This window comes from Eisenbergiella porci (genome assembly GCF_009696275.1).
GTDB classification, from domain to species: domain Bacteria; phylum Bacillota; class Clostridia; order Lachnospirales; family Lachnospiraceae; genus Eisenbergiella; species Eisenbergiella porci.
Genome location: NZ_VUMI01000001.1, coordinates 1 through 57671, shown reverse-complemented (window position 1 = coordinate 57671; position 57671 = coordinate 1). Strand labels below are relative to the sequence as shown.

55 protein-coding genes and 2 pseudogenes (1 of these 57 running past the window's edge) are annotated in these 57671 nt (G+C 48.7%); 51 read left to right on the top strand and 6 right to left on the bottom strand.

Going from position 1 to position 57671, the window contains the following annotated elements; all coding sequences use genetic code 11:
• The 5 genes and pseudogenes from FYJ45_RS00285 to FYJ45_RS32485 form a co-directional block, all read left to right on the top strand.
• Positions 1–73: the 3' end of a sugar phosphate isomerase/epimerase family protein gene (locus FYJ45_RS00285; RefSeq protein ID WP_021635988.1), read on the top strand. 713 nt of this gene lie to the left of the window's left edge; 73 of the gene's 786 nt are visible here — the last part of the coding sequence; its start codon lies beyond the left edge, outside the window; its stop codon occupies positions 71–73.
• 34 nt (positions 74–107) lie between these two features.
• The gene (locus tag FYJ45_RS00280; protein ID WP_154462939.1) at positions 108–1286 is read left to right on the top strand and encodes a Gfo/Idh/MocA family protein; all 1179 of its coding nucleotides are present in this window, start codon (positions 108–110) and stop codon (positions 1284–1286) included.
• Complete coding sequence (locus FYJ45_RS00275) at positions 1283–2284, top strand: Gfo/Idh/MocA family protein (RefSeq protein ID WP_154462938.1); 1002 nt, start codon at positions 1283–1285, stop codon at positions 2282–2284. The genes FYJ45_RS00280 and FYJ45_RS00275 overlap by 4 nt, the downstream gene beginning before the upstream one ends.
• A 37-nt stretch (positions 2285–2321) precedes the next feature.
• The gene (locus FYJ45_RS00270) at positions 2322–3176 is read left to right on the top strand and encodes a sugar phosphate isomerase/epimerase family protein (protein WP_154462937.1); all 855 of its coding nucleotides are present in this window, start codon (positions 2322–2324) and stop codon (positions 3174–3176) included.
• Positions 3177–3678: 502 nt separating this feature from the next.
• A pseudogene (locus tag FYJ45_RS32485) lies at positions 3679–4876 on the top strand (alpha-amylase family glycosyl hydrolase); the annotation flags it as partial.
• Positions 4877–5001: 125 nt separating this feature from the next.
• Here FYJ45_RS32485 and FYJ45_RS00260 read toward each other — a convergent pair.
• Positions 5002–6063 (bottom strand): AraC family transcriptional regulator, encoded by a 1062-nt coding sequence (locus tag FYJ45_RS00260; protein WP_154462936.1) that lies wholly within the window; start codon positions 6061–6063, stop codon positions 5002–5004.
• A 177-nt stretch (positions 6064–6240) separates the two neighbouring features.
• Here FYJ45_RS00260 and FYJ45_RS00255 point away from each other — a divergent pair, with 177 nt between their 5' ends.
• The 9 genes from FYJ45_RS00255 to FYJ45_RS00215 all read left to right on the top strand — a co-directional run bounded on the left by FYJ45_RS00255 (position 6241) and on the right by FYJ45_RS00215 (position 20188).
• On the top strand, positions 6241–9366 hold the full coding sequence (locus FYJ45_RS00255) for a glycosyl hydrolase (protein ID WP_154462935.1): 3126 nt from the start codon (positions 6241–6243) through the stop codon (positions 9364–9366).
• Positions 9367–9703: 337 nt separating this feature from the next.
• Positions 9704–10600, top strand: coding sequence for a hypothetical protein (locus FYJ45_RS00250; protein WP_154462934.1), 897 nt, complete (start codon positions 9704–9706; stop codon positions 10598–10600).
• Positions 10597–11292 (top strand): polyphosphate polymerase domain-containing protein, encoded by a 696-nt coding sequence (locus tag FYJ45_RS00245; protein ID WP_154462933.1) that lies wholly within the window; start codon positions 10597–10599, stop codon positions 11290–11292. Before FYJ45_RS00250 ends, FYJ45_RS00245 begins: the two co-directional genes overlap by 4 nt.
• Before the next feature lie 96 nt (positions 11293–11388).
• Positions 11389–12066 carry a DUF4956 domain-containing protein gene (locus FYJ45_RS00240; protein WP_154462932.1) on the top strand — a complete coding sequence of 226 codons (678 nt, stop codon included), beginning with the start codon at positions 11389–11391 and terminating at the stop codon, positions 12064–12066.
• 4 nt (positions 12067–12070) lie between these two features.
• Positions 12071–13519: a CotH kinase family protein gene (locus FYJ45_RS00235; RefSeq protein ID WP_154462931.1), complete on the top strand. Its 1449-nt coding sequence runs from the start codon at positions 12071–12073 to the stop codon at positions 13517–13519.
• Between the two features lie 14 nt (positions 13520–13533).
• Entirely contained in the window at positions 13534–15696 is a 2163-nt protein-coding gene (locus FYJ45_RS00230) for a hypothetical protein (protein ID WP_154462930.1), read from the top strand.
• Positions 15697–15713: 17 nt separating this feature from the next.
• Entirely contained in the window at positions 15714–16859 is a 1146-nt protein-coding gene (locus tag FYJ45_RS00225) for a HEAT repeat domain-containing protein (protein WP_154462929.1), read from the top strand.
• Positions 16852–18291, top strand: a complete 1440-nt coding sequence (locus FYJ45_RS00220) for a glycosyltransferase family 2 protein (RefSeq protein ID WP_154462928.1) — start codon at positions 16852–16854, stop codon at positions 18289–18291. Before FYJ45_RS00225 ends, FYJ45_RS00220 begins: the two co-directional genes overlap by 8 nt.
• Positions 18284–20188 carry an EAL domain-containing protein gene (locus tag FYJ45_RS00215; RefSeq protein WP_154462927.1) on the top strand — a complete coding sequence of 635 codons (1905 nt, stop codon included), beginning with the start codon at positions 18284–18286 and terminating at the stop codon, positions 20186–20188. Before FYJ45_RS00220 ends, FYJ45_RS00215 begins: the two co-directional genes overlap by 8 nt.
• Before the next feature lie 91 nt (positions 20189–20279).
• Here FYJ45_RS00215 and FYJ45_RS00210 read toward each other — a convergent pair whose 3' ends face one another.
• The 3 genes and pseudogenes from FYJ45_RS00210 to FYJ45_RS00200 all read right to left on the bottom strand — a co-directional run bounded on the left by FYJ45_RS00210 (position 20280) and on the right by FYJ45_RS00200 (position 21359).
• Positions 20280–20669 (bottom strand): hypothetical protein, encoded by a 390-nt coding sequence (locus tag FYJ45_RS00210; RefSeq protein ID WP_154462926.1) that lies wholly within the window; start codon positions 20667–20669, stop codon positions 20280–20282.
• Between the two features lie 96 nt (positions 20670–20765).
• A pseudogene (locus FYJ45_RS00205) lies at positions 20766–20933 on the bottom strand (RNA polymerase sigma factor); the annotation flags it as partial.
• Between the two features lie 180 nt (positions 20934–21113).
• Complete coding sequence (locus tag FYJ45_RS00200) at positions 21114–21359, bottom strand: permease of phosphate ABC transporter (RefSeq protein ID WP_154462924.1); 246 nt, start codon at positions 21357–21359, stop codon at positions 21114–21116.
• A 312-nt stretch (positions 21360–21671) separates the two neighbouring features.
• On the opposite strand from FYJ45_RS00200, the gene FYJ45_RS00195 reads away from it, so the two are divergent.
• The 12 genes from FYJ45_RS00195 to FYJ45_RS00140 all read left to right on the top strand — a co-directional run bounded on the left by FYJ45_RS00195 (position 21672) and on the right by FYJ45_RS00140 (position 33416).
• A complete protein-coding gene (locus FYJ45_RS00195; protein ID WP_021635964.1) occupies positions 21672–23597 on the top strand; it encodes an NADH-quinone oxidoreductase subunit 5 family protein in 1926 nt (641 codons plus the stop codon).
• Entirely contained in the window at positions 23597–24463 is an 867-nt protein-coding gene (locus FYJ45_RS00190; protein WP_154462923.1) for a respiratory chain complex I subunit 1 family protein, read from the top strand. The genes FYJ45_RS00195 and FYJ45_RS00190 overlap by 1 nt, the downstream gene beginning before the upstream one ends.
• A 26-nt stretch (positions 24464–24489) precedes the next feature.
• Complete coding sequence (locus tag FYJ45_RS00185; RefSeq protein ID WP_154462922.1) at positions 24490–24963, top strand: NADH-quinone oxidoreductase subunit B family protein; 474 nt, start codon at positions 24490–24492, stop codon at positions 24961–24963.
• Positions 24960–25298 carry an NADH-quinone oxidoreductase subunit C gene (locus tag FYJ45_RS00180; protein WP_021635961.1) on the top strand — a complete coding sequence of 113 codons (339 nt, stop codon included), beginning with the start codon at positions 24960–24962 and terminating at the stop codon, positions 25296–25298. Before FYJ45_RS00185 ends, FYJ45_RS00180 begins: the two co-directional genes overlap by 4 nt.
• An 18-nt stretch (positions 25299–25316) precedes the next feature.
• On the top strand, positions 25317–26396 hold the full coding sequence (locus FYJ45_RS00175) for a hydrogenase large subunit (protein WP_021635960.1): 1080 nt from the start codon (positions 25317–25319) through the stop codon (positions 26394–26396).
• Between the two features lie 141 nt (positions 26397–26537).
• Complete coding sequence (locus FYJ45_RS00170; RefSeq protein ID WP_235930456.1) at positions 26538–27077, top strand: 4Fe-4S dicluster domain-containing protein; 540 nt, start codon at positions 26538–26540, stop codon at positions 27075–27077.
• Positions 27074–29434, top strand: a complete 2361-nt coding sequence (gene hypF, locus FYJ45_RS00165; RefSeq protein ID WP_154462920.1) for a carbamoyltransferase HypF — start codon at positions 27074–27076, stop codon at positions 29432–29434. Before FYJ45_RS00170 ends, hypF begins: the two co-directional genes overlap by 4 nt.
• Before the next feature lie 85 nt (positions 29435–29519).
• On the top strand, positions 29520–29750 hold the full coding sequence (locus tag FYJ45_RS00160) for a HypC/HybG/HupF family hydrogenase formation chaperone (RefSeq protein ID WP_021635957.1): 231 nt from the start codon (positions 29520–29522) through the stop codon (positions 29748–29750).
• Positions 29734–30765, top strand: coding sequence for a hydrogenase formation protein HypD (gene hypD / locus FYJ45_RS00155; RefSeq protein WP_276890823.1), 1032 nt, complete (start codon positions 29734–29736; stop codon positions 30763–30765). The genes FYJ45_RS00160 and hypD overlap by 17 nt, the downstream gene beginning before the upstream one ends.
• A 43-nt stretch (positions 30766–30808) precedes the next feature.
• The gene (gene hypE / locus FYJ45_RS00150) at positions 30809–31795 is read left to right on the top strand and encodes a hydrogenase expression/formation protein HypE (RefSeq protein ID WP_021635955.1); all 987 of its coding nucleotides are present in this window, start codon (positions 30809–30811) and stop codon (positions 31793–31795) included.
• Positions 31796–32163: 368 nt separating this feature from the next.
• Positions 32164–33057, top strand: a complete 894-nt coding sequence (locus FYJ45_RS00145; protein WP_154463082.1) for a S1 RNA-binding domain-containing protein — start codon at positions 32164–32166, stop codon at positions 33055–33057.
• Positions 33058–33146: 89 nt separating this feature from the next.
• On the top strand, positions 33147–33416 hold the full coding sequence (locus tag FYJ45_RS00140) for an acylphosphatase (RefSeq protein ID WP_025489704.1): 270 nt from the start codon (positions 33147–33149) through the stop codon (positions 33414–33416).
• A 116-nt stretch (positions 33417–33532) separates the two neighbouring features.
• Here FYJ45_RS00140 and FYJ45_RS30020 read toward each other — a convergent pair whose 3' ends face one another.
• Positions 33533–34111, bottom strand: coding sequence for a collagen-like protein (locus FYJ45_RS30020; RefSeq protein ID WP_207708379.1), 579 nt, complete (start codon positions 34109–34111; stop codon positions 33533–33535).
• 414 nt (positions 34112–34525) lie between these two features.
• Between FYJ45_RS30020 and FYJ45_RS00125 the strand changes: the two genes are divergently transcribed.
• The 18 genes from FYJ45_RS00125 to FYJ45_RS00045 all read left to right on the top strand — a co-directional run bounded on the left by FYJ45_RS00125 (position 34526) and on the right by FYJ45_RS00045 (position 47545).
• Positions 34526–35272 (top strand): YcxB family protein, encoded by a 747-nt coding sequence (locus tag FYJ45_RS00125; protein WP_154462919.1) that lies wholly within the window; start codon positions 34526–34528, stop codon positions 35270–35272.
• A gap of 153 nt (positions 35273–35425) precedes the next feature.
• Entirely contained in the window at positions 35426–36382 is a 957-nt protein-coding gene (locus FYJ45_RS00120; RefSeq protein ID WP_154462918.1) for a ComEC/Rec2 family competence protein, read from the top strand.
• A gap of 143 nt (positions 36383–36525) precedes the next feature.
• Complete coding sequence (gene udp, locus FYJ45_RS00115) at positions 36526–37299, top strand: uridine phosphorylase (protein ID WP_102289008.1); 774 nt, start codon at positions 36526–36528, stop codon at positions 37297–37299.
• 162 nt (positions 37300–37461) lie between these two features.
• Positions 37462–37911: a hypothetical protein gene (locus tag FYJ45_RS00110; protein WP_207708378.1), complete on the top strand. Its 450-nt coding sequence runs from the start codon at positions 37462–37464 to the stop codon at positions 37909–37911.
• Positions 37912–38182: 271 nt separating this feature from the next.
• Positions 38183–38896 (top strand): HAD family hydrolase, encoded by a 714-nt coding sequence (locus FYJ45_RS00105; protein WP_154462916.1) that lies wholly within the window; start codon positions 38183–38185, stop codon positions 38894–38896.
• Positions 38897–38922: 26 nt separating this feature from the next.
• On the top strand, positions 38923–39339 hold the full coding sequence (locus FYJ45_RS00100; protein ID WP_154462915.1) for an SRPBCC family protein: 417 nt from the start codon (positions 38923–38925) through the stop codon (positions 39337–39339).
• A 322-nt stretch (positions 39340–39661) separates the two neighbouring features.
• Positions 39662–39853, top strand: a complete 192-nt coding sequence (locus tag FYJ45_RS31610; RefSeq protein ID WP_320620630.1) for a nuclear transport factor 2-like protein — start codon at positions 39662–39664, stop codon at positions 39851–39853.
• 62 nt (positions 39854–39915) lie between these two features.
• Entirely contained in the window at positions 39916–40785 is an 870-nt protein-coding gene (locus tag FYJ45_RS00090; RefSeq protein ID WP_154462914.1) for a DUF4261 domain-containing protein, read from the top strand.
• 123 nt (positions 40786–40908) lie between these two features.
• Positions 40909–41688, top strand: coding sequence for an HAD family hydrolase (locus tag FYJ45_RS00085; protein WP_154462913.1), 780 nt, complete (start codon positions 40909–40911; stop codon positions 41686–41688).
• Positions 41688–42014 carry a hypothetical protein gene (locus FYJ45_RS30155; protein ID WP_235930455.1) on the top strand — a complete coding sequence of 109 codons (327 nt, stop codon included), beginning with the start codon at positions 41688–41690 and terminating at the stop codon, positions 42012–42014. The genes FYJ45_RS00085 and FYJ45_RS30155 overlap by 1 nt, the downstream gene beginning before the upstream one ends.
• Before the next feature lie 82 nt (positions 42015–42096).
• Positions 42097–42408, top strand: coding sequence for a hypothetical protein (locus tag FYJ45_RS30150; RefSeq protein WP_235930454.1), 312 nt, complete (start codon positions 42097–42099; stop codon positions 42406–42408).
• A gap of 106 nt (positions 42409–42514) precedes the next feature.
• Complete coding sequence (locus FYJ45_RS00075) at positions 42515–43669, top strand: DUF4261 domain-containing protein (protein ID WP_154462912.1); 1155 nt, start codon at positions 42515–42517, stop codon at positions 43667–43669.
• A 20-nt stretch (positions 43670–43689) separates the two neighbouring features.
• Complete coding sequence (locus tag FYJ45_RS00070) at positions 43690–43938, top strand: oxaloacetate decarboxylase (RefSeq protein WP_154462911.1); 249 nt, start codon at positions 43690–43692, stop codon at positions 43936–43938.
• Positions 43939–44121: 183 nt separating this feature from the next.
• The gene (locus tag FYJ45_RS00065) at positions 44122–45036 is read left to right on the top strand and encodes a hypothetical protein (RefSeq protein WP_154462910.1); all 915 of its coding nucleotides are present in this window, start codon (positions 44122–44124) and stop codon (positions 45034–45036) included.
• 37 nt (positions 45037–45073) lie between these two features.
• Positions 45074–45430 carry a VOC family protein gene (locus tag FYJ45_RS00060; RefSeq protein ID WP_025489718.1) on the top strand — a complete coding sequence of 119 codons (357 nt, stop codon included), beginning with the start codon at positions 45074–45076 and terminating at the stop codon, positions 45428–45430.
• 8 nt (positions 45431–45438) lie between these two features.
• On the top strand, positions 45439–46230 hold the full coding sequence (locus FYJ45_RS00055; RefSeq protein ID WP_154462909.1) for a class I SAM-dependent methyltransferase: 792 nt from the start codon (positions 45439–45441) through the stop codon (positions 46228–46230).
• Between the two features lie 27 nt (positions 46231–46257).
• Positions 46258–46713, top strand: coding sequence for a GNAT family N-acetyltransferase (locus FYJ45_RS00050; RefSeq protein ID WP_154462908.1), 456 nt, complete (start codon positions 46258–46260; stop codon positions 46711–46713).
• A 25-nt stretch (positions 46714–46738) separates the two neighbouring features.
• On the top strand, positions 46739–47545 hold the full coding sequence (locus tag FYJ45_RS00045; protein WP_154462907.1) for a GNAT family N-acetyltransferase: 807 nt from the start codon (positions 46739–46741) through the stop codon (positions 47543–47545).
• A gap of 44 nt (positions 47546–47589) precedes the next feature.
• Here FYJ45_RS00045 and rpsT read toward each other — a convergent pair whose 3' ends face one another.
• Positions 47590–47853, bottom strand: coding sequence for a 30S ribosomal protein S20 (rpsT, locus tag FYJ45_RS00040; RefSeq protein WP_025489721.1), 264 nt, complete (start codon positions 47851–47853; stop codon positions 47590–47592).
• A gap of 242 nt (positions 47854–48095) precedes the next feature.
• Between rpsT and gpr the strand changes: the two genes are divergently transcribed.
• The 7 genes from gpr (at position 48096) to dprA (ending at position 57511) form a co-directional block, all read left to right on the top strand.
• Positions 48096–49007 carry a GPR endopeptidase gene (gpr, locus tag FYJ45_RS00035; RefSeq protein WP_021635926.1) on the top strand — a complete coding sequence of 304 codons (912 nt, stop codon included), beginning with the start codon at positions 48096–48098 and terminating at the stop codon, positions 49005–49007.
• Between the two features lie 41 nt (positions 49008–49048).
• The gene (locus FYJ45_RS00030; protein ID WP_154462906.1) at positions 49049–50374 is read left to right on the top strand and encodes a stage II sporulation protein P; all 1326 of its coding nucleotides are present in this window, start codon (positions 49049–49051) and stop codon (positions 50372–50374) included.
• 148 nt (positions 50375–50522) lie between these two features.
• Complete coding sequence (lepA, locus tag FYJ45_RS00025; RefSeq protein WP_025489723.1) at positions 50523–52337, top strand: translation elongation factor 4; 1815 nt, start codon at positions 50523–50525, stop codon at positions 52335–52337.
• A gap of 274 nt (positions 52338–52611) precedes the next feature.
• Positions 52612–53811, top strand: coding sequence for a radical SAM family heme chaperone HemW (gene hemW / locus FYJ45_RS00020; protein WP_154462905.1), 1200 nt, complete (start codon positions 52612–52614; stop codon positions 53809–53811).
• 87 nt (positions 53812–53898) lie between these two features.
• Positions 53899–54552, top strand: coding sequence for an RNA polymerase sporulation sigma factor SigK (gene sigK / locus FYJ45_RS00015; protein ID WP_021635919.1), 654 nt, complete (start codon positions 53899–53901; stop codon positions 54550–54552).
• A gap of 194 nt (positions 54553–54746) precedes the next feature.
• Entirely contained in the window at positions 54747–56363 is a 1617-nt protein-coding gene (locus FYJ45_RS00010; RefSeq protein ID WP_154462904.1) for a YifB family Mg chelatase-like AAA ATPase, read from the top strand.
• Complete coding sequence (dprA, locus tag FYJ45_RS00005; protein ID WP_154462903.1) at positions 56360–57511, top strand: DNA-processing protein DprA; 1152 nt, start codon at positions 56360–56362, stop codon at positions 57509–57511. The genes FYJ45_RS00010 and dprA overlap by 4 nt, the downstream gene beginning before the upstream one ends.
• Positions 57512–57671 lie beyond the last annotated feature (160 nt).

Here is a 57671-nt window from a genome sequence, read left to right as displayed (position 1 = left end):
TACCTGCCAGGGAAGTCCTTTCGACTGCCTGAAAACAAGCTATGACAATCTGGCGGCTGCCGGATACAGATAAAAACGAACAGGGGAAAGAGAGGATACATTCATCTATGGAAAAAGTCAGGTTGGGAATTATCGGAATCGGAAACATGGGAAGCGGCCACTGCGGCTCTATTCTGGAGGGAAAGGTGCCGGATATGGAGCTGGCGGCGGTAGCTGATTTAAGAGAGTCAAGAAGGGAATGGGCCAGGGAAAACCTGCCTGAATCCGTCCGTATTTTTGAAGACGGGGACGCCCTGATTGCCTCCGGCTGCTGCGACGCGGTCCTGGTGGCAACGCCTCATTACGAACATCCCAGGCTCGTTATGGAGGCCTTTGCCCATGGCCTTCATGCGCTGTGTGAGAAGCCTGCGGGAGTCTATACCAAACAGGTGCGGGAAATGAACGAAGCGGCGTCGAAAACCGACCGGGTATTTGCCATGATGTTCAATCAGCGCACCAACCATGTATACCGGAAAATGTATGAAATCGTCCACAGCGGCGAGTACGGGAAAATAAAAAGAGTGAACTGGATCATTACCGACTGGTACCGCACCCAGGCCTATTATAATTCCGGCGGCTGGCGGGCTACCTGGGACGGAGAGGGCGGCGGCGTCCTGCTGAACCAGTGCCCTCATAACCTGGATCTGCTCCAGTGGATCTGCGGCATGCCTTCCAGGGTGCAGGCCTTCTGCCATGTGGGTAAATGGCATGATATTGAGGTGGAGGATGATGTGACGGCATATCTGGAATTCCTGGACGGAGCCACAGGCGTATTCGTTACCACCACCGGGGATGCGCCGGGAACCAACCGGTTTGAAGTGACCCTGGAACGGGGAAAGCTGGTATGTGAAAACGACAAGCTGAGCTTCTACGAGCTGGAGGTCAGCGAAAGAGAGTACTGCTATACGGCGACGGAAGGCTTTGCCAAGCCTGCCGGACATGAGGTCGCTCTTACCACCGATGGGGAAAACCCTCAGCATGTGGGCGTGCTGCGCGCGTTTGCGGCGAATATCCTGCGCGGCGAGCCGATTATCGCCCGGGGAGAGGAAGGCATTAACGGCCTGACCCTTTCCAACGCCATGCATTTATCCAGCTGGCTGGGCAAACCCGTGGACATTCCCTTTGATGAGGATCTGTTCCTGGAGAAGCTGAACGAGCTGAGAAAAAACTCCAGGGTGAAGGAAAACGTACAGGAAGTGACCTTCAGTACGGCAGGAAGCTACGGGACAAAAGAGGAGACATTATGAAATCAGTCATAGTCGGATGCGGCGGCATTGCCGCCGTCCATGCCGCAAGCCTCAGCCAGCTGGGAGAAAGCGAGCTGGCTGGCTTTGCGGATATTAAAAAGGAAAGAGCGGAGAACTTTGTTGCTAAATATGGAGGAAGGGCTTATTCCTGCCTGGAGGAAATGCTGGCGCAGGAAAAACCGGATGTAATGCACATCTGCACCCCGCATTATCTGCATGTCCCCATGGCGGTATATGGCCTGACCCATGGCGTGCATGTATTTATGGAGAAGCCTCCCGTCATCTCCGGAGAGCAGCTTGCACAGCTGGAAAAGGCGGTGGCCGGAAGCGACAGGCGTCTGGGCCTGTGCTTCCAGAACCGTTATAATCCCAGCGTACAGGAAGTAAAGAAGCTTCTGGCCTCCGGGGAAGCGGGCAGGATCCGCGGGGCCAGAGGACTTGTCACCTGGAGCAGGGGCAGGGAATACTACACGGAGAGCGGCTGGCGGGGCAGCTTTGCCACAGAGGGCGGCGGGGCGCTGATTAACCAGTCCGTACATACATTGGATTTACTGGCATATTTTTTAGGAACTCCCCTGGCTGTGGAGGCCGGCATACAGAACCACCACCTGAAGGGCATCATTGAGGTGGAGGATACCATGGAGGCTTATATCCGTTTCGCGGACAGCACCGCCTGTTTTTATGCTACCACGGCCTATTGTGACGATGTGCCGCCTTTGATTGAAATTTCCTGTGAAAATATGACTATCCGGATCGAAGATTTGGACGTTACCTATTATTACAGGGACGGCCGTGTGGAAAAGCCTGAGATAGACAGGAAGGAAGCGCTGGGAAAGAGCTACTGGGGCTGCGGACATAAGGATTGCATCGGGGATTTCTACCGCTGTGTGCGCACCGGGGAACGTTTTATGCAGGATCTTCCCGGAATGAGGGAAACGATCCGTCTGATGCTGGGCGCCTATGAATCCGCCCGGACCGCAAGACCTGTGGATTTATAAGAAAACAATGCGTTACAGCAAGGAAGGATAATTATATATGGAACGCAAGCTTTTACACAACTCACCTATCAGCTGCTTTGCTGATGAGATAGATTCCTCTGTAGATAAGCAGATTGCACTGCTTAAAGAGCTGGGTATCTCCTGGATAGAATTCCGCAGTGGAGATGGAAAGGGCGTGGCCGATTATACAGCAAAAGAAGCGCAGGCGCTGCGGGAAAAGCTGGATGGCGCCGGCATCCGCATTTCCGCCCTGGGATCGCCCATCGGTAAAATAGACATTACCCAGGATTTTGAGCCGCATTTTAAAACCTTTCAGGCAATGGCGGAGCTGACGGAAATTTACGGGACTGACAAAATCCGTATGTTCAGCTTCTTTATGCCGGAGGGTGCGGACGTGTCAGCATATCGTGATGAAGTGATGAAAAGGATGTCCCGCCTGGTGGACTATGCCGCATCCAAAAATCTGGTGCTGCTTCATGAAAATGAAAAGGACATATATGGGGATTTGGCGCCCCGCTGCCTTGACCTGATGAAGGAATTTTATGGCAGCAGCTTCCGGTGTACCTTTGATTTCGCGAACTTTGTTCAGTGCGGGCAGGATACCTTGGAAGCCTATGAAATGCTGGAGCCTTATATTTCCTATGTACATATCAAGGACGCCCTTTTTGAAAACGGCAGCGTTGTGCCTGCCGGAGAAGGAGACGGACAGGTAGCGGAAATCCTGGGCAGACTGGAGAAAAAAGGGTTTGACGGCTTTTTGAGCCTGGAACCCCATCTGGCTGATTTCGCCGGATTAAAGAACCTGGAAAAATCAGCGGCAAGCCGCGGAAGGACCGATGGGGAGGAAGCCTTCTGCACCGCATACCGTGCCCTTCAAAAGATATTGTATTAGAATTAGCTAAGGGTAGAGGGGCCTGGTGTGTGCTCCCGGCCGCCCTGCCATGATCCGCGCCGGCCAGTCCCAAACCGGTTCCGTCCAGGCCTTTCCGGGCTGTGCGGGGGATATTTTATGTTCCAGACTCAAAAACGGGGTGTTTCTAACTGTCCCGGAACGTTAGGTTTCTGTCAATGCAACTGAACTCTTCGTGAGCGGCTTCCGTCGTCTCACTTGTCAGGCAAGTTGCTAAGGACGACAGAAGCCTGCCGTCCCGGGGCAGTAAGAAACATCACCGTTTTTTTATTGGATGAGGTGGTGAAGGATCATAGGATTGTGTTAGTATGTCTTGGTTTTATGCAAGAAATTTCTTTATTTCTTATGTTATTCTTGTTACAGTTCAGGCAGGTTTGCGCATTCACTGCGCAAACCGTGAGAAAACGTGGTGACAGCAGGCATCCGCCCCTCGCCGAAGGCGACTTATCATGGGCGGATGCAGTAACAGTTCGGCCGAAGGCTGGAGCTGGGGGTGGATATTATCTGGCTTTCTCCGGTTTATCAGTCTCCGTTTGTGGATCAGGGGTATGATATATCTGATTATTATGCTATTGCCCCGGAGTTTGGGACGATGGAGGATTTTGATGAGCTGCTGGCGGAAGCGAAGAAGCGGAGCATGTATGTTATCATGGTTCTGGTGATCAATCATTGCTCCGATAAGCATGAATGGTTTCAGAAGGCTCTGGCAGATCCGGAGGGTAAATATGCGGATTATTTTTATTTCAGAAAGGGGAAGGACGGGAAAGCGCCCAGTAATTACCGTTCCTATTTCGGCGGCAGTACCTGGGAGCCGGTGCCGGGTACGGATCAGTATTATCTGCATATGTTTGCAAAGGAGCAGCCGGATCTGAACTGGGAGAACCCTGAATTAAAAAGGGAGCTTTTTGATATGGTGAACTGGTGGCTGGAAAAGGGCGTGGCCGGGTTCCGTATTGATGCCATCATTAATATAAAGAAGGATCCTGCTTTCCCGGATTATCCGGAGGACGGCAGCGACGGGCTGGTAAGCTGCACCGGGAACGACCAGCGTACTTCTGCGCGGTATCCCGTTCCTGTATCAGGGGCAGGAGCTGGGAATGACGAACTGTCCGTTCCACAGTATAGAAGAGTTTGATGATATCAGCACGAAGGATCAGTACAGGGTTGCATTGGAAGCGGGATTGAGCGAGGAAGAGGCGCTGCAGGCGGCGGCCCGTTTCAGCCGTGATAACAGCCGGACGCCGATGCAGTGGAGCAGCGGCGCAAACGCCGGATTTACGGCCGGAACCCCCTGGCTGAAGGTAAACCCGAATTATACTTCAGTGAATGTGCAGGATGAGGAAAATGATGAAGATTCTGTGCTTTGTTACTACAGAAGGCTGATTGCCCTGCGTAAGTCGGATGAGTACAGGGAGATTTTTACTTATGGGGAATTTATTCCCGCCTTTGAAGAGCTGGACGGGATTTTTGCCTTTTCACGCAGTCTTAACGGCCGTCAGGTCATGGTTGCTGCAAATTTTGCACAGGAGCAGAGAACGCCGCTTCTGCCCGGACAGAATGCAAAGCTTCTTCTGTCCAATGACAGCGGCCTTACCGAAAGCAAACTGCTGTCAAAGCAGACAGAAGCGCTCCAGATTACTTTAAATCCCTGTGACTGTGCCGTATTTGAGCTTTTTCCGTAACTGTTCGGCCCGTCGGCGGATTGACACAGATTACCCAATGTATTCCTTTGCAAATGCTTCCGGCCGTATGCAACTGGCCGGCCGGAAGCATGCAGCTTTCACAGCTGCAAAAAATAATCCCATCCTCATGAAAGCGCCAGTTCCCCTTTCTTCATACGATCCAGGTGGCCATAAAGCTTTCTGTATTTTCCCGGCGTAATCCCCGTCTGTCTCTTAAACACCTTTGTAAAATAGAACTTATCCTGAAATCCTGTATCCGCTGCGATTTGCTCCAGCGTATTGTCCGTGTGGGAGAGCAGATGCCTGGCGTTCCGGATACGTACCTCTGTCAGGTATTCCCGGACGGCCATACCGGTCTGTTCCTTAAAAAGCTGCCCGAAATATTTGGGAGACAGCCCGGAATGGGAGGCCAGCAGCGGAAGGGAAATATCCTCCGTATAATATTCCTGGATATAGTTTACGGATTCGCTGATGGTTTTTTCATGGAACAGACCCGAAGGCGCTTTCCCGGCGGGCGAAGACAAATCACAGACTGCGGCGGCAATCTGAAGAAAGAGCGAACGCTCCCGCAGCCTGGCCCCGGTGCCAAGCTGGGAATAGTTCTGGTACAGCTCCTTGAAAACAGGAGCCGTTGTATCATAATCCAGCCCGGTTATCAGCGGAGGGAAAAAGGCGGGATCCACCTCCGGATTCGGCCTTCTTAACAGAACCTCCTCATTGGCCGGCGCGCTGTCTTCATTTTTCCCCGGAGTGGAATGGGGCTTATTATACAGCGCCGGGGCGGGACTGTCTGTGCCCGGAAGATTTTCCATATGCAGATAGACCTGCTCCGCCCGGAAATCATACTGTTCTTCAGGAGAAATCCAGTCAAAATGGATACAGTGCGCCCGGAAGGTTTTGCCCTCGGGAACGATCATTGTATTGTGCAGATAGGGCATAAGATAGAAAAGCTCTCCCTTGCGGAGCCGGTATTCACTGCCGTTATAAAGAAACACGGCTTCCCCGCTGAGACAGTATATCAGCTCATGATCATAGATGATCCGTTCCGGCAGAAGCGTCCCTCCTTCAAATATTTTATAATTCACATATCTGACATAGGGGGCAATCCTGTCCATGCGGATGAAGTTCTCCGCCTTTTTTTGCCCTGCCGCCTCTTTTTCAGGCTTCTGCAAAAGCAATCCGTCCATAAAGCCTTCCGTCTCCCTTCCCTGGAAAATTAAAATTGTTTTTTATCATTCCAAATTACAATTTTATGCCTTCTTCCCATTTACATTTATTCCATATTTTCTATGATTATCTTACAGAAATAAAATACATAATGCAATGGATTCTGTTGTATTATTCGAAAAAAGAAGGGAAGGGCTATGTTATATCCAAAAAAAGAAGAAAAAAGCCTGAGTGCTGAATTGTTCCAAAATCCAACAAATGAATACAGAGGGGCGCCGTTCTGGGCGTGGAACCAGGCGCTTTCGCCTGAAGTGCTGGTAAAGCACATCGATTATTTCAAGGAAATGGGGATCGGCGGTTTTCATATGCATTGCCGTACGGGTCTGGACACGCCCTATCTGGGCGATGAGTATAAGGCCTGCGTGCGCGCCTGTGTGGATAAGGCAAAAAAAGACGGCATGTACGCCTATCTGTATGACGAGGATCGCTGGCCTTCCGGCGCGGCCGGAGGAAAGGTGACAAAGGATGTGGAATACCGCAGCAGATATCTGGTTTTTACTCCTTTTTCCAATGAAGAGAGGAAAAGAGAGGAGGAACGTTTTGATTCCTCCAGCAAGGCTGCCGTACAGGGGAACGGAACGCTTCTTGCCCGTTATGATATCACGCTGGAGGACGGCTGCCTGAAGGAGTACCGCCGGCTGCAGGAAGGGGAAACAGGAAGCAACGTCTGGTATCTGTATGAAGAAATCGCCGGAGAAAGCCCCTGGTACAATAACGAAACCTATGTGGATACGCTGAATCCCAGGGCAATCCGCAGGTTTATTGAAGAAACGCATGAACAGTATCTGGACTGTGTGGGTGATGAATTCGGGAAAACAGTGCCCTCCATTTTTACGGATGAGCCTCAGTTTTCCCATAAAACCACGCTGAGCTTTGCCGAGTCAGGAGAGGATGTCATCCTTCCCTATACCGACGGGCTGCCGGCGGCATACAGGGAGGCTTATGGCGAAGATTTCTTTGCCTCGGTGCCGGAGCTTATCTGGGAGCTTCCGGAGGATAAGGTGTCCGTTGCCCGGTATCATTATCATGATTTTGTGGCGGAGCGTTTTGCCTCCTCCTTTGCGGATACCATCGGGAACTGGTGCCGGGATCACAATATCATGCTCACCGGACATATGATGGAGGAGCCTACGCTGACCTCCCAGACCAACGCTTTGGGAGAAGCCATGCGTTCTTACCGCAGTTTTCAGATGCCGGGCATCGATATGCTCTGTGACTGGCGGGAATACACCACGGCGAAACAGGCTCAGTCCGCATCCCATCAGTTTGGCTGTCCCGGCGTGCTCAGCGAGCTGTACGGCGTAACCAACTGGGATTTTGATTTCAGGGGACATAAGCTGGCGGGAGACTGGCAGGCGGCGCTGGGAGTGACCCTGCGTGTCCATCATCTTTCCTGGGACAGCATGAACGGTGAGGCAAAGAGGGACTATCCGGCCTCCATCTTCTATCAGTCCCCCTGGTATAAGGAATACCGCATGATAGAGGATCATTTTGCAAGGGTAAATACGGCCCTTACCCGCGGGAAGGCCCGTGTACGCATCGGCGTTGTCCATCCGATTGAAAGCTACTGGCTGCACTATGGGCCGAAGGAACAGACTGCCCTGATCAGGGAAGAGATGGAAAGCAGATTCCGGAACCTGACGGAATGGCTCCTTTTCTCCCAGCTGGATTTTGACTTTATCGCAGAATCCCTTCTTCCCATACAGTATGAAAAAACGGAGGACGGCAGGCTTCATGTAGGAGAAATGGCCTATGATGTGGTTATCGTTCCCGGCTGCGAAACCCTGCGTTCCACTACGGTTTCCTGCCTGAAGGAATACCGCCTGGCAGGAGGCGACCTTCTTTTCCTTGGCGCAGCCCCCGAACTGGTGGATGCTGTGCCGGATGAAGAAGGAAAAGCGCTTTATGAAAACAGCCGCAGCGCCGGTTTTTCCAGAAGCGAGCTGGTAAGAGCGCTGGAAGATTACAGGGAAGTGGAACTGCGCAGCGAAAACGGCAGCCTGGCAGATCATCTGCTTTACCAGATGCGCCAGGACAACGACGGCCGCTGGCTGTTCGTTGTAAACGGCAAAAAAACGGTCAACAAGGATATCCCCACGGAAGAAAATATCACCTTCCGCCTGAAAGGGCTTTGGGAGGTTTGGGAATATGATACCATGACCGGAGAAATTAAGGCGCTTTCTGCAGGAACAGAAAACGGGGTTACATCATTTACCCGCCGCATGTATGATCATTCCAGCGTGCTGCTGAAGCTGGTTTCCACGCAGGTGCCGGCGGCCGGCACTGCAGCCGGTGTAAAGGAAGGCCACGCAGCCTGCTTTACAAAGGCGGAGGGCCGCAGGCTTCCTACCCGTATGCCTTACCGTCTGTCGGAGCCGAATGTGCTTCTTCTGGACATGGCGGAGTACCGTTTTGACGGGAAGGAAGGAGACTCCTGGAAGGATAAGGAAGAGATTCTCAGATTGGACAATGAATGCAGGAAGGCTGCAGGTTATCCTCTTCGGATGGAAGCCTTTGCACAGCCCTGGACATCGGAAAAGGCACAGCCGGAGCATGTGCTGGAAATGAGGTTCACCATCCGGTCGGAAATCCAGGTGACGGATGCCTCGCTGGCTCTCGAAGAATCAGGCGCAACCACCATATACTTAAACGGGGAGAAAGTGGAAAAGAAGGACTGCGGCTATTTTGTGGACGAATGCATCCGCAGGTTCCCTTTGCCCGCCATACCCGCAGGCACCTCGGAGCTTATCCTGAAGCTGGCATATTCCAGGGACACCAACCCGGAATGGTGCTATTTGCTGGGCAGCTTCGGCGTAAGAGCGGAGGGCAGCGAGGCCTGCCTGACAAAGCTGCCGGAGACCGTGGCCTTCGGTGATTACAGCACACAGGGCTTCCCCTTCTATGCAGGAAACATGATTTATGAAGCACAGCTGGATGCAGAAGAGGACGGAGAGTATGTGATTGCCGCAGAAAAGTTCCGCGCGCCGCTTCTGAAGGTGGAGGTAGACGGGAAAGCTGCAGGAAGAATTGCCCTCTCCCCGTACCAGTTATCCCTGGGATATCTGAAAAAAGGCAGGCACAGCATTACGCTGACGTCCTACGGCAACCGTTATAATGCTTTCGGAACCGTCCATATCTGTGACGAGAAGAACGCCTGGGCAGGCCCGAATGCATGGAGAACGGAGGGAGCCGGCTACAGCTATGAGTATCAGCTGAAGAGAATGGGAATCCTGGCGGCGCCCAGGGTGTTCCGGGTAGAATAACAGCAAAAATAAATGGACAATGTAAGTAAATATATACAGAGTATTCTGCCAAAAGCAGTCCGGAGAAGATAAAAAACTCCGGGCTGCTTTTTTGAATAAAAAGACGGAAAAATTTCATAAAACACTTGCCATAAGCAAGGTATATGTGATAACATTATTTCCAGCGTATAAAACGATAAAATAGTATTATAATTTCATTAAAGAATAATGCAAAGTAAGATTTGTATCTGAATTATGTCGGGACAAAGAGTATAGTTGATACCTTTCAGGATAAAAAAGCCGTATGTTTAAACAACATGCGGTTTGTTTACGTAAACAGAAACCGGAGACATAAGCTATGAAAAGACATTTTTGCATATTTGCCGAAGCGGGAATCTGGCTTTCAGCAGCATCGATCGTATTATCGGGATGCGGGCCTGGAAAGGAGAGTAAGACAGCATTGGTAAGTGAGACAAGCCTTTTTTCCTGGGAAGAAGAGTATATACTGCCGGAAATGGAGGAAGAAGTAGAAAAGGTGATGGAACGGCTTGGCTGCAATGTGGTATACCAGCAGATCCCGTCGGATGCGCAGGAGGCGGAGGTACTTGATTATTTGAAACGGCGCGGGGAAAAAGGGCAGCTGGTGTATTATCTTGCCGGCGCATCTGAATGGGGCCTGCAGGAAAATGCAGTTTACATGCTGGAAGCTGTAAAAAATACCGCAGAATGGAACCGAAAAGCCGGAGAAGGAAAAGGATTTACAGGCATTGTATGGGATGTGGAGCCATATCTGCTGGATGAATGGGAAGATAACAGGGAAGAATATATGCAGCAGTATGTTGAAAACTGTATTCATGCTTATGAAGAAGCCCAAAAGGAACAACTGGCAGTTATCGTCTGTATCCCCAATTTTTATGACAGAACAGGCCTGACGGAACAGCTTGAGCTTTTGGTACAGAAAGGCTGTGACGGTATTGCTGTTATGAATTACGACAAAAGGGATGAAACGGGACAGATTGCCGGTGAAATGGAACTCGCTGAAAAGTATAAAAAAGGAATTATCCATATTACTGAAATGCAGAAACCCGGATATCACAGCCTGACGGAACAGAATACATATTATTACGATGGCTTTGACGCGGTTTTGGAAAGCTGGGAGAGGCTCAGGCAGGAATATCCTTACGAATATCTTGGATTTTCCTGGCACTATCTGAAGCCCTGCCTGCACCTTATGGAGAAGGAGGAGAATGCATGAATGAGGTTCTTCGGCAGGAAAAGAAATACCTGCTTTCCTATGACCAGTTCCGCAGGCTGGATCATACCTTTGAACAGGTACTGCATCCTGATTCACATAATGGAAAGATGGGGTATCCGATAAGAAGTCTATATTTTGATACCATGCAGGAGCGAGATTTTTACGAAAAAGAAGACGGTCTTGAGATACGGAGAAAAATCCGGCTGAGAACATATTCACCCGATTCTGATTTTGCCATGCTGGAAATGAAACAGAAGCAGGGAGAAAATCAGAAAAAGCGTTCTCTGCGCCTTGACCGGGAGGATGCAGAAGCTCTGTCACGGGGAGAATATTCCTGCCTGCTTCACTATACAGATTCCTTTGCCATGGAGTGCTATGGACTGATGAATATGCTCTGCTACAGGCCGAAAGCAATAGTGGAATATCAGAGAAAGGCTTATGTGACCAGTGAAAATAAAACGAGAATTACCTTTGATTTTGCAATTAAGGCGACAGAAAGCGATTTCCGGCTGTTTTCACCTGTATTGAATCAGAATCCGGTACTTGATCCGTATCTTGTGGTAATGGAAGTAAAGTATAACGGATTTATGCTCAGTTATATTAAACAGATGGTGAGTCTGGAAGGGAAAACCCCCACATCAGTAAGTAAATACTGTTTATCCAGGAGCGCCGGGCTTCATTATCTGTTTTAATGGGAAGCTGCTATTGTGAAGCTGGAAGCAGCTTTTGGGTGAAAACTGATTCACCCGTATTTAATTCAACAATCGTGCATAAGAGAGGAAAAACTCATGAAAGATTATATTTATACAATATTTCAGGAATCTGGTTCCCTGTCTACGGAAGAAATTTTCCTGCATATCCTTGTAGCATCAATTTTGGCCTGCGTTATTTACTTATCCTATTATTTTACGCATGCAGGCGGCGTCTATTCCAAAAAATTCAACGTCTCACTTATCACCCTGACCATTCTTACGGCAACGGTTATGACAGTTATCGGCAATAACATAGCGCTTTCCCTTGGTATGGTCGGCGCGCTTTCCATCGTCAGATTCCGTACGGCGATTAAGGATTCCAGAGATACCGCATATATTTTCTGGACAATAATCGTTGGAATCTGCTGCGGCGTAGGGGATTATATAGTGGCTGTTATTGGCAGCGGCGCTGTATTTATTGTACTTCTGATTCTGGGAAGAGTAAAAAATGACAACAGGATACTTCTCATCATCCGGGGCGCGAGAAACATGGAACGCAGAATTGAGGCGGTGGTTTTTGATTATTTTCAGGCAAAGGCCATGATGCGTGTCAAGAATACCAGCAGGGATTCCATTGAGCTGATATTTGAAATGCCCCGGAAAACTTATCTGCTTTCCAATAAAAAGGAAAAAAGCATCATTGAAATGCTGTATGAGCTGGAATCTATTGAGTATGTGAACGTCGTGACGCAGAATGATGAAATAAGCGGGTAAGAAAATGAACAGCAGAAAAATTTACACAGGACTGGTAGTGCTTCTGCTTCTGGCAGCCTTGCTGCTTTCCAGGCATATCGATCCGGAAAAGCAGCGGTATCAGCAGCATCTGTCATACAATACACAGATAGAAGATACCAGTCTGTCAATTGATGAGGATACTTTCTCATCACATCTGTCGGTGGTCAGTATCGAAACTGGCGGGGTGGTTATTCCAGGCCGGCCGGAGCAGGGGCAGCATGTAAAAGATATTGAGAACAGCTTTATACAGGCGGATATGCGGATTTATGACAGGGAAGGGGAACTGAATAAGCTAAGCTCCCAGCCTGTATTGGAATCTAAAATCAATATTCGCGTCAGGGGCAATTCCTCCAGGACGTTTGATAAAATGGGGTATCTGTTCAAATTTACGGATGATGCGGGCATGGAACGCAAACTGGAAGTCATGGGTATGGAAAAGGACAGCACATGGGTGCTTCACGGGCCTTATCTGGATAAAACCCTGATGCGTAATTACATGTGGTACAATCTGGCAGGGCAGATTATGGAATGGGCGCCGGATGTCCGGTACTGTGAAGTCTTTCTGGATCACGAGTATCAGGGGCTTTATGTAATGGCTGAGCAGATCAGTATGGGAGAAGGCAGAATCGAAATGACGAAATATGACGGAAAGTCCAATATTTCCAGTTATATTGTCTGTGCTGACCGTGAGAGTGTCAATGATGTGCAGTACCTGGATAATTTCACAAGCTATGTTTTGAGAATCAACGGAAAGCTGGAGGTAAAATATCCGGGAACATCACGGATAACGCCGGAACTGACTGAATACATCAGCCGTGATTTTTCCAGATTTGAAAAAGCATTATATTCCTTTGACTATGATACGGCCAGATACGGATATCAGAATTATATTGATGTGGACAGCTTTGTCGATTACTTTATCATAAATGAAGTTACCCAGAATACAGACGCGGGTCTTTATTCCACTTATTTTTATAAGGATGTCAGCGGAAAGCTTAAAATGTGCGTCTGGGATTTCAATAACTGTTGTGATAATTATATAGAAGATCAGACTCCGATGGCAGGCTTCTTTATGCAGAACCGTCCCTGGTATTTCATGCTGTGTAAGGATGAAGCTTTTATGGAAAAGGTGATAACAAGATACCATCAGCTACGTAAGGGGATACTCAGTGAGGAAGCGGTGGAAAGCTATATCGCCGGGGTACAGAGTTATCTGGGCCCGGCCATAGAACGCAATTTTGGAAAATGGGGATACAGTTTCCTGCCGGAAAAGGATCTGCTGTATGAGGATGAGCGGAAAATAGGCTCCTATGAAGCTGCTGTGGAACAATATGAAACGCGTTTGGTCAGGCGTATGAGGTGGATGGATGAGCATATTGAGGATTTGCGTTCCTACAGCCATGAATCGATAAATAAGAAGTTTAACCACTGATTGGGGGCAATCAATTGAAAAAGTTTTTAATTGCGGCAATTACGGCAATCCTTCTCCTTTTTTTGTTGGATATGGCGTATTACCGATGGGGCGTATACATAGATTTAAATAAAGATCAGGAGGTATCTTTTTTTGCGACTACGCAGGGAAAAGAAATCCTGGCTGATACGGGAAAGGGAATGGAACCCTTTGAAATCCGGGGCGTTGACATGGGAGTAGGAATACCGGGATATTTTTCCACAGAGTTTGCGATTGATAAGGAAACGTATCTTCGCTGGTTTGGTATGATTCAGGAGATGGGGGCGAATACCATCCGTGTTTATACTATACAGATACCGGATTTTTACGAGGCGGTATACGAATATAACAAGGATAATCCTAATCCCTTATATATACTGCATGGTGTATGGGTGAACGATTATGTCCAGAATTCACATGTGGACGCCTATGATGACTCCATTAGAGAGGCGCTTCTGGAAGATTGCAGAACGCTTGTGGATGTTATTCACGGCAGGCGTAAAATCAATCTGGGTTATCAGGCGACCAGTGCCAGCGGCGTTTATAATAAGGATATTTCAGACTGGGTGCTGGGTTATATTCTGGGCGTAGAATGGGAAGATGTTACCGTCGCCTATACGAATCATATGAAGCCGGAAAACAACGGCTATCATGGGGATTATATGTATACGTCCGAAGAAGCCACGCCATTTGAAGCTATGCTTGCTGAAGTCGGAAACAAAATCATCAGGTATGAAAGTGAAAAATATAAAGAACAGCGTCTTATCGCTTTCTCTAACTGGCCTACTACAGATCCTCTGGATTATCCGGAAGAGGTCAAAAAGCTTTTTATGAAGTGCGCCAGCGTGGATGTGGAGCATATTCTTTCTACGGATCGTTTTAAATCAGGACAATTTGCTTCTTATCATGTGTATTCCTATTATCCGGATTATCTGGCCCACTATGACAGCTGGAAGAATGAAATCCCATTCGCAGAAGAATATCGTTTGGAAGATGGTGATTATAACACCTATGGCATTTATCTGGAATTACTCTGCAGGCATCATAAAATGCCGGTGGTCATATCGGAATTCGGCGTCCCTACCTCCAGAGGAAGGGCGCAGCTTGACTTTTTTACAGCTCGATCCCAGGGCTATATGTCGGAACAGGAACAAGGGACGGCTATTGTGGAAAGCTATAAAGACATCCGCAGGGCCGGATGTGCCGGCTGTGTTATTTTTTCCTGGCAGGATGAATGGTTTAAACGGACCTGGAATACCATGGCTAATGTTGATTTATCCAAAACGGCATATTGGAGTAATTTCCAGACAAATGAACAGTTCTTCGGGCTTATGGCTTTTGATCCGGGCAAGGAGACAAGCGTATGTTATACGGATGGGGATGTGGATGAATGGAGCGAGAAGGATCTGATTGCAGATTATGGAAGCTCCCGGCTGTATATGAAATACGACGAGAAATTTATATATTTCAGAATACATCAGGAACATCCGAATCCGAAGGAAATTCTCTATATTCCTGTCGATGTTACCCCGAAAACAGGAAGCTATTATGCGAAAAAAGAAGAACTTAAATTTGACAGTCAGGCAGATTTCCTGATCGTTCTTGATGGTGAAGACAACAGCAAGGTACTGGTTCAGGAGCGATACGAGGCATTCCGGGTAATTTTTGCAGAAGATTACGGGGAAGAAAATCCCTATTTTAATGTCCCGGATAAAGATTCACCGTTATTTGTCAATATTTATATGGCGCTGCAGCTCGGAAAAATTAATGCAGTGCAGGAAGAAGATAAGATGGCTGAAAGGTTTGAGACAGGCCGCCTCACCTTTGGAAACGGGAACCCTTACAGTGAAGACTATAATTCCGTATCGGATTTTATTGTAAAAGGCAATGAAATCGAAATCCGCCTTCCCTGGCAGCTTCTTAATTTTTCCAATCCCGCAGAACAGCAGGTACACGATGATTACTATGAAAATTACGGCATTGAGAATCTGAAGATTGACAGTATATATGCAGGGCTTGGATCATCGGAGGATAAAGGGACAAGAATCAGAATGGGAGAAATGCCGCTGGTGGGATGGGGAAAAAATCCCGAGTATCATGAGCGCCTGAAGCAGTCTTACTATGCTGTAAAGGAAATATGGGCAAAAAATGCCGGGTAGTATAAAGGAGGAGCATCATGCATGTGCTGTCATTCCGGCCGGAGGTTATCCTGTATATTTATATGGCAAGCTGCATATCCGTGCTTGTTTTCAATATCCTTTATATTTTTGCTGACAAATATAAAGGAAGGGCGCTGGAAAAAAGAAGCCTGTCCTTTGTAGGAGAAATATCGGCTCAAATCGAACGGCTGAAGGAGGCCAGGGAGCCTGAGGCCGCACATTACAAAAGGCTGAGGAAGGAACTGAAAAATCCGGAAAAGCTGCGGGCGTTTGAATACTCCGTGCTTACTGTAAAGCAACAGGCGCCGGAGGAATACACCGCGGAATATCTGCGAAGCCTGCGGGGCGTATTTCTGGAGCTGGCAGGCGTATACCGTAAGAGTGATACGATTGAGCAGGCTTATTTTGCCTATCTGATTGAAAAATTCAGAATTGATGAAGGAAGGGAAAGCTTTGACGGCATTATGGATTTCCTCATGGATATGATTACAGGCAAGGATGTAAATGCCCGTGAAAATGCAATGAGGGCTTTTTATGCCATTGGCAATGAAAGCGCAATTCTGGCCATATGGAGAAAACTGGAGGACAATGAAATTAGCCACAGCCGTAAGCTGCTGGCCGATGGCCTTTTGAGCTTCCGGGGAGACAGGAAGGAGCTTGCAAAGCTGCTTTTCGCCCACAGGGAAGAGTTTGGCACCACACTTTTTCTGCCGGTCATGCAGTTTATCCGTTTTTTTACAGGGGACTTTCAGCAGCAGTTTTTTACGCTGCTGTCAGGAAAAAATGAAGATAAGGAGATACAGCTGGAAGCTATCCGTTATTTCCGCAGATATCCCTATGAGCCAGTCAGGGAAATTCTTCAGAACTACGTCCGTTATCAGGAATATATAGACTGGGAGTATGCGGCGATGGCCGCCTCCACCCTTGCGTCTTATCCGGGGGAGGATACTGTTTTCTGCCTGAAGGAAGGCCTGAAGGCGGCTAACTGGTATGTTCGCCTTAACTGCGCGGAGGCCCTGATTTACGGTTTGGGAATATCAAGGCTCCGGCTTTTCGATGTGGAAAACGGAAGAGACCGGTATGCCAGGGAAATTATCAGATACGTTCTGGAGAAGGAACAAATCAGACAGCAGGAAATGAAAGAGGAACAGGTAAATGTTTGATGCGATAAAGTTATTTTACAGCTGTGTTGGCGTCATTTTTGTTATATATCTGCTGGGCTATTCCACATTTCTGATGCTGTCTGTCATATATGGCTCACTGGATCTGTATAAAGAAAACAAAAAGAAAAAATATCATAATGAAATATCACATGATTATTATGTGCCGGTGACTATTATCGTTCCTGCTTATAATGAGGAAATCACTGTGGCGGATACGGTTAAATCCCTGCTGATGATGGATTACAGGCTGTATGAAATCGTTGTGGTAGATGACGGATCCAGTGATAATACAACGCAGGTGCTCCTCGATACGTTTTCGCTCAGAAAGGTAAATCGTCCGATTAACCGCCAGATTCCCTGTAAAAGGGGAATCAACGTTTATGAAACGGTAGTGAATGGTATTACTGTTACCCTTGTGCAGAAGGAAAACGGCGGAAAGGCTGATGCTTTGAACATGGGCATTAATGCCTCCAGGTATCTATACTTTATCTGTATGGATGCTGACAGTGTTCTGCAGAAGGACTCGCTGAAGGAAATTGTAAAACCGGTACTGCAGGATGATACCATAGTAGCCGTTGGAGGACTGGTACGTATTTCTAATTGTGCGGTTCTTAATGAAGGAGAACTGGTGGACTATCATATGCCCTGGAATCCGATTGTGGGGATGCAGATTCTGGAATATGACCGTTCATTTATGGCATCCCGTATTTTCCTGGATAAATTTAACGGCAACCTGATTATTTCAGGGGCGTTCGGTTTATTCAGGAAGGATATGGCAGCCGCTGTGAAGGGATATGATACCGACACCATGGGAGAAGATATGGAACTGGTGGTAAAGCTCCATTCCTTCTGCCGGATAAATAAAATCCCCTACAGTATCCGTTATGTTCCGGATGCCATCTGCTGGAGCCAGTGTCCGTCCAGCATTAAGGATTTGAAGAAGCAGCGCCGCAGATGGTATCTGGGGCTGTTCCAGTGCCTGAGCAAGCATCGCAGGATGTTTCTTGCCCCTGAGTTCGGCGTGGTGGGCTATGTGTCCTATTTATACTATCTTCTTTATGAACTGCTGTCGCCGTTTATTGAGCTTTTTGGTCTGCTCACTATTATACTTGCATATGCGGTTAATCTGATAAACGTCCCTTTTATGGTGCTGTTTTTCATGATTTATGCGCTTTACGGAGCGGTACTTACAATTACTGCTTTTTTTGCAAGGATTTATACGCAGAACATCAAGCTGTCCTTTCTGGATGTGGTTAAATCAATTTATCTGTGTATTTCAGAAAGCGTATTTTTCCGTTTTATACAGGCGTTCACCAGAATGACGGCATTTATCGGCTATCGGAAAAAGAAAAATGTGTGGGGACAGATTCAGCGTCAGAAAATTCAACTGAAGCAATCGGAAGAACAGAAGGTGGAAGGCAAAAATGCGTGAATATAAAGGGAAAAGAAGGAAAATTATGGGATGGCCTGCAGCGGCGGCCATATTTACCGCTCTATGGTTCCTGGTGCCTCTCAGAGCTGTTTTTGGCGCTGAGGATGTGATATATATGGCAGGGATTCCTGATTCCTGGCCTCTTGAATATTATGACAGCCAGAGCAAAAACTACCAGGGAGTATTGCCGGATATTTTGGAAGAAGCGGCAGGACAATCCGGACTCGGTATCCATTATGTGGATCCGTCGGAAACAGACAAACGTCTGGAACTGGCAGGAAATATACAGGTGGATGCTGTATGGACACTGGACCTGTCCGAAAAAGAACTGGAAGAGGCGGGACTAAGGAAGAGTAATGTCAGTTTTGTATTCCAGGAAGGGGAAGATAAGGTAAATATTTGTCTTGCTTATACGGAAAGCATGCGGGAAGAAGACCTGAAAAAACTGGAAGCCGGGCTGGATGGCATAGATGATGCACGATTGGAAAACCTGCTGCTGCAGTATGCAAGATCTGTTTACCAGGAGAACAGGAAGCCTGCTGTTTACATGTGGATTTCAATTATTATCCTTTTGCTGGCTGTCCTTGCGCTTTTTCTTTACCTCATAAGAAAACGGAGGGAGGTAATACGGCTTGCTTATCGGGATGAGCTGACGGGCGGGGATAATTTTACGGCCTGGAAACAGAAATTTTCAGAACGGATAAACGACGGCAACAGGGAACATTATGCGGTGCTTTTTCTGGATGCCGGTCTTGAAACGATCAGCCATATATACGGGTATCCGGAATCTGAAAAGGTGCTGCAGATAATACGTGATTTCTGTGAACCGATGCTGGATGAAAAACAGGAAGCGATGTCACGGTTCAATGAATTCTATTATGTTTTTTCCCTGCAGTATACCAGTGTGGACAGTATAAAAGAAAGAATCGGAAAGATCCATGAAGGGATCGCGGAAGCGGTTAAGAAGCAGCAGAAGAGATACTTCCTGGAACCGCATACCGGTATTTACCGCATGGCAGGACTTGAAACGGAGCCTTTGAAAACAATTCAGAGAGCGGAAATTGCAGCGGAGTTTGCGCGGAACCATTTTATGGAATGCGCGGTATACGATGAAATGGTAGAACGGGAGACCGTAACGGGATATGCCATGGAACATGAGGCAATACATGGCCTTATGCATCAGGAATTCATTATGTATCTCCAGCCGATTGTTGAGATAGGCAGCGGGAAAATTATGGGAGCCGAAGCGCTTGTACGCTGGCAGAATCCGGGACGGGGACTTATGCAGCCGGGAGATTTCCTGGATGTAATTAAACGTAAGCAGCTTACAGGGAAAATGAACATGGATATTTTCCGTCAGGGCTGCCGTTTCCTGAGAGAGGAGGCGGATAAGGGGAAAAAGCTGGATTTGCTGTTTAATTTTACGGTTGAGAACGTAGGAGATGAACAGTTCGCGGAGGAACTTAATACGGTTGCGGAGCAATATGGAATAGATCGGGACAGAATTGTAATACAGCTGAACCAGATGGTCGAAATGAGCCGTTCTGACAGCTTTATGGACACAATCCGCAAACTGCGCGGATATGGTTTTCATATCTGTCTGGCCGGGCTGGAACTGGATCGTGTTTTTTTTGATTTCCTTGACTGCGGCGTGGACAGCATTAAGTTAAGGCACGACCTTATCCGTCACGTTGATAAGCCGGAAGGGAAAACGGTCATCCAAAGCATCATGAATTTCTGCGGTCAGCTGCATCTGAAGGTGGTTTGCATGGGAGTGGAGAACGTAGAGCAGGCGGAGTATTTAAAGAGCATTGGCTGTGATTATGCCACCGGCTTCTATTATTATTATCCGGTGAGTCAGGATTCCTTTGATGAGCTGGAAGCAAAACAGAATTAAAAATTTGTGGTTGTATTGCATCAGGGCCTGTCAATGACAGGCCCTGACCAGTATGTTTGTTAATCCGGGCATTCCCATTCACGATACCCTGTCACTCAAGCAAAACCTCTTTTTTATAAACCGCCCGTTCCTCCAGCAGTTCCTTGAAACCATCTTCATACTTCAGCCCTTTCAGTTCATCCATATATTCCAGATAGTCGCACAGATAAACGGTAATTCTGGAAATATCGTGATCCGCCACGGGCAGGAAGGCGGCGTCGATATATTTTCCCTGGGCGTCAAGAACAACAGGGAAATAGTCCGCCTTGTCATGGTTCAGATAGACTTCATTGATATGGATTTCAAATGGCGTAACCGTGACGGATTCCAGCCCGATACCGGCTTCATTCACATCATTTACGGATATGGTGCGGTTATTGGCGGTATTAACCTTAATGGGCAGTGTAAAGGTCCAGGGGCCTTCGAACCAGTAATGCTGCATGGCATGGGGATGCTTGTTCAGTCACAGGAGTATCCCGGAAGCTGAAATCGGTATCCATATCAAGAAAGAGGGACTGCTTCCCGAACTGGTTTGTCATAATTTTTCCCAGCAGGCCAGGATCGTGTCCTGGATGGCATCTGCGGCATCTTCATCGTTAGATAAAATGGCTCGGGCAACCTTATACATGTCCTTCATGTTTTCCTGCATCAGCTCCACAAAAGCATCGGCATCTTTATGCTGTGCTTTTTTAATCAGTGTTTTCATAAGTTTTCTCCTTGTAATAACGTCCGGACTTTCTGGTCATTACAATGATTAGATGGCAGGAGGGGGATTTTGGTCCGCTTAAATAAAAAAATTATGATCAGCCTGCAGCCTTGTGACGACAAAAAAAGGAACCGCCCTTTCTTCACAGGCAGTTCCCTTTTTGTCCGGGTTTTCCCTATCCTATTCTTCTTCGCATGCAGCATTTTCATCCTTACGAAGTATGATACGGAGAAATTTTGTCATAAGCGGTATGTAGGTCACTGTGAAAACAGCGCATGCAATCAATAAAGGCACTTTCTTTTTTTCTTTGGGAATGCAAAGGCCTATCATGACGCCTGTGGCACACAGGCAGAATTTAACCAGAGCCAGATCCTTCCAGTCAGATTCCTTTACATATTCATTGGCATAGCTGAACAGACATTTCATGGAAATTCCTCCTTTTAATTAAGAAAATGCGGCAGGCAGAGCACAGGCGGAAGCGTTTCCGCCCGTATTTGCGGCCTTCAGTGCGTTTGTTAAAAATTTACCCTTTTTCCTATTATACCACAGAATAGTGTCGTGATGTTTTTTGTTTTAACAAAATTTTTGTACTTGTCACTTGACACTTTTGGACAAGAGAAGTAGGATGGATAAGGACTGATTTAAACTTCAAAAGATGAGCAATACGTCCGGCACACGTACTACCCACCTGGAAGCCTGAATAATAGTCCAATAAGGCGAAAGCGGGGGATATTCCATATGGGAATGATAGGTTTTTTAATTCTGTTTCCATTCTTTGCTGCGCTCGTTATGTCATGCATGAGAAAGAGCGGACTGGTCAGAAGATGCGTCCAGTTTACTCTCTGCGGGATTTTAGTAGCGGCAGTCATTTTATTTGCGGTAACCAGCCTGGTTTCAGGGGAGACCGTCTCCTACCTGCCTCACACACACGGTATCGATATGCTGATGCTGGTAGTGGAATGGGCGCTGGTAGTTCTTGTATTTTATTACAGCTTTAAATTCAGAAAGTATTATTGTGCTTTGCTGTCCATTGCGCAGACGGGGCTGATGACCTGGCTGGAGCTTACCGGCCGGACGGAGATACCCGGCGATCATATTTTTGCGGACAAGCTGACCATTGCCATGAGTCTGATTATCGGTATAGTAGGCTGTCTGATCTGTGTGTACGCAATTGGATATATGAAGGATTACAACAGACACCATCTGGATTACAAGGACAGAAGATACTTTTTCTTCGGTATGCTGTTTCTGTTCCTGGGAGCCATGATGGGGCTGATTTTCTCCAGCAATCTGATCTGGATTTATTTCTTCTGGGAAATCACCAGTATCTGTTCCTTCCTGCTGATTGGCTACAATCAGACGGATGAGGCCATGGAGAATTCCTTTAAGGCCCTGTGGATGAACCTGCTGGGCGGCCTGGGCTTTGCGGTGGCAATTGCCTATGCGGCGATTTCCCTCCAGGTTATCAATATTCAGGATCTGGTGGCCCTTGCGGTAAGCTCGGATGCGAAAGCGGGCCTGGCTTTGATCCCGGTGGTATTTCTTGCCTTTGCAGGACTTACCAAGAGCGCGCAGCTCCCTTTTTCCGGATGGCTTCTGGGAGCCATGGTGGCGCCTACGCCTACCAGCGCGCTGCTGCATTCCGCAACCATGGTAAAAGCGGGCGTATACCTGTTAATCCGTCTGGCGCCTGCCATGGAAGGCAATCTGGCGGGTCTGATGGTTACCACCATCGGCGGCTTTACCTTCCTTGTAACCTCCATGCTGGCCATTTCCCAGGACGATGGGAAAAAGGTTTTGGCATATTCCACAATTTCCAATCTGGGGCTGATTACAGCCTGTGCCGGTGTGGGTATGCATGAAGCGGTGTGGGCTGCGATCCTTCTGATGATGTTCCATGCGGTGTCCAAATCCCTGATGTTCCTTTCCGTGGGCGCGGTGGAGAACTGTACGGGAAGCAGGAATATTGAAGATATGCACGGGCTGATTGTGAAGCTGCCCGGGCTGGCCTATGTTATGATTATCGGTATTGCAGGTATGTTCCTTGCGCCCTTCGGCATGCTGATTTCCAAATGGGCCGCATTAAAGGCTTATGTGGATTCAGGAAGCATCCTGCTGGTTATTTTCCTGGTATTCGGCAGCGCCACCACACTTTTTTACTGGACAAAGTGGCTGGGCACCCTGGTAGCGGTGCATCATCATTCGGAACGCCTGAATAACGTGACCAAGAAAAGCGAATGGACCTCTTTGATTTCCCTGAGCGTACTCATGGTTACACTGTGCCTGACCTTCCCTCTGGTGTCCACCTATCTGATTGAGCCTTTCCTGATGGAAATGTATCATCAGTACGTGCCTAACCTTATCGGAACCGGCAACCTGTACATCATGATCATGATGCTGTGTACCATCCTCGTTCTTCCGATAGCGGTGCGGATTCTCACACTTGGAAAGAAAAACAAGATCGTCATGTCCTACATGGGCGGAGCCAATGCGGGAGACGACAGAAACTTCACGGATTCCTTCGGTGAAGAAAAGCATATGTATCTGGCAAACTGGTATATGCCGGATTATTTTGCGGAAAACAAGCTTCTTCTGCCTTCCCTGGTACTGGCCAGCGGGGCTTTGATTATTCTGATGATTATGACGATAGGAGGTGCGCTGTAATGTCAAAATATTTCTGGTTTGCCATTCTGTATATCGTATGCGCGCCTTTTATCGGCGGCCTCCTGGAAGGTATTGACCGTAAGGTCGCTGCCAGAATGCAGGGCAGGAAAGGGCCTTCCGTGCTGCAGCCCTTTTATGAAATCAACAAGCTCTTTGCAAAGCAGTCCGTTGTGGTAAACAGCGTGCAGGATTTCCTTGTCTGCGGATTTCTGGTTTTTGTCGTGTTCACAGGGGCATTGTTCTTCTGGGGCGGAGACATTCTGCTGGTGTTCTTCGCACTGACGCTGGCGGGTATTTTCTTTATTATGTCGGCCTGCTCGGCCAATGCGCCGTACAGCTCCATGGGGGCGCAGAGAGAGCTGATGCAGATGATGGCTTACGAGCCGATGGTGCTTCTGACGGCCATTGGATTTTATATTGCGACGGGAAGCTTTTCCGTAAAGGAGATTGCGCAGAGCAATATTTCCGCAATCTGCCTTCTGCCCGGATTTTTTATCGGCTTCCTTTATATCCTGACCATTAAGTTCAGAAAATCACCCTATGACATCAGTACCTCCCACCATGCCCATCAGGAAATGGTCAGAGGCCTGACTACAGAGCTTTCCGGCAATATCCTGGCGCTGGTAACTCTTTCCCACTGGTATGAAAATGTGTTCCTGCTGGGAGTCATCGGACTTTTCATCGTCAACTCCAGCTGGTTGAGCATTCCTGCAGCCATTCTGGTATGTCTGGCCTCATTCCTTCTGGAAACGCTGATCGATAACGTGTTCCCCAGAGTGAGATGGCAGACCATGCTGAAATGGACTTGGATCGTGACGCTGGCGGCCGGCGGAATTAATCTGATGATAGTCATGCTGATGAAGTAATCGCAGCAGGAAAGGAAGGATGTAACATGAAAGTATCAAAATCACCCTGGCTGCTGCATTATGACGGCTCCAGCTGCAATGGATGTGATATAGAAGTATTGGCCTGCCTGACTCCGGTATACGATGTGGAGCGGTTCGGGGTCATTAATACGGGAAATCCGAAGCATGCGGATATTTTCCTGATTACCGGCGGTATTAATGAACAGAATAAACCGGTGGTACAGCAGCTTTATTCCCAGATGCCTTCGCCGAAGGTGGTGGTAGCGGTGGGAATCTGCGCATGCAACGGCGGCATTTTTAAAGAGTGCTATAATATTATCGGCGGCGTGGATACCATCATTCCGGTGGATATCTATGTGCCGGGCTGTGCGGCAAGACCGGAAGCGATCATTGACGGCGTGGTAAAGGCCGTGGCTCTTCTGGATAAAAAGAGAGAGGAACGCGCCGCGCGGAAGAAAGAAGAGAAAATGCAGGCGAAGCAGGAAGGAGGAGCAAAATGATTGACGGCGAAATCATGCAGGTGGAACCGGAAAATCTGGTTACGGAGGTCCTGAAGCTGAAGCACAGGGACTATCGGATCGTCCAGATTTGCGCGGCGAAAGCGGGAGATAAAATGGAAGTGACCTACTCCTTCGGTAAAGAATATAAAATGGTGGGGCTGCGGCTCGTTATTTCACCGGATACGGAAATCGTAAGCATCAGTGATATTTATGAGCCGGCATTCCTTTATGAGAATGAAATCCATGATCTTTTTGGAATCCCCATTAAGATGATCACCCTGGATTATCATGGAAACCTGTACCGTATCAAGCAAGAGGCACCCTTCAGAGGGTAATGACAAGGAGAATAGATTATGTCCACACGCAGTACGATTCCTTTTGGACCGCAGCATCCGGTTCTGCCGGAGCCGATTCATCTGGATTTGGTTTTAGAGGATGAAAAGGTAGTGGAAGCAGTCCCTTCCATCGGTTTTGTCCACAGAGGGCTGGAGAAGCTCGTTGAGAAAAAAGAATTTACGGAATATGTGTACGTGGCGGAGCGTATCTGCGGTATCTGCAGTTTTATGCATGGTATGGGCTACTGCGAAGCCGTTGAGCACATCATGAACATAGAAATACCGCCCAGGGCGCAGTATCTGCGCACCATTTGGTGTGAGATGTCAAGAATCCACAGCCACCTGCTCTGGCTGGGGCTTCTGGCGGATGCCTTCGGGTTCGAAAGCCTGTTCATGCAGTCCTGGAAAATCCGGGAAAAGGTACTTGATATGTTTGAAGCTTCCACCGGCGGCCGGGTTATTTTTTCCGTAAACAAGATCGGCGGACAGCGCAAGGATATGGATGCTTCCATGCTGCGCAGTTTTATTGCTGATTTTAATGATATTGAAAAGGAACTGAAGGTGGTGGCCAGGACCTTCCTGGAAGATACCGCTGTTAACAGCCGTCTGCGCGATGTGGGCTTCCTGACAAAGCAACAGGCTCATGATCTTGGAGCGGTCGGCCCGTTTATGCGTGCCAGCGGAATCGCCCTGGATAACAGGAAGCTGGGCTATGCAGCCTATTCAGATCTGAATTTTGAACCCGTGACCAGTGATATAGGCGACTGCTATGCAAGATGTGACGTGCGTATCCGGGAAATCTTCCAGTCCATTGATCTCATCAGGCAGGCAATTTCCAGGATCCCCGGCGGTGAAGTGGCAGTACCCTTCAAGGGCTTCCCGGAAGGGGAGTACTTCATGAGGGAAGAGCAGCCCAGAGGCGAAGCTATCTACTATGTAAAGGCAAACGGCACGAAATTTATTGACCGTTTCAGGGTCCGCACCCCTACCTTTGCCAATCTGCCCGCTTTGCTGGAAACTTTAAAGGGCTGCCAGCTGGCGGATGTGCCGATTCTGATTCTGACAATCGATCCCTGCATCAGCTGTACGGAGCGTTGACGTTACAGGGCGGCTGAAGCTGCATTCAGTGCGGCTGGTCAAACTGCAGCGCATTGGCAGGAAAGAAAAAAGTCGTCACAGTTCAGATGTACGGACTGTGACGGAAAATGCGGTATGAACTCCGCAGGAATCGAGGTTAATATGAAAAACATGAACACCATGAAATTCACGGGTACGGTTCTCAAGAACCTGTTCAGCAAGCCCGCCACAAGGCCTTATCCTGAGCAGCCGAGAGAATATCCTGACAGGACAAGGGGCCACGTGGAAATCGATATAGACACCTGTGTGCTCTGCGGCCTGTGCTCCAGAAAATGTCCCACCGGAGCCATTACAGTGGATCGGGCCGGCAAAACCTGGGAAATCCAGCGGTTTGGCTGTATCCAGTGCGGCTGCTGCGTAGAGGTGTGCCCGAAGAAATGCCTTTCCATGAAGCAAACCTATACACAGCCCGGGGACGTGAAGAAAACGGAAAGCTTCCTGAAAACAAATATGCCCGATCCGGTGGTAAAGCCTGTGGTTAAGCCGGCTGCCCCGGCGGCGGATGCATACGCGTCAAAGCCTGCGGCACAGGCAAATGCCGCCCCGGTAAATACGGCGCAGGCGAATTCGGCTACGGTAAATACAGCGCAGGCAAATGCGGCCCCGGCAGCAAACGCTTCCGAAGCACAGGGTAAAGCATGAGATACGAAATCACCATTACGGGAGTGGTCCAGGGCGTGGGCTTCAGACCCTTTGTTGCCGCCCTGGCGGAAGAACTTCATATCAGCGGCAGCGTCTGCAACAGCGGCGGCGTAGTGAAGATAGATGCATTTGGAAACGAGGAGGCGATGGATAAATTTATCTGTCGCCTTCGTTCGTCTGCCCCTCCGGCGGCCCAGGTAAAAGAGGTGCGTGCCAAGAAGCTGGCGCAAAAGAGTCTGGAAGATGAGAACTGCCCGGCAGACTTTTATATCGTGCCTAGCGAAGGGAAAAATGAAACGGATATTCCGCTGCTCCCGCCGGATCTTCCTGTCTGTGAGGATTGCCTTGCCGAGATGCACAATCCATCGGACGCAAGATTTCACTATCCCTTCATCAGTTGTGTGAACTGCGGTCCCCGCTACAGTATTATTGAAGAAATTCCTTACGACAGGGAACATATTACCATGCGTGAATTTCCCATGTGCCCTGCGTGCCAGCGGGAATATACACGGCAGGCGGACAGACGAAGGCATGCCCAGACCATTTCCTGCAGGAACTGCGGGCCTCAGCTTTTATGGACGGATAACGGCAGCGCCGTGCTCAGCCGGGACGAAGCGCTGGAGGCGGCCATAAGGCAGCTGAAAAACGGCGGAGTCCTGGCGTTAAAGGGAGTGGGAGGGTACCAGCTCTCCTGCCAGCCGGCATCTGAAGACGCTGTCAGGAGGCTGCGCATACTGAAGCAAAGGGAGAAAAAACCCTTTGCGGTCATGTTTCCATCCCTTGACAGCATCCGGGAATACTGTATCCTGTCCGCAGAGGAGGAAAAGCTTCTGTGTTCTGCCGCAAGGCCGATTGTTCTTCTTTCCTGGAAAGAAGGCGGTAAGGCTTTTTCAGATGCAGTAGGCGGTGAAAGCCGTTATCTGGGCGCCTTCCTTCCCTGTACAGGGCTTCATCAGATGCTCACGGAGGAAGCCGGGCCCCTTATTATGACCAGCTGCAATGTGACGGAGGAACCGATTCTTACAACTGAAGAAGAAATACAGCAGCTGTGGGAGAAGCAGCCCTCCTGCCTGGATGGCATAGCCTGGAATACCAGAAAAATCGTAACGCCGCTGGATGATTCCCTGATGCGTGTTACCGGAGAGCGGCCCCAGATGCTTCGCCGCAGCAGAGGCTTCGTACCCTCCCCCATTCTGCTTCCCGGGGAATGCGCAGGCACGGTGCTGGCCATGGGCGGGGATTTGAAATCGGCCTTTTGCCTTGCTTCAGGGAACCGGGCCTATATGAGCCAGTATTTTGGCGATATGGAAAATTACAAGGTATTCCAGACCTATATGGCTGCCAAAGAGCGGATGGAGCGGCTTTTCGGACTGCATCCCAAGACGGTGGCATGCGATATGCATCCGGGCTATCTTACCTTTGCACAGGCTGAAAAAATAGCGTCTTTGCACAACCTGGAGCTGCTTTTGTTTCAGCATCATCATGCCCATGCGGCGTCAATCATGGCGGAACACGGGCTGAACAGCTGCATTGCCGTTATTTTTGACGGAACCGGTTATGGGACGGACGGCAGTATCTGGGGCGGAGAGTTCCTCATATGCACAGATTCCTCCTTTGTCAGGGCAGGGCATTTGGATGAAACAGAGCTTTGCGGTGGGGATGCCTCGGCAAAGGATGCTGCCCTGACGGCAGCGTGCCATCTTCTCCATGCTGGGTTTGCTCCCCGGGATGACGCTCTGGCAAAGCTTTTGCCTGATTGTAATTCAGCCATCGTGGACGCCGCTGTCGCCTCCCATATCAATACGGAAAAAAGCACCAGCATGGGCCGTCTCTTTGATGCGGTAAGTGCGCTTTTGGGAATCCGGGAGTATAATACCTATGAAGGCGAATGCGCAATAGCCCTGGAAAACGCCGCAGCCGGGGCCATGGAAAAAGGACTTGCGCCTGTCTGGCTGCCTTTTCCCATAAGGGAAACACCGGAGGGACTGACTGTGGATCGCCGTGAGCTTATCCGTATCCTGTGCAGGGAGCTTGTTCCCTTCGGAAGGGATAAAAACCGGGGAAAAGACGGGGAGAAAAATGCCCCCGGCCCGGAAATACAGGCGCTGGCGCTGGGCTTCCATGAAGCGGCGGCCGGGATGGTGCTTGCGATGTGCCGTCTGCTGAGAGAACGGTTTCATGAAAACAAGGTGACGCTTGGCGGCGGTGTTTTTGCCAATGTGATTTTACAGGAACGGTGCCGGCAGCTTCTGGAGCAGGATGGATTTAAGGTATATGTAAACGAACAGGTGCCGGGAAATGACGGCGGCATCGCGCTGGGACAGGCCTGGCTGGCGTCCCTTACGATGAAACAGTAAGTAAAAATATGCAGCGGGCCGACAGTTTTATATTTTTAAAGCTGCCGGACTTCTGCCGACAGTAGGAAGAAGGAGCGGAACAGATATGTGTGTAGCGTTGCCCGGCAGGGTGGTATCAGTGGAAGGAACAACAGCAGCAGTGGATTTTCAGGGGAATACGGTTCGGGCGGAGGCAGGGCTTGTCCGGGTGAAGCCGGGAGATCAGGTACTCGTACATGCGGGCTGTATTTTACAGGTTCTGTCGGAAACGGAGGGCAGGCAGCTGCGGGAGCTTTTTGAGGAATTGGAGGAAATAGCGGGTGAAGGAAATTCTTGAATATCTGCAGAGCTATCAGGGAAGGCCGCTGAAGCTGATGGAGGTCTGCGGCACCCATACGGCTGAAATCAACAAAAACGGTATCCCCGGCCTTCTGCCGCCTTCCATCCAGCTGGTATCAGGGCCGGGATGCCCAGTCTGCGTCACGGTAACGGAATATATTGACAGGCTGATCGATTTGGGAAAGGAACCGCAGAATATCATCGTCACCTTCGGGGACATGCTGCGTGTGCCGGGAAGCAGGTGCAGCCTGAGCGAGGCAAAGGCCGGGGGCTGCCGAGTGAAAATGGTTTATTCGCCCATGGATATCTTACGGCTGGCGGAGGAAGACAGGGAGCATATTTATATTTTTGCGGCAGTGGGCTTTGAAACAACAGCCCCTGTTTATGCCATGCTGCTGAAAAAAGCGTTGGAAAAAGGAATCAAAAATATCCGCCTTCTCACCTCGCTGAAGGTGATGCCGCCGGTCATATCCTGGATGTGCGCAGGCAGCGCAGACTGCGGAATAGACGGCTTCCTCGCGCCCGGGCATGTTTGTGTGATCACGGGCAGCAAGGCCTTTGAGGGGCTGGCGGCACAATTTGGAATCCCCTTCGTGGTGGCAGGCTTTGAAGGAGAACAGATCCTTACTGCCATTGCGGCGCTGGTTAAGCTTCAGGGGAAGGGCCGGGTGGCAAATTTTTATCCTTCGGCCGTGACAAGAGAAGGAAACCTTCAGGCCCGCGCGACGGTGGCCGATTATTTTGAACCTGCGGATGCCGCGTGGAGAGGAATGGGGATCATTCCCGGTTCCGGCATGGTGCTGCGGAAAGAATACGAAGCCTTCGACGCCGGCAGCCGGGAGCTGACCGAGGATCGGGAAAAAAATTCCGCATGCTGCTGCGCGCAGGTGCTCACGGGAAAAATAAAGCCTTCCCAGTGTCCTCTGTTTGGAAAGGTATGCACGCCGCAGACACCCCAGGGAGCCTGTATGGTTTCCACGGAGGGCAGCTGCTTTAACAGCTGTTACAATTAATGCAGTATCACGGGAAAGCCTGTGATACGCTGGAGGTAAGAAAATGAAGATAACAATGGCGCATGGAAGCGGGGGACGGGCAACCTCTCAGTTGATTGCGGATATATTTGCCCGGAATTTCAATAATGAAGTGCTCTCCAGAATGGAAGATTCCGCCGTGGTTCCGGGAAGCGGGAGAATTGCGGTAACGACCGACAGCTTTGTTGTGAACCCTATTTTTTTCCCGGGAGGGGATATCGGCAAGCTTTCCGTATGCGGAACGGTGAACGATCTGCTGATGAGCGGCGCACAGCCCAAATACCTGACCTGCGGATTCATCATTGAAGAGGGAGCGCAGAGCGGGGAGCTTGAACGGATTGCGGCCTCCATGGCCCAAACTGCTTCGGAAGCAGGCGTGACGATTGTGGCCGGGGATACCAAGGTCATAGAAGGAAACGGCGGAGTCTATATCAATACGGCAGGGGTGGGTTTTGTGCCGGAGGGTGTAAACATAAGTGCATCCCTGTGCAGGGAAGGAGATGCGGTCCTTGTTTCCGGCTATCTGGGAGAGCATCATGCAGCGATTCTCAGCGCGCGGATGGGAATTGAAAACCAGATCCTGAGCGACTGCGCCCCTCTGGGAGAAATGGTACAATCCATGCAGGAGGCAGGCGTCCGTATCAAAGCGATGCGTGACGTGACCCGCGGAGGCCTTGCGACCGTCCTGCATGAATTCGCGGTTTCTTCCGACTGCTGCGTGGAGCTTGAAGAAAACCGCCTCCCGGTATCCGCCCCCGTCAAAGGCTTCTGCGGCCTCCTGGGACTGGATCCCCTCTACATGGGAAACGAAGGCAAAATGACCGCAGTAGTAGCCGGCGAAGATGCCCCCCTTGCCCTGGAATGCATGAAAAAAAGCCGCTACGGAGAGAACGCCGCCATCATAGGCCATATTTCCCAAAAAGAAAAAGGAAAAATCCTCCTAACCACCCCCATAGGCGGTACCCGCATCCTATCAGAACTAATAGGAGAGGGATTACCGAGGATATGCTAACCCATGAGCCATGCAGAAAAAAACAAGCAGGCAAAGCGTGGGAGTTTACTCACAAAGACCTGCCTGCTTGTTTTTTTCTATAGGGCGAAGCCCTACATTCATAATTTGGCGAAAGAACCCTTTCGTCCCACAAAACCAGCAAACGCCAAATTATGAATGCAATGGCGGGATAGAGAGAGGCAATCCCAAAGCAGAGCCAGCCAAAGAATGAAAGCTTCCTCCCCCCTCCCCGCCTGCTTGTTTTTCTATATGTCCCCCCTCAAAAAAAGAATTCCCCCCACCCCCCTCGACAATCACACAGCTTTTCATTATAATTATAAAAAACCCCAGAAAGGACGGACGAAACAGTGGAAGAAAGAAAAGAAACCATGGAAGACTACGCAAAGGAACTGGAGGCATCCTTCCGTTCCATCAAAGAAGGCGACATCATCACCGGTACCGTAATCGCGGTTAACGAAGAGGGCGCGATTCTGGATCTGCAGTACTATGCCCAGGGCGTAATTAAAGCGGAGGATATGAGCAGCGATCCGAACTTTAACATCCTGGAGGATGTTAAAACCGGAGACACCATTGAAGCCACAGTAGTTAAAACGGACGACGGCGAAGGAAACATCCTCCTTTCCAAGAAGGAAGCCGTCCAGGTGCTTGCCTGGGATATCCTGAAGGGCTACATGGACGAAAAGAAAAGCATCCAGGTAAAAATCAGTGAAATCGTAAAAGCAGGCGCAGTAGCTTTTGGAGAAGGAATACGCGGCTTTATCCCCGCTTCCCAGCTGTCCTTAACCTATGTGGAGGATCTGGAGCCATGGCTTGGAAAACAGCTTGAGGTCAGAGTCATCACCGTAGATCAGGAAAAGAATAAGCTGGTTCTTTCCGCCAAAGCCATTGAAAAGGAAAAAGCGGAAGCCGAAATCAATCATAAGATTTCCATGCTGGCGCCCGGGACTATCCTCGAGGGGACGGTGGAGAGCCTGATGCCTTACGGCGCATTTATCAGCCTTCCCGAAGGCCTGAGCGGCCTTGTGCATATTTCACAGATCTCACAAAGAAGAATCAAAAAGCCTTCCGAGGTGCTTAACACCGGCGATAAGGTAAAGGTAAAAGTGCTGAACACCAATGACGGCAAAATCAGCCTGAGCATGAAAGCGGTGGAAGAGAACACGGAAGCCGATGAAATGGAAGCGCATCAGGCCGAAGAATACAGCTCCAAAGAAGAGGCAACCACTTCGCTGGGAGACCTGTTCAAAAAGCTGAAGCTGTAAGACGATAAAGCGTTTACATGCTGTGCTGCATTCTTTGAGGAGGTAAAATGAGGAGGGGCTTTCATACCATGTTCAGGAAAGGGTTGTCTATGGAAATCAGAAAGCATATGATATTCTCAGGCGAAGTACAGGGCGTGGGCTTCCGCTATACGGCATATATGGCGGCCGGTAAGCTGGGCCTGTCCGGATGGGTTGCAAATCTGGAGGACGGCAGGGTGGAAATGGAGGTCCAGGGCCGGGAACGTGACATAGATCTCCTCACCGAAAAGCTGCGAAACGGCCAATGGATAGAGATTACCGGAATCGAAGAAGAAAAGATTCCCCTGAAAAAAGAAAAACACTTCCGCATCGCCAACTAAGACGTGGAAAAAACCGGAGCCGACAAGGCCCGGTACCATCAAAAGAGGTTATCATTTCCTGAAAACAGCGGAAATGATAACCTCTTTTTGTCCCCAAAGCAATTTTCAAACAGATGTCAGAAGAACTCCTCCGATACAGCGATGGCAGCGGGATATATGGAAACAGCCCCGGAAATATCAATATTCCTTACAGTATCAGGATAGGTCAGGGAGAAAGAAAGATCCACCGGCTCATACAGAGCTTCATTTGTGAGGAAAAATGCGCTCGCCGCGGCATTCCTGCCGTTAGCCGCGTTGCCGGTAAAGGAATAAAGCAGCCTTGGCGTGCCGTTCATAAAAGGAAGTATCTGAAAATAATTTCCGGGCTCCGGCGTTGCCAGGAAAACATAGGATATGGCATAAACGTATCCGGGCTGCAGCGTAATGGTATCATCCGTGGGAAGGCTTGTAAGCCCTCCTGCGCCCCATACAGGATACAGAGGAAGAAAGCTTCCGCTGGCAGGAGAGGATGTGACTCCATACTGGGCATAAGCAGTATTCTGCCAGCCGGCAGGCCCGCGTTCTCCCGCAGGCCCACGCTCTCCGGGAATTCCCTGAATTCCCTGAAGCCCCTGTTCTCCCCTAGTCCCCTGGATACCCTGGGGCCCTCTTTCTCCGCGGGGGCCGGGAATACCCTGAGGGCCCCGTTCCCCCATAGGGCCTGCAGGCCCCTGCGGGCCGCGTTCTCCTCTGGCGCCGGGAGGCCCCTGCGGCCCGGGTTCCCCCTGTAATCCGGGAGGCCCCTGCGGCCCGGGCGGTCCCTGCTGACAGCAGCAGTCCTGACTGCAGGTGTTGCGGCAGGGACAATTTCTATAATATTCTGAAGAATTCATTTTTCATTCACATCCGGTTATGGTATTCTATTCTATAATATGCACAGATAATACACCTGTTCGCTGAAGCGAAGAAAATAGAGGTAGACGGACAGGAAGCTTTTTATTATAATTGTACTGTCCAGTGAATACTTAAGCTTGATTTTGAGACGCACTGACAGGCAGTTCAGACACTGTGCGGTGCGGACTATTAAAAACAGAAAAAGCTGCCAAAGGGTGGCGGAATGAGAGGTAAACATGGAAGAACAAAAGAACGCGCCGGAAGGCATGGAAGAAAAAGAGGACATACTCCCTGACGCAGAGCCGGAAGCGGAAAACGAAGTCGGCTGTGCAAAAGAAGACGTTGCCGAAGCGGAAGACAACGATATTGAAGAGGCATCCGAAGACGCCGATTCTGAAGCTGAGGAGGAAGAGGACGATGACGGCGTCGGCACGATACCGCCCATTCCGAAGATGGCCAGAGGCTTCCATATCAGCGGCCGGCTGATGTTCCAGAATGAATTTACAATCACAAAGGAAATTTATCTGGAATTTGTGAAAGCATTCATGAGCCAGTACAGAAAGCTGTATTATATAATGGGCGGCCTCAGTATTTTCCTGGGACTTTTCAGTATTCTCGGGGGCGCCTTCAGCTCAGGCTTCATTTTTGTGCTGGTAGGTATCGTATGCCTTGTAATGCCCTTCTTCCTGTATCGTTCCTCCAGGGATAAAAAGTTCGCAAAGCAGGTGGAGAATAACGGGGGAAAACCGCTGGAGAGAAAAATAAGCTTTTATTCGGACGGCCTGGAAATCTTCTCCAACAACGGCGCGCATTCCGTATTCCAATACTCTGACATCACCAAGGTTATCAGCTCCAAAAATATTTATGTTGTTGTCGTCCAGAAGAAGCTTTCCCTGCTGGTCCCGAAAAACAGCTTTATTCTGGGCAATGTGGAAGAATGGAAAACCTTCATGTCCACAAAAGGAAAATGGAAGATAAAATAAAGCCGGCGCTCATTGATTCGTACCGCTGCTTTAATAATATAAACTGAGAGGCATACCCTGCTGCGGGTATGCCGCTGTATTATCAGGAAACGATCAGCCATTGGCACTGGAAATCCTGCAAGAGCCTGAAAAAATGATGTTTTCGGAGGAAAAATGAATGTAAAAAGAAAGGCCGGAACCAGGCCGCATAAAAAAGTAACCTGCTTTATCTGTATTATTTTTACAGTGATGCTTATTATGGGCTGCGCAAACAGGGGCGGCCTGAAGGAAGATGGCGGCGGACTTCCTTCCTCCGGATCGCAGGCTGATGTCCCAAAAACCACCGAAGCGTCAGAAAATCAGATGATTCTTTCCTTTATTAATATAGGAAAAGGCGATGCTTTTCTTTTGAAGTTTCCGGAGGATGGCTATTATCTGTGCGATACCGGAAAAGCAGAGGATTACCCCTTGATTTCCAGGCTTCTTAGACACAAGGGTGTGGATTCGCTGAAAGGGATTTTCCTGTCACATGGGCATAAGGATCATACAGGAAGCCTGGAGGCTGTCCTGGCTGATTTTCGTACCGAATGTATTTATCTGTCGGCAGCGGATTCGGTTACTTATGAATCCATCGATGTACCTGCCCTGGCCGCGAAATACGGCGCCAGGCTGGTTGCCCTTTCCGGCGGGGAGGCACTGCAGCTTGGAGCAGCAAAAGTACAGGTATGGATTCCGGATAAGCTATATAAGAAAAAGGATAATAATAATTCCATGGTTCTGCGGTTCTGTTATGGAAAAACCGCATTTCTCATGACAGGTGATATGGAAAAGAAAGCGGAAGCCAGACTGCTGGAAAGCGGTTGGGAAATATCAGCTGACGTCCTGAAGTTGGGACATCATGGAAAAACGGATTCCACAGGAAAAGAATTCCTGGAAAAGGTAAAACCGCAGTACGGAATTATTACAGGCAGCCGGGAGGAAAGTCCCGAGTCCATGAATGAGGAAATCGCAGGACGCCTGAAGGATTGCGGAGTACAGGCATTTTATTCAGAAGGGGAGCAGCTGGCAACTGATTTTATATCGGACGGAACCTCGGTCTGGACGGAGGAAGTCGAAGCGGCTGAACAGTAATCTTTGGGGCATCATTGCAGTAAGCCGTAAGGGGAATAGAGAAAGGGATTTTTGGGGAAAAGAAATGGAAGATGTAAAGCCCGGGGCAGGAATGCCGTCCGGCTGATTCATGAGCGCGCTGCGGCGCGCAGACAGGAGCAAAGATGAAATATACGGAAAACGGAATCCAATATCACCTGCAAATAAAAATGGGGGATGTGGGGCGCTATGTAATCCTGCCGGGAGATCCGAAGCGCTGTGAAAAAATAGCCGCTTTTTTTGACTCTCCCAAGCTTGTGGCGGACAGCAGGGAATTTGTCACCTATACTGGGTATCTGGACGGAGAAAGGGTAAGCGTAACTTCAACAGGAATCGGCGGTCCGTCCGCATCCATTGCCATGGAAGAGCTGGTAAAAGCGGGAGCTGATACCTTTGTCAGGGTCGGTACCTGCGGCGGTATGGATATTGATGTGAAAAGCGGCGATCTGGTCATAGCCACGGGAGCGATCCGCAATGAAGGAACCAGCCGGGAATATGCCCCTATTGAATTTCCGGCGGTAGCGGACATCGATGTGGTAAATGCCCTGATTGCGGCGGCAAAAGAGAGCGGCCATGACTGGCACAAAGGGATTGTGCAGTGCAAGGATTCCTTTTACGGACAGCATGAACCGGAAATCATGCCTGTCAGCTATGAGCTGGAAAATAAATGGCAGGCGTGGCTGCGCCTTGGCTGCAAGGCCTCCGAGATGGAGTCCGCGGCACTCTTTGTGGTTGCGGATTATCTGAAAGTCCGCTGCGGCTCCGTATTCCTTGTGGTGGCAAATCAGGAAAGAGAGAAAGCGGGCCTGTATAATCCTGTGGAGCACGACACGGAGGCGGCTATCCGCGCCGGTATCGGCGCACTGCGTAAACTGATTGCGGAAGATAAAAATAAGTAATTGGGGGATTTCCTTTCCCTGCATCGGCGGTCATGTCATTTCTTTGGCGTGGCCGCTTTACAGTTAGAAGATTGGAATATCTCTTATAGTTTAACTGACCTGCGGGCATTATTTGCGTTAGAAATGCTTAACCAGGCAGAAAACGTAAGTCCGAGGCAGGAAGTGGTTCAGGCAGTCAGGAAAAAGCTGTCGGGTCAGATGGAACAATATTATTATGCGGTACAGAATGGGTATTCTGTTACGGAAGAAGAACTTAAGATGTGTATGGATGAGCAGGATAAAATAATTAAATCGGCATCCAATTTTGCGGAGTTTGAAGCTTACTATGAAGAAAGCGGTACGACTTACAATGAATATCGTCAAAGAATGAAGGAATATAGCAGAATGCAGTTTACTATAAAGAAGTTATATAATGTTGCTTATGAAGAATTCCGACATGGAAATGACAGGATTGGAGAGCGGACCTGTGAAGATTTCAATGAATATTGGACTTATTTCCTTTTGGATGTTGTTTATCCGGCGACAGAAACCTATAATGAAGAGACTTTGATTCCATTGCTGGATGAAGCAGAGGCATTTTACAATGAGTGTCTGGGCATTGGGACGGAATAAGTAGTCGGGGGGGGCTGTCGGGAAATGATAGCCTCAATAAAGGAGGGTGTAACCGATGACGGTCACACCCTCCCTATAAATTTATCTCCATAAAAGAAAAGGGGGCTGTTGGAAAATACCGATTTTGTTTATAAAAACATTTTTCATTTTTGCGCGGATATGGTATTCTATAATATGTAAATCATTATGAAATAATGATAATAGCGGGTTCATAAAATGAAACAGTTATAAAATAAAAGCTGATAGACTGACGAGGCAAAAAGAGGATAAGATGGCAAAATACGAATACCTGATACTGGATGTGGACGATACTCTTTTGAATTTTGAAAAATGCGAGCTGAATGCTTTTCTCAGGACGATGGAAGCTTGTAAAATCGTACCGGAGGAAAGGCTCCAAAAGCTTTTTATTGAGATATGCGATGAAGTTTGGTTGAAATATGATCTTGATAATACAAACAATGCAGACATACTAAAAAATTATCACAAATATTACCGCAGCTATGCAGTAGAACGATTTGTCCATCTGGAAGAGAAAATCAAAACGGGAATGCCGCCGGAACAACTGAGCGCACTGTATTTTCAGAAGTATAAAGAAGAGTTCTGGCCGGAAGAGGGTGCCATTGCAGTGTGCCGGACACTGTCAAAATACTGCCAGCTGGTACTTGCCACAAACGGTCTGGCAGAGATACAGCGATCTCGTATATCTCCGTTTATGAATTATATTACCCATGTATTTATATCAGAAGAAGTGGGCGCAATCAAACCGTCATCAGCTTTTTATTCCTGTATTCTAAATACATTACACGTGAATAATCCGGCCGTCTGCCTGATGGTGGGGAATTCCATAAGTACAGATATAGTTGGTGCAAATGAGGCAGGAATGGATACCTGCTGGTATAATCGCAGCAGGAAAGCTTATAACCATTCCATAAAGCCTGCATATGAAATCAGTTTTTTACCAGATTTAATACAGCTTATCAAATAAAACAGCTTATAAGGAGAAAATCAGACATGGCAGAAGCAAACAGAAAAGAAGAAGTGAACGCGGACATAGCTGCTGTATGGGATTTGATAACCAGCCTGGAAAATTATTCCTGGCGCAGTGATTTAGACAGGATAGAAATCCTGGCGCCTGGAAAGACATTCCGGGAATATACACGTGACGGCTTTGCTACGACCTTTACGATTACAGTATGTAAGCCCATGAACCGCTATGAGTTCGATATGGAAAACGAAAATATCCAGGGACACTGGATCGGTATTCTGGAACAGACACAGAGAGGCACGATGCTTAATTTTACGGAAAAGGTGACTGCAAAAAAGGTGTGGATGAAGCCTTTTGCGGGAATGTATCTTGCCAGACAGCAGAAAGTATATATGGAGGATTTGAAGAAAGCCCTGAATGCGGCAAATGCCCCTGCAGACTGAAAAAGAACCTGCAGAAAGCATTATTTTTCTTCATGATTCGGAATGGGGAGAAAAATGCAGATTTTACATAAAATCTTAATAAATATCTGTTAAGATGGATAAAAAAGGAGGCATAAAAGCTGTGAGCGATATCCAACAAAAAGAAATTTTCCTTAAAAATTACTGGAAGGCTGTACTGGAGCAGGATGAAAAAACACTGCCTGAATTTTTTTAGGGAGACGCCCTTATCAGACGGCATAACACGGATGAAGAATTTACCGTACATGAATTTGTCAGGGCAAACTGCGAATACCCCGGTGAATGGGACGGCAGCATACAGCGCATGGAGTGTGCCGGAGATACGATGATCACAGCGGCCCATGTCCATACAAAGGACGGTACTCTATCCTTTCATGTGGTATCCTTCTTCCGGATGGAAGATAACAGGATTATAAGCGTTGATGAATACTGGGGAGATGACGGCCCCGCCCCCGCATGGAGGCTTGATAAAAAGATCGGCAGGAAAATATCATAAAGAAGAATATATTCAATTTCCCTGAATAGCAGGCGCACCTTCGGTGTGCGGATAGGAGCAAAATGGAAAAAAAGGAAAATGGTTTTACGGATAGATGGTCCTCTGTTTATTTTTTTATCCCGTTGTTTGAAAATCCGGTTATCATGCCGACGGCGGAGGCTGTTTGTGCAAAACTGGCTGAAAAATTCGGAAAGGTAACTGAACTGGCTGAAGAACAGAATATGCCGCAGAAGCCATCCGAACTGAAATCCTTTGTGCTGTGGGAGCACCAGGTCTATTACGAAAAGGGAAAAAGAGAATTTCCATCCCAGCTGATTCTTTATGGGGCGGATACCTTTGATACAGCCCAATTTGATGAAGCAGTTCGGGCACAGTTCTGGAGCTGCCCTGAAAAAGAAGCTTTTATTGCAAGATGCCGTTATTCAATTATGGCAAGCAACATGCTGGCGGCAGGGCTGCCTGTTTTGGAGCAGTATGGAATTCTGGCCGATTATGCGGATGCTGTTCTTGAACTGTTCCCGGATTGTATCGGTATCTATTGGCCGCACAGCCAGAACCTGCTGCCGAGAGAGGTTTACGAGCATTCCTCCTGGAATTCCCCGGAGCTTCATTTTCTGGACGGCGGCCTGAATGTACGTTTTTTTAATATTACCGGAACAAATGAGATGTTGTTTGACACACTGGGGCTGACACCCATTGGACTGCCGGATCTGCAGTGCCACTGTAAAAATCTGGAACCAAACCAGGTAGTTGTTTTTATGCGGAACCTGGCGGCATACCTGTTTGAATATGGAGATGTTATTGAAGACGGGAATACGGTGGAGGGTATCCATCACGAAAAATGGGTTTGCAGGAAAGAAGATGCCATTATCAGTCCCATGCGGGTTGTCCTGGATATACATATGGGTGAATTTGCAGGAGGAAACAGATAACCTGCGCTTGTCAGCAGCATTTATAAACAGGAAACGGAATTGGAACATTGAAAATGCTGTAATTATGGATGGTTTGTACAGTATCGAACCGGAAAAAGCAGGAAATAGTGAGAGGCAGGATCGATGAAGAATATTAAAATGATAGTAACGGATTTGGACGGCACCTATCTTCGCACAGATAAAACCATATCCGAATATTCCAGGAAAATAATTACAGAATGCAGGAACAAAGGCCTTTTGTTCATTATTGCAACTGCCAGGCCAATCCGGGCGGTGAAGGATTTTCTTTCCGAATCGGATTATGACGGCGCAATTTTTCACAATGGCGCTGTTGTAAAGCTGGGAGATGAACCCTTTTCCGGGTTCGGAATACCTAATCCGGGAAAAATCATTTCCATTCTCCTGGACGCGCATCCCGGACTCCATGCCTGCGTAGAAATGCAGGACCGGCTGTATGTGAATTTTGATCCCGGAAATATCTGGGAGGGCATAGAATATACACTTACGGATTTTACGGATCTGCCCTCTGGGGAAGCGGATAAACTATTGCTGGAAGCGACATCGGTGGAGGACATGAAGCGCTACGAACCGCTTCTTCCACAGGATTTGTATATACAGCTGTCTGAAAATGCAGTAGCAATGATAATGAACAAAAAAGCGGAAAAGATGCGGGCAGTGAAGGAAATTGCCGCGCATTATCAGATCACCCCGGAAGAAATTGTGGCTTTCGGTGATGATTATAATGATATGGAAATGCTGCAGAGATGTGGTATCGGTGTGGCCATGGAAAATGCAATCGATGACGTAAAAAGGCTTGCGGATGAGGTCTGTGCAGACAATGATGCGGACGGAGTCGCCGGCTGGCTGGAACAGCATATCCTGAATGCAGCAAAGGAGGCTTAATGCGAATAGAAATCAGACAATTATTGCAGCGGGGAGCGCATATAAATATTATTGGTGACAGCCTGGCGGCTGGTGCCGGCAGTTCTGGAAGCTGGAAAACGGATAAGGTTATTCTTTGTGACGGAGAAGAAAATTTTATGAGAAGGATTGCTCCAAACAGCTGGTGGGGCAGTTTTGAAACCTATTTGAAGGATAAATTCCCTGGGTGTACACTGGAAAATAACGGCTGTGGCGGCGCATCTTCCGGACAATTGCGCAATGGGATTGAACAGCTTTTCTGCGAAGATAGGGACGATATTATATTCCTTTTTTTTCGGGGCAAATGACAGGAAAAGGGAAAACGGCATGCAGGAGCTTCGGGATAATCTTTCATGGATGATTCGTTTTTTCAGGGAGAAGGGAAAAGAGATGGTTGTTTTTACACCGACCCCTTCAACTGTAATGAATGAAGCTTATGTAAACCGTCTGTACCATATGGAGGACGTGGCTAACATAATTATTGATGTAGCTGAAAAGGAAGGTGTTCTCCTGGCAGATAATTATAATTATATCATGGAATATCTATTATTTTCCGGAAAGAAAATCGATGAAATTTTATTTGGCTGTGGCTGCAGCAATGACGGCTGTCATCCTGCAGATGCTGCACAACTTCTCATATACCGTAATCTCTTAAAAACACTTGGACTGTCACCCAAAATAGACGGAGCTGTGTGGCGCTAAAAAGATATCTGTGAAAAATCTGTTCAATTAAACCGCTAAGATACAGGATATCAATACAGCAGATGAAAATTATAGAAAAGACAGGATATTATGTCGGAGGATATTTATGAATCAACAGCAAAACGCCGCGCTTAAAAGCATGAAAGAATGGCTTGCCCATCCGGACGAGCTGGGAAAAGAACCTGCCAAAATAGAACTGGCGGGTGAGTTCGACCTACATGAGCTGCATTATTATATTTTTAAGTATAAGAAAAGTATTCTGGGTAAATGGCTTCTGGGAGTATGCGGCGGCTATGAACCGGGTGAAACAGAGCACTGTGGTCACGTTTTCAGTGAAATGGAGCCTTATGAAGAAACGACTGCGAAAGAAAAAGCCATAGCAATGGTTGAAATGATACGCAGCTACTGGATGGAACAGGCACAGAAATACGAAGCCGGGAAAATGGCAAAGGATCATGACAGTGCAGAAGATGAGGAAGGAAATGACAGCCAGGCAGGCTCCTTTCTGGGATTTGTGCTGCTTTCAAAGCCGGAATGGAACCTTTCACAACTGAAAACAGATCTGAAAACTGACTGGGATATTGACTGGAATGCGGATGAGAATGAGGCTGAAGACGGAGAAGAAAACGCAGATAATACTTCTTTTGTCATATGCGTCGGTGATATGATGGCTGCAGTCAGCCTGATTGAAGCTCCGGTGCCGGAGGAAGAAGCAGTTGCGAATGCTGCAAATAATTATATGTGGCCGGGAGCTGTGGCAGCTGCAAAGGCTCATACAGCGCAGATATTGGTAGCTGTATTGGGAAATCAGGCGCCGGTTCTGGAGAGGGGGAAGCTTCTTGTAAAATTTATTGCTGCCTGCTGTAAACAGGAAACCGTTCTGGGTGTATATACCAGCGGTACCGTATTTCAGCCCCAGTTTTACCTGGATGCGGCGCAGATGCTGACAGACGGCGGCCTTCCGGTACTCAACTGGATTTATTTCGGCCTATATCAGGAGGGAAAGACCTGGAACGCCTATACCTATGGAATGCGGATGTTCGGCAAGGAAGAGATGGAGGTGCTGCAAGCGGACGCAAAGCCGGAAGAACTTCGCAATTTCCTGCTCGACATCGTTTATTATGTACTTGACGGAAATGTAACACTTCATGCGGGTGAAACCCTCGGATTTTCAGAAAACCAAAAGCTGCCCATAACCTGCAGTAAAAGTGAAGTGCTGGAAGGAAGTACATTAAAAATTGGTTTTACGGCCAACAAATAAAAGCAGAAAGGAACAAACCAATGAAAAAAGGACTCAAAACAGGATTGATTATACTATCACTTATCAGCGTGGCAGGAATTGCCGCAAGCATCATGTGTTTATGGGGAAATAACACTGCTGTCAGCATTATCGGAGGAGCTGACGGTCCAACCAGTATTTTTATTGCAGGTAAAATAGGAAACAGTGCTGTCATATATATCGTAACCGATTTATGCATAATTGCCACAGCAGCGCTTGGAATGTTTGCCGTTAAGCGCAGACATAAATAGCAGCTGGCCGGAGGTTAAAAGGAATGAGGATCAGGGCGTCGGTACGATGCTGCTCCAGCAGGCCAGAGCATGGGCCAAGTCTTGCAGGCAATGAGGGAGCAAGCAGGCTATATGAGAAAATGGGTTTTTCAGATGTTCAGAAGACAATGAGATGCAGACTGTAATTTCGAAAGGGGCATACAAATGAGCAAAAATTTATTAACAGACAGGTATGTTATACTTTCCTTCAATGGGGAGGAGGCAGCAGGACATGGATCGGAGCAGAATCGAAAAAACCACTTCCTTGTTGCTGCCCGGTTCCTTGAACTGCTTACAGATGGTAAGCTGGAAGAAAAAAATGGGGAATATGCGCTCGGTAAAAATCTGGAGGCAGCAGAGAGTTTCGGCAGCATTTTTAAGGATAAGTCAGGATATTACCCGCTGCAGAGCTGGATGGATGCCATTGCCGGGCTGCCGGGAAAAGTCTGTTCTGATATGCGGCAAAAGAAGCTGGAGACACTGATAGATGCCGGAACGATGGATGTGATACCCTCACTGCTGGAATCGGACTGCGATTATCGTATGAATGGCATCAAAGAAAATGCATACCGGAGCGATTTTAATCGTTACAGAAGTGAAAAGGCTTTACTGAAAAACGCCGTCTTAAAGAATACCCTTACCGATGCGGACGTATGCCTGATTTGGCTGCTTTGCCGGGATGGTAAATGGGATGAAATATTTTTGCCTGAAGAAAGAAAGGAATTTGAAGAGGTACTGAAGGAAGTTTCCGCTAAAAACGCTTTTATACGCAGCCTTACTGCATGCAGAATCGAAGTGACGCCGGAGAAGGGGCTGAGCAGATTCCTGAGTGGTTCAGAGGCAGGAAAAAGACAGGATACCATCTTTATAGAAACGGAAACAATGTTTCCCAATGGCGAGGAGTGCATCAATGCGGTAAAAAGCATTTTAGAGTCCAATGGCCATATCTGTGAGTTGAAATCAACCGGAAGCGTTCCGGTGATGGAAATTGATAATATTCTTTATACGCTGACGCCTGACGCAAAGCGGGTTCGGGTAATGAATATTCATGGTGTCAGAGTCAGCCGTTATCATGGCTGATTTTCAGCAGAAGGGGCAGAAATGAGGAGAGACAGCAATGAATTGTACCGTGAAATCATTATACCTTTGTGTCAGGGATATGGAGAGGGCTATCCGTTTTTATGAAGCTTTTCTGGAGCAGCCGGTTACAGAAAAAGATGAACTTTACAGTGTTTTTGACATCCAGGGCTTCCGGCTCGGCCTTTTTGCTTATGAAAAAGCAGGAGAAAAGCACATATTTGGAAGCAACTGTCTGCCAAGCCTGGAGGTGGATTCCCTTGACATCCTGAAAAATAAGCTGTCTGGCCTGAAAATTGTATTTCCATTAAAGCAGATTGGACAGAACTGGGTTTCGGAATTTGAGGACAGTGAAGGAAACCATATTGAGCTGACTGCGCCGTATCGGAAAGAATGAGGAAAAGGATGATAATTGATAAGGGGATTGATGGAGGAAAGGCTTTCGACTGGGGTAAGACTTCTTCAGATTATGCAAAATACAGGGATATTTATCCGCAGGAGTTTTACCGGCGGATTCTGGATGAGGGACTGTGCAGGGATGGTCAGAAGGTGCTTGATATCGGAACAGGGACAGGAGTTCTGCCGCGCTGCCTGTATTCTTATGGTGCGGAGTTTACCGGAACCGATATTTCAGAAAACCAGATCGAGACAGCTAAGCGGCTGGCTGCGGAAGCGGATATGGACATCCGTTTTATGAGCACTGGTGCGGAGGACATGGATTTTCCTGAAAACAGCTTCGATGTGATTACTGCCTGCCAATGCTATTTTTATTTCAACCATGAGATGCTTGCGCCCATGCTTTCCCGTATACTGAAGCCTTCCGGCCGCTTTGTGATCTTATATATGGCATGGCTGCCTTTTGAGGACCGGATTGCGGGAGAAAGTGAAAGACTGGTTCTTAAATATAATCCCTCCTGGTCCGGTTGCGGAGAAACCAGACATCCCATTGCTGTTCCGAAGGCTTATGGTGAATATTTTGAGCTGGAAAAAAATGAAGTTTTTGATCTTCAGGTACCGTTTACGCGCGAAAGCTGGAATGGACGCATCCGTGCCTGCCGTGGAATCGGAGCGTCGCTTTCCCGGGAAGAGGTGGAGGAATTTGACATAGAACACAGACGGATGCTGGAAGCGGAGACGCCTGAACATTTTAATGTGCTTCACTATGCAGGAATGGCAATTTTAAGGAACCGGAAATAAAGCATAAATATAAAAGAGGAAAAGCCCATGTATCAATACTATAAAGGACTGCTGATCCGGGAAGGAATAGAGGGTATAGCGCCGGAGCTTCTACGGGGACTGTATGAAAAAATTGGCTGGTGCGGCAAAGAACTTCCTCAGCGGCAGAATGAAAAATTCACGGAGGCCCTTCGCAATTCGGCATGGGGATTTACCGTATGGAATAAAGAAGAACTGGTGGGAATGGTAAGAGTGGTGTCTGACAAGGTAATGGTCGCTTCTGTTCAGGATTTAATGATTTTGCCGGAATACAGGAGAAAAGGCCTGGGAAGCTTTCTCATCTCCCTTTGTCTGCAGAAGCTGCCGTGCGGGAACTGGTCTGCAAGAACCACTCCTGAAAACTATGAATTTTATAGGAAATGCGGTTTTTCCATGCCGGATTCTCAAAATGTAGCAATGGTATATGATGGCTACATGCTTGCCGAAAAACGCGGAGACCGGTAAAGTAAAAATAAAATGGAGCAGCACAATGACGAATAAAGATATTATGCGGATTGCGACGGAACAGTCTGCACTTGAAGCGAATTGCAGTCCGGAGGACTTTTTCCGCAGTGAAAACATAGTAACAATTTCCACCGGAAATAAGGGGGCAAGAAGAAATCTGGCACTGCCTGCCTACTGTAATCTGATTTCTTACGGCAGCAATATTGTCGCTTCCGTAAATCCGGCAGTAAAAGAAACTGTAGAAAAGTATCTGGAACAATTTGAACCGGGGCACTGTTTTGGCACCCCTAATATTTATTTATTGAATGATGCGTTTCGCAGGGATGGTATGTGTATCTGTTTTATGGCGGAATTTTTTCTTCCTGATGTGGAACGGCTAAAGGAACGTGAATGCGGCTTCCGGATGGAAATGCTGAGGCCGGAGGATTTAACGCAATTTTATGTCCCGGAATGGAGCAATGCGCTTACCAGTGGATGCAGGGAACTGGATGTGCTTGCTGTCGGCGCATATGACGGTGCCAGGCTGGTGGGACTTGCCGGATGCTCCGCCGATTGTGATACGATGTGGCAGATAGGAATTGATGTATTGCCTGAATACAGACGGCAGGGAATTGCTTCAGCCCTGACAAGCAGGCTGGCGCTTGAAATTCTTGCCGCAGGTAGGGTCCCGTACTACTGTGTGGCCTGGGCAAATGTGAAATCGGTGAGAAATGCCGTACAGTCCGGCTTTATCCCGGCCTGGGTGGAGCTTAATGCTAAGACCATCAGCTTTTCAAATGCATTGACAGGAAGAAAGGTGCCGGAAAACACAAAAAAAACCTGTCCTACATGACGGTATAGGACAGGGCTTTTTGTATAAACTATTGTATATCTGAATTATGCCATCTGGTTTACAGCTTTGGAAAGACGAGACACCTTTCTGGATGCTGTATTTTTGTGATATACACCTTTGGTAGCTGCTTTATCAATTGTAGATGTAGCAGCAAGAAGAGCTGCCTGAGCAGCTGCCTTATCACCAGCTTCAATAGCAGTGTATACCTTCTTAACAGAAGTCTTTACACCAGATTTGATAGCTTTGTTTCTGTCAGCTTTGGTTTTATTAACCAGAATTCTCTTCTTAGCAGATTTGATGTTAGCCAAGATTTTCACCTCCATTTTCAAGCGAAATTTTCCATTCTTTATGAAAATGTTTCATTAAACCCGGACACGGTCGTTCTAATGGAAACATACGAATATATTCTATCTGACGTGTTGTTATATGTCAATACATAATTTGCTTATTTTTGCAAAAAATAGTCATTACGAATCAGTTCAGACGAGTCTGAACTGTTACCATAGTACGAATAATCAAAATATAAAAAGGGAAAAGCGGGAGAGTACAGATGAGTTGTTTTCAGGTAAGAACGGACCTGGCGCTGGAAGCCAGGGAAAGTATTACGGATGCGGACGGAGAGCTGCGGGGGGTCCGGGTGGAGGAGTCCCGGAGTGAGAAGAGCGAGGTGCAGATTACCCGTGTCATCATTGATACTAAAAACGGAGCAAAAGCCATGGGGAAACCTATGGGTACCTATGTCACACTGGAAGCGCCGGCACTGATAGAGCCGGATGAGGATTACCACCGGGAGGTTTCCGAGGAGCTGGCAAAGCAGCTGCGCAGGCTGATCCCGGAGATTGAAAAAGAACAGTCTATTCTGGTGGTAGGCCTGGGAAACCGGGATGTCACTGCGGATGCCCTGGGGCCGGAGGTGGTGGATAATCTGTTTATCAACAGGCATGTGATTAAGGAATACGGCAAAGCCGCCTACGGCAGGGAAAAAATGCATCAGGTCAGCAGTATTGTCCCGGGCGTTACGGCAATGACCGGTATGGAAACTGCGGAGATTGTAAAAGGCGTGGTTGATCAGACGAAGCCGGATGCCCTGATAGTGGTGGACGCATTGGCGGCAAGAAGCACGAAGCGGCTAAACCGCACTATCCAGGTTTCAGATGCGGGCATCCATCCCGGATCCGGGGTGGGAAATCACCGGAATGCCATCACAAAGGAAAGCCTGGGAGTTCCTGTGATTGCCATCGGCGTGCCCACCGTAGTTGATGCGGCGACCATTGTAGGCGATGCCATAGAAAGCATGCTGCAGGAATACGGGGAAAGCGGACATTTTTTTAACCGCGAGCATCCCAAGGCCATGTCTGAACTGAATAATATGTACGTCACAAGCAAGGATATTGACGAAACGGTAAAACGTCTGAGCTTTACAATTTCCGAGGCGATCAACATTGCGCTGGATATTGCCTGATTGTCTGCATAATTGAGAAGCGCAGGTGCATATATTCTTCTATGAATAAAAAATGGAACGGAAGAAATATTTTTCATAAATGTGTGCTTGTGCTTCTTGTAATTGCCCTGGGGGATTTTCTGTTCACAGGGCGAAGCTCCTCAGACGGAGGCGGAGGGAGCAGTTTCTCATGGAAGGAAGCGCTGGCAGGGAAAGCGGAAGAAAGCGTGCTGAATGTATGGCTTCCTTCCTTTGCTTTTGCGGACCGCAGCAGTACACAGGGAAGCTGGTTTCTCAATATGCTGGGACAGCAGGTACCATTGTTTGCCTATGCGGGAAGCCAGGAGGACGGTGGGCTGCAGACGGAGAGCGGAAGCACCTATGAACGGATCCTTTTGCTGGAGGGAGCGAGTGAATATACGGAAAGCGAGGACGGGGATGCGCTGGAGGCGCCGGAAACATCTGAAGGGAGAATACAGCTGGATGATAAAATGACGCAGCTGCTCCAGGAGGAAAATCAGACAGGCCGGCCGGAGGAAGAGGAAAGTGCAGATCAGGAGGAAACTCCGGTCCCGTCAGCAGATCAGTTCGGCTTTATCAGGGCGGCAGGAAGAAGCCAGGAATACAACTGGAGCTATTATCAGGATTTTGACGCGTTGATTAAGGAATTTTATGCCGTTGATGCTACCACGCAGGCCAGCCCCGCCCGTCTGAACCTGGATTCCCTGCTTGGCAAAACCATGGCGATTACAAAAAATCCGGATGTGCCGCAAATCCTGATTTATCACACCCATTCCCAGGAGGATTTTGTGGATTCCGTACCGGGGGATTCTTCCACGACTATTATGGGCGCCGGGGAGCTGCTGGCACAGATACTGCGGGAGGAGTACGGCTATAATGTAATTCACCACACCGGGGAATACGATGTGGAAGCCAGAGACTATGCTTATTCCAATTCACTGCCTGCCATAGAGCAGGTGCTTGCGGAAAATCCCACCATTGAAGTGGTGATTGACCTGCACAGGGATGAAGTGCTGGAGGGCAGGAAGCTGGTTATGGATCTGAACGGAAAACCCACGGCGAAATTTATGTTTTTTAACGGACTGTCCTATACCAAAGCCCACGGAGAGATTGAGTATTTACAAAACCCATACATAGACGATAATCTGGCTTTTTCCTTCCAGATGCAGGTGATTGCAAATGAGTATTACCCGGGACTGACAAGACGTATTTATTTAAAGGGTTACCGATATAACATGCATCTTCGTCCCCGTTCCCTGCTGATAGAGCTGGGTGCACAGACAAATACGGTGGAAGAAATCAGGAATGCCTGCGCACCGATTGCCCACATTCTCGATCTGGAATTATCCGGTAAGGGTTTGTATTGACCGGGAACCCTGATTTTGCTATACTTAGCAGGTGAAAATGTAAGGCGCGCAGAACCCTGAGCGTCTGAAAAACCTAATATTTTATGAATAAAGGAACCTGCTGCATCAGGCTGGTTCCTGAAGTATGCAAAAGATTTGGAGGAAATATATGTCCATAGATCAGAGTAAAATCAGGAATTTCTGTATTATTGCCCACATTGATCACGGCAAATCCACACTGGCGGACAGGATCATTGAACGGACCGGGCTCCTGACAAGCAGGGAAATGCAGGAGCAGGTGCTTGACAATATGGATTTGGAGAGGGAAAGAGGGATTACCATCAAATCCCAGGCGGTCCGTACCGTATATAAAGCGAAAAACGGAGAAGAGTATATTCTCAACCTGATAGACACTCCGGGTCACGTGGACTTCAATTACGAGGTCAGCCGTTCCCTGGCGGCCTGCGACGGCGCGGTGCTCGTTGTGGATGCAGCCCAGGGAATCGAGGCTCAGACGCTGGCGAATGTTTACATGGCGCTGGATCACGACCTGGACGTATTCCCCGTCATCAATAAAATAGATCTGCCCAGCGCGGAGCCGGACCGGGTGAAAGAGGAAATTGAGGACGTGATCGGCCTGGAAGCCCATGACGCGCCGTTGATTTCCGCTAAAAACGGCATCGGCATCGATGAAGTGCTGGAACAGATTGTGAGCAAGATCCCGGCTCCCGGCGGCAGCCCGGACAACCCCCTACAGGCTCTTATTTTTGACTCCCTGTATGATCCATATAAAGGCGTTATTATTTTCTGCCGGATTATGGAAGGCAAAGTGAGTAAAGGAACCCCTGTCCGCATGATGGCCACAGGAGCGCAGGAGGAGGTTGTGGAGGTAGGCTACTTTGGCGCGGGCCAGTTCATTCCCTGTGAAGAGCTAAGCGCAGGAATGGTAGGATATATCACCGCCTCCATTAAAAATGTAAAGGACACCGCCGTGGGCGATACCGTAACCAATGCGGAACATCCCTGCGCTAAGCCCCTGCCCGGCTATAAGAAAGTAAATCCCATGGTTTACTGCGGCATGTATCCGGCAGACGGCGCAAAATATCCGGATCTGCGGGATGCCCTGGAAAAGCTGCGGCTCAATGACGCCTCCCTTTTCTATGAGCCGGAAACCTCGGCGGCATTGGGTTTTGGCTTCCGCTGCGGGTTCCTGGGACTTCTTCACCTGGAGGTAATCGAAGAAAGGCTGGAAAGGGAATACAACCTGGATCTGGTTACCACGGCGCCGGGCGTTGTTTATAAGGTGCATAAGACGAACGGGGAGGTCATGGATCTGACCAATCCCTCCAATCTGCCCGACCCTTCCGTAATCGAATACATGGAAGAACCCATTGTCAGCGCCGAAATTATGGTAACCAGCGAGTTTATCGGTTCCATCATGGATCTTTGCCAGGAACGCAGAGGCCGTTATCTGAGCATGGAATATATGGAGGAAAAAAGGGCGCTGCTCAAATATGAGCTTCCTTTGAATGAAATTATTTACGATTTCTTTGACGCCCTCAAATCCCGTTCCAAGGGCTATGCGTCTTTTGATTATGAACTGAAGGGCTATGAACAGTCAGAGCTTGTGAAGCTTGATATCCTGATTAACCGGGAAGAAGTAGACGCTCTTTCCTTTATTGTCCATAAGGACAGCGCTTATGAGAGAGGCCGCAGAATGTGTGAACGGCTGAAGGACGAAATTCCCAGACATCTGTTTGAAATCCCGATTCAGGCGGCGGTAGGCGGCAAAATTATCGCCAGGGAAACCGTGAAGGCCATGCGCAAGGATGTTCTCGCCAAGTGCTACGGCGGTGATATCTCCCGTAAGAAAAAGCTGCTGGAAAAGCAGAAGGAAGGTAAGAAGCGCATGCGTCAGGTAGGCAATGTGGAAATTCCACAGGAAGCCTTCATGAGCGTACTGAAGCTTGACGATAAGAAGTAAATGACTTATAAAACGTCCGTCGGCAGCCTCTGCAGCAGGTCCGCTTCCGAATGGACAATAGCAAAAAAGTCCATGGCTTCCATGGGCTTTTTCTGTGAGACAAGGCACAAAAGCATAAAAACAGAGCAGCTTATTTATCTTGATTTTTGGACTATAACGGGAAACCCGGAGTTTACAAACATTTTATAATTTACACTCTTCCCAGCCGGACTTTTTTCTGTTATTCTGAAACAGCAGAGGAAGCCGGCCCGGCAGAGGAACAGGAGCAGAACAAATGAAGCAGGCCCCCCTTGGCATCTATTTACACATTCCCTTTTGCGTACGCAAATGTCTTTATTGTGATTTCCTTTCAGCCCCCACAGATGAACAGACGAAAACAGAATATGTGGAAGCCCTGCTTGCGGAAATACGGGCCCAGGCTCCGCTTTACAGTGATTATGCGGTAAAGACCGTCTTTTTTGGAGGCGGCACGCCGTCCCTGCTTCCGGGGAAGGAGCTTTTCCGGATTATGGAATGCCTGCGGCAAAATTTTTCATTTGCCCCGGAGGAAGAAGCACCGGAAATCACTATGGAAGCCAATCCGGGAACGCTTACGGCAGATAATCTGGAATGGTACCGCAGGGCGGGAATCAACAGGCTCAGCATCGGACTGCAGTCAGCCAATGACCGGGAACTGAAGGCGCTGGGACGGATCCATACCTGGGGGGAGTTCCTTAACAGCTTCAGGCTGGCCAGAGAGGCGGGCTTTTCCAATATTAATGTGGATCTCATGTCGGCGCTTCCGGGCCAGACGCCGCAGGCCTGGATGGATACCCTGAAGAAAACGGCAGCCCTTGAACCGGAACATATTTCCGCCTACAGCCTTATCATTGAGGAAGGTACGCCGTTTTATACGTTTTACGGCGGGGAAAAACCGGCGGCGGGACATCCGCCCCTGCCGGATGAGGAAACGGACCGTCTCATGTACAGTCAGACGAAGGCGTATCTGGCAGAAGCCGGCTATGGCCGTTATGAGATATCCAACTACGCCCGGCCGGGTTTTTCCTGCCGCCACAATCTCTCCTACTGGAAACGGACCGACTACGCGGGCTTCGGGCTGGGGGCGGCTTCCCTTCGGCAGAATGTGCGCTGGAACAATACATCGGATATGAAGGAATACCTGTCCGGTTCTGCAGCTGAAGGGTTTGCCACACCTGTGAAGCAGGCGGTTCAGACGCTGTCCGCAGAGGAGCAGATGGAAGAATTCATGTTTTTGGGTCTGCGGATTACCGAAGGTATTTCCCTCCGACGGTTCCGTGAGGCCTTTGGCAGGACTGTGGAGGAGGTTTACGCAGGACCGGTGGAAAAGCTCACGCACGAAGGGCTGCTGGAACGGTATTCCCAGGAAAAAAACGGTGTGCACGAAGAATTTTTAAAGCTGACTGATTATGGAATTGACGTCAGTAACTATGCGCTTTCCGAATTTTTATTCTGAAAGACTCCTGAAAGGTTTTGAAAAGTACTGGCACTATAAGCTTTGGCGCCACATAGAATAGTATTAAATTGACTATGGGGGCTCCTGTTGAAAACCTTTCTGAAACCACTGTCGAAAGAGGAGGAAAGCGCGTGTCTGGAAGCGCTGCAGGGGAGTGACGGCGTAAAAGCCAGGGAAGCCAAGCAGATACTGATTGAGCGAAATCTGCGGCTGGTAGCCCATATCGCAAAAAAGTATCAGAACGTAGATGAGGATATGGAGGATTTGATATCCATTGGGACCATAGGCCTCATCAAAGCGGTGGAATCCTTTGATTCATCCAAAAACAGCAAGCTGGCCACCTATGCGGCCAGATGCATAGATAACGAGCTGCTGATGATGCTCAGAAGCAAAAAAAAGACATCCCGCGAGGTTTCGCTTTATGATCCGATAGGCACCGACCGGGAAGGAAATGAAATCAGCCTGCTGGATGTTACGCCGCAGGAGCAGCCTGACATCGTGGATCAGATGGAGCTGGAGAGAAGTCTCGGCAAGCTTTCCGGCCTGATTGATACCCTGTTAACGGAACGGGAAAAGGAAATCATCTGTCTGCGCTACGGACTGTACGGCGGCGAGGAGGTCACTCAGCGGGAAATCGGCAAAAAGCTGGATATTTCCAGAAGCTATGTGTCCCGGATTGAAAAAAGGGCTCTGAACAAGCTGCGTGAGGGCTTCGAAAAAATGGAGGTCCACTACCTGTAACGAAGCACAAAAGAATATTGCAATTTGCAGTTCCTTCGTATCGTGATTTCTTATTCTGAAAAGAAATTGCAAATTGCAATCTTGTATTTTCTTATTTATAATTTCTTTATTTATTCTTATTATCTTAATCTTTTTATCGATCAACTATCTGTTGCCTTTTTCAAGGCCATTCATCTGATTTGCAGGAGAAAAAAATGTACAGTACAGTTTATACAGGCGGGCTGCATGGTATGGAGAGCTATCTGGCCCGGGTGGAAGTGGACGCTTCCAGGGGATTGCCGGGCTTTGAAATGGTGGGCCTCTTGGGGAGCGAAGTCAAGGAGGCCAGGGAGCGAATCCGTGTAGCCTTAAAAAATGCGGAGGCGGCGCTGCCTCCTGTGCGTATTACAGTGAATATCTCTCCGGCCAGCCTCCACAAGGAGGGCACCTCCTACGATTTGCCTGTGGCGGTGGGAATACTGGTTTCCACGGGCATGATCCCCCAGGATTACGTAAAGGACTCCATGATAGCGGGAGAACTGGGCCTGAGCGGGGAAATTAAACCGGTGAGGGGGATTCTTCCCATGGCGCTGGAAGCAAAGAAGCAGGGCTTAAAGCGATGTATCGTCCCTTTGGAAAACCTTGCGGAAGCACAGCTGGTGGAAGGAATAAAGATTCTGGGAGCCGGCTGTCTCATACAGCTGATAGAGCTTCTGCAGTGCCGTGACGGTATCCCGGAAAACCTGTTGTATAAAGATATCATGTATATGGAAAAAACAGAAAAAAATACAGACGCAGACAGCTTGTCGGGCAATGTGGCAGCCAATATGGAAAGAACGGCGGACCTGGCTGAAACATTGCCGGATTTTGCGGATGTTTCCGGGCAGGAGAGCGCTAAACGGGCGGCTGTGGTAGCCGCCGCGGGCTTTCATCATTTACTCATGATCGGCCCTCCCGGCTCCGGTAAAACCATGCTGGCCCGCTGCATCCCGTCCATTCTGCCGCCTCTGTCGACCCAGGAACGGCTGGAGGTGACGAAGGTTCGCAGTGTGGCGGGACTGATGGAAGAAGGGGCAGGGCTTCTTAAAAACAGGCCTTTTATCAGTCCGCATCATACCGTTACCTCGCGGGCCCTCACCGGAGGCGGTCAGGTGCCCAGGCCGGGATTGATCAGTCTTGCACACAGAGGCGTCCTGTTTCTGGACGAGCTGACAGAGTTTAAAAGAGCCACGCTGGATTTGCTGCGGCAGCCCATGGAGGAACGCCGGGTACAGATTGCCAGAAACAGCGGCACTTATGTATATCCTTCGGATTTCATGCTTGTGGCTGCCATGAATCCCTGCCCCTGCGGCTACTATCCTGACAGAAACAGGTGCCGCTGTACGCCCGGTGAGGTTCAGCGGTATCTGAACCGTGTGTCCGGTCCGATTCTTGACAGAATGGATATTTTTACAGAGGTATCACGGATAGATTTTGCGGGACTGGCAGGCGAAAATGCCGGTACGGGAGCAGACAGCCGGAGCCTGAGAATGCAGGTGATGGAAGCCAGAGCCAGGCAGGAGGCTCGCTATGCAGGAACCGGGCTGCGTTTTAATTCCCAGCTGGGACCAGGGGAAATCAGGAAATACTGCCGTCTGGGCCTGGCGCAGCAGCAATATATGGAACAGCTATTTCATGCACTGCAGTTAAGCGCCAGAGCATATCACAGGATTATCCGCCTGGCGCGTACGCTGGCAGATTTGGACGGAAAAGATACTATCGGACAGGTTCATCTAAGTGAAGCGGCCTGTTACCGGATGGCCGATGGAAAGTACTGGAGGAAAAAAGGGTGACGGAAAGGGAATTTTCTTACTGGCTATGTAATATAGAAGGAATAGGCAGAGTGACAGCGGGCAGGCTGCTTAAGAGGGCCGGCAGCGCACAGGCCGTGTATGAAATGAAAGAACAGGAGCTGGCCGGGCTTCTGTCTGCGGCCCAGCTGAAAAGTTTTCAGCGCGCCAGAAAAGAGAAAAATGTGAAACAGGAATATCAGATGCTTCTTAAACGGGGAATCCGTTTTCTCCCTGTTTCTGATCCGGAGTATCCTGCAAGGCTTCAGGAAATTCCGGATGCCCCTCAGGGTATTTACGTTCGGGGCGGGCTTCCGGAAGAGGGGACGCCGAGCGTGGCAGTGATAGGCGCCAGGATGTGTTCCGAATATGGTAAACAGGCGGCCAGATATTTCGCCTCCGCGCTGGCTGCAGCGGGTGTCCAGGTAGTAAGCGGCCTGGCAAGGGGGATTGACGGCATCAGCCAGGAAGCGGCGCTTGATTGCGGCGGAAGGACCTATGCGGTACTTGGCTGCGGCGTGGATGTATGTTATCCTGCGGAGAACGGCAGACTGTTTGACCGGATACCTGCGCGGGGCGGAATTGTGTCCGAATATCCGCCGGGAACCCTCCCCCAGGCAAGACTGTTCCCGCCCAGAAACCGTATCATCAGCGGCCTGTCCGACCTGATCCTCGTGGTGGAGGCCAGAGAAAAAAGCGGTACGCTGATTACGGTGGATATGGCTCTGGAACAGGGCAGGGAGGTATTTGCAATTCCCGGGCGGGTAACGGATGCCCTGAGCAGCGGCTGCAATACGCTTATCAGGCAGGGAGCCGGTGTCGCAATCAGCCCGTCGGCACTTCTGGAAGAACTGGGCCAAAACTGCCGGCCGCGGCAGATGGAAATTCCTTCGGGAAAACGGACGGTATCGAATTGTCCAAGGGAGAGGAATTCCCAGGAAAACCGTCCCATGAAAGAGAAGAGCCTGAAGCAGCGGGTGGCCGCCTGCCTTGATTTTACCCCCCAGACACCGGGGCAGCTCTATGAAAAAATGCGTAAAAGCGGCTGTATCATTCCTCTTCCCATCCTCATGCAGCAGCTGCTGGAGCTGCATATGGAAGGAGCGGCGGGACAGGAGGGAGGCTATTTTTTCAGGAATGGTAAAAATTAATATTTTCGAAAAGAAAACCTGATATTTTTATAAGGTGTTAGTCCGTAAATGTGTTGGTAAGGTTATATAGTCAATATCCCAGCCGTTCTTATATCCTTATTATTGTGGTAATAGCTTGTGCCGGTTACTGCCAATACGGTTTCCGTCAACCGCCCGATTA

What these genes read in the sequence shown, in the direction of transcription:
- FYJ45_RS00125 (WP_154462919.1), top strand. Translation starts at nt 34,526, where the DNA reads ATGGAAGAACAAAAGAACGCGCCGGAAGGCATGGAAGAAAAAGAGGAC.
- FYJ45_RS00170 (WP_235930456.1), top strand. Translation starts at nt 26,538, where the DNA reads ATGAAAAACATGAACACCATGAAATTCACGGGTACGGTTCTCAAGAAC.
- FYJ45_RS00185 (WP_154462922.1), top strand. Translation starts at nt 24,490, where the DNA reads ATGAAAGTATCAAAATCACCCTGGCTGCTGCATTATGACGGCTCCAGC.
- FYJ45_RS00260 (WP_154462936.1), bottom strand. Translation starts at nt 6,063, where the DNA reads ATGGACGGATTGCTTTTGCAGAAGCCTGAAAAAGAGGCGGCAGGGCAA.
- FYJ45_RS00140 (WP_025489704.1), top strand. Translation starts at nt 33,147, where the DNA reads ATGGAAATCAGAAAGCATATGATATTCTCAGGCGAAGTACAGGGCGTG.
- FYJ45_RS00215 (WP_154462927.1), top strand. Translation starts at nt 18,284, where the DNA reads ATGCGTGAATATAAAGGGAAAAGAAGGAAAATTATGGGATGGCCTGCA.
- FYJ45_RS00065 (WP_154462910.1), top strand. Translation starts at nt 44,122, where the DNA reads ATGAGCAAAAATTTATTAACAGACAGGTATGTTATACTTTCCTTCAAT.
- FYJ45_RS30150 (WP_235930454.1), top strand. Translation starts at nt 42,097, where the DNA reads ATGGTTGTTTTTACACCGACCCCTTCAACTGTAATGAATGAAGCTTAT.
- FYJ45_RS00225 (WP_154462929.1), top strand. Translation starts at nt 15,714, where the DNA reads ATGCATGTGCTGTCATTCCGGCCGGAGGTTATCCTGTATATTTATATG.
- FYJ45_RS00030 (WP_154462906.1), top strand. Translation starts at nt 49,049, where the DNA reads ATGAATAAAAAATGGAACGGAAGAAATATTTTTCATAAATGTGTGCTT.
- FYJ45_RS00180 (WP_021635961.1), top strand. Translation starts at nt 24,960, where the DNA reads ATGATTGACGGCGAAATCATGCAGGTGGAACCGGAAAATCTGGTTACG.
- FYJ45_RS00190 (WP_154462923.1), top strand. Translation starts at nt 23,597, where the DNA reads ATGTCAAAATATTTCTGGTTTGCCATTCTGTATATCGTATGCGCGCCT.
- FYJ45_RS00050 (WP_154462908.1), top strand. Translation starts at nt 46,258, where the DNA reads ATGTATCAATACTATAAAGGACTGCTGATCCGGGAAGGAATAGAGGGT.
- FYJ45_RS31610 (WP_320620630.1), top strand. Translation starts at nt 39,662, where the DNA reads ATGGAGTGTGCCGGAGATACGATGATCACAGCGGCCCATGTCCATACA.
- FYJ45_RS00280 (WP_154462939.1), top strand. Translation starts at nt 108, where the DNA reads ATGGAAAAAGTCAGGTTGGGAATTATCGGAATCGGAAACATGGGAAGC.
- FYJ45_RS00045 (WP_154462907.1), top strand. Translation starts at nt 46,739, where the DNA reads ATGACGAATAAAGATATTATGCGGATTGCGACGGAACAGTCTGCACTT.
- FYJ45_RS00210 (WP_154462926.1), bottom strand. Translation starts at nt 20,669, where the DNA reads ATGCAGCATTACTGGTTCGAAGGCCCCTGGACCTTTACACTGCCCATT.
- FYJ45_RS00120 (WP_154462918.1), top strand. Translation starts at nt 35,426, where the DNA reads ATGAATGTAAAAAGAAAGGCCGGAACCAGGCCGCATAAAAAAGTAACC.
- gpr (WP_021635926.1), top strand. Translation starts at nt 48,096, where the DNA reads ATGAGTTGTTTTCAGGTAAGAACGGACCTGGCGCTGGAAGCCAGGGAA.
- FYJ45_RS00060 (WP_025489718.1), top strand. Translation starts at nt 45,074, where the DNA reads ATGAATTGTACCGTGAAATCATTATACCTTTGTGTCAGGGATATGGAG.
- hypF (WP_154462920.1), top strand. Translation starts at nt 27,074, where the DNA reads ATGAGATACGAAATCACCATTACGGGAGTGGTCCAGGGCGTGGGCTTC.
- FYJ45_RS00240 (WP_154462932.1), top strand. Translation starts at nt 11,389, where the DNA reads ATGAAAGATTATATTTATACAATATTTCAGGAATCTGGTTCCCTGTCT.
- FYJ45_RS00275 (WP_154462938.1), top strand. Translation starts at nt 1,283, where the DNA reads ATGAAATCAGTCATAGTCGGATGCGGCGGCATTGCCGCCGTCCATGCC.
- FYJ45_RS00070 (WP_154462911.1), top strand. Translation starts at nt 43,690, where the DNA reads ATGAAAAAAGGACTCAAAACAGGATTGATTATACTATCACTTATCAGC.
- FYJ45_RS00250 (WP_154462934.1), top strand. Translation starts at nt 9,704, where the DNA reads ATGAAAAGACATTTTTGCATATTTGCCGAAGCGGGAATCTGGCTTTCA.
- hemW (WP_154462905.1), top strand. Translation starts at nt 52,612, where the DNA reads ATGAAGCAGGCCCCCCTTGGCATCTATTTACACATTCCCTTTTGCGTA.
- udp (WP_102289008.1), top strand. Translation starts at nt 36,526, where the DNA reads ATGAAATATACGGAAAACGGAATCCAATATCACCTGCAAATAAAAATG.
- hypE (WP_021635955.1), top strand. Translation starts at nt 30,809, where the DNA reads ATGAAGATAACAATGGCGCATGGAAGCGGGGGACGGGCAACCTCTCAG.
- FYJ45_RS00100 (WP_154462915.1), top strand. Translation starts at nt 38,923, where the DNA reads ATGGCAGAAGCAAACAGAAAAGAAGAAGTGAACGCGGACATAGCTGCT.
- FYJ45_RS00220 (WP_154462928.1), top strand. Translation starts at nt 16,852, where the DNA reads ATGTTTGATGCGATAAAGTTATTTTACAGCTGTGTTGGCGTCATTTTT.
- FYJ45_RS00245 (WP_154462933.1), top strand. Translation starts at nt 10,597, where the DNA reads ATGAATGAGGTTCTTCGGCAGGAAAAGAAATACCTGCTTTCCTATGAC.
- FYJ45_RS00145 (WP_154463082.1), top strand. Translation starts at nt 32,164, where the DNA reads ATGGAAGACTACGCAAAGGAACTGGAGGCATCCTTCCGTTCCATCAAA.
- FYJ45_RS00085 (WP_154462913.1), top strand. Translation starts at nt 40,909, where the DNA reads ATGAAGAATATTAAAATGATAGTAACGGATTTGGACGGCACCTATCTT.
- FYJ45_RS00270 (WP_154462937.1), top strand. Translation starts at nt 2,322, where the DNA reads ATGGAACGCAAGCTTTTACACAACTCACCTATCAGCTGCTTTGCTGAT.
- FYJ45_RS00175 (WP_021635960.1), top strand. Translation starts at nt 25,317, where the DNA reads ATGTCCACACGCAGTACGATTCCTTTTGGACCGCAGCATCCGGTTCTG.
- FYJ45_RS00200 (WP_154462924.1), bottom strand. Translation starts at nt 21,359, where the DNA reads ATGAAATGTCTGTTCAGCTATGCCAATGAATATGTAAAGGAATCTGAC.
- FYJ45_RS00105 (WP_154462916.1), top strand. Translation starts at nt 38,183, where the DNA reads ATGGCAAAATACGAATACCTGATACTGGATGTGGACGATACTCTTTTG.
- FYJ45_RS00055 (WP_154462909.1), top strand. Translation starts at nt 45,439, where the DNA reads ATGATAATTGATAAGGGGATTGATGGAGGAAAGGCTTTCGACTGGGGT.
- FYJ45_RS30155 (WP_235930455.1), top strand. Translation starts at nt 41,688, where the DNA reads ATGCGAATAGAAATCAGACAATTATTGCAGCGGGGAGCGCATATAAAT.
- FYJ45_RS00010 (WP_154462904.1), top strand. Translation starts at nt 54,747, where the DNA reads ATGTACAGTACAGTTTATACAGGCGGGCTGCATGGTATGGAGAGCTAT.
- FYJ45_RS00255 (WP_154462935.1), top strand. Translation starts at nt 6,241, where the DNA reads ATGTTATATCCAAAAAAAGAAGAAAAAAGCCTGAGTGCTGAATTGTTC.
- FYJ45_RS30020 (WP_207708379.1), bottom strand. Translation starts at nt 34,111, where the DNA reads ATGGGGGAACGGGGCCCTCAGGGTATTCCCGGCCCCCGCGGAGAAAGA.
- FYJ45_RS00090 (WP_154462914.1), top strand. Translation starts at nt 39,916, where the DNA reads ATGGAAAAAAAGGAAAATGGTTTTACGGATAGATGGTCCTCTGTTTAT.
- FYJ45_RS00235 (WP_154462931.1), top strand. Translation starts at nt 12,071, where the DNA reads ATGAACAGCAGAAAAATTTACACAGGACTGGTAGTGCTTCTGCTTCTG.
- FYJ45_RS00195 (WP_021635964.1), top strand. Translation starts at nt 21,672, where the DNA reads ATGGGAATGATAGGTTTTTTAATTCTGTTTCCATTCTTTGCTGCGCTC.
- FYJ45_RS00160 (WP_021635957.1), top strand. Translation starts at nt 29,520, where the DNA reads ATGTGTGTAGCGTTGCCCGGCAGGGTGGTATCAGTGGAAGGAACAACA.
- FYJ45_RS00075 (WP_154462912.1), top strand. Translation starts at nt 42,515, where the DNA reads ATGAATCAACAGCAAAACGCCGCGCTTAAAAGCATGAAAGAATGGCTT.
- lepA (WP_025489723.1), top strand. Translation starts at nt 50,523, where the DNA reads ATGTCCATAGATCAGAGTAAAATCAGGAATTTCTGTATTATTGCCCAC.